The 56,869-nt window shown below is 58.3% G+C and carries 52 protein-coding genes; 30 read left to right on the top strand and 22 right to left on the bottom strand.

The genetic code is table 11. The features are described 5' to 3' along the window. Positions 1-134 precede the first annotated feature (134 nt). Together E5Q11_RS16990 and E5Q11_RS16985 are read left to right on the top strand one after the other, a co-directional pair. Entirely contained in the window at positions 135-497 is a 363-nt protein-coding gene (locus tag E5Q11_RS16990) for a CidA/LrgA family protein (RefSeq protein ID WP_135804641.1), read from the top strand. Positions 498-538: 41 nt separating this feature from the next. Further along, a complete protein-coding gene (locus E5Q11_RS16985) occupies positions 539-1,204 on the top strand; it encodes an LrgB family protein (RefSeq protein WP_135804650.1) in 666 nt (221 codons plus the stop codon). Here E5Q11_RS16985 and E5Q11_RS16980 read toward each other — a convergent pair. Further along, positions 1,178-1,735 (bottom strand): YaeQ family protein, encoded by a 558-nt coding sequence (locus E5Q11_RS16980; RefSeq protein WP_135804640.1) that lies wholly within the window; start codon positions 1,733-1,735, stop codon positions 1,178-1,180. The two genes, E5Q11_RS16985 and E5Q11_RS16980, sit on opposite strands and share 27 nt — an antisense overlap. Before the next feature lie 174 nt (positions 1,736-1,909). On the opposite strand from E5Q11_RS16980, the gene E5Q11_RS16975 reads away from it, so the two are divergent. The 3 genes from E5Q11_RS16975 (at position 1,910) to E5Q11_RS16965 (ending at position 4,068) form a co-directional block, all read left to right on the top strand. Beyond that, a complete protein-coding gene (locus tag E5Q11_RS16975; RefSeq protein WP_135804639.1) occupies positions 1,910-2,116 on the top strand; it encodes a bacterioferritin-associated ferredoxin in 207 nt (68 codons plus the stop codon). A gap of 104 nt (positions 2,117-2,220) precedes the next feature. Next, positions 2,221-2,697: a bacterioferritin gene (bfr, locus tag E5Q11_RS16970; RefSeq protein ID WP_135804638.1), complete on the top strand. Its 477-nt coding sequence runs from the start codon at positions 2,221-2,223 to the stop codon at positions 2,695-2,697. Positions 2,698-2,709: 12 nt separating this feature from the next. After that, complete coding sequence (locus E5Q11_RS16965) at positions 2,710-4,068, top strand: phosphohexomutase domain-containing protein (protein ID WP_135804649.1); 1,359 nt, start codon at positions 2,710-2,712, stop codon at positions 4,066-4,068. Between the two features lie 148 nt (positions 4,069-4,216). Here E5Q11_RS16965 and E5Q11_RS16960 read toward each other — a convergent pair whose 3' ends face one another. Both E5Q11_RS16960 and E5Q11_RS16955 read right to left on the bottom strand, forming a co-directional pair. Next, a complete protein-coding gene (locus E5Q11_RS16960) occupies positions 4,217-5,314 on the bottom strand; it encodes a phospholipase A (RefSeq protein WP_225315075.1) in 1,098 nt (365 codons plus the stop codon). Positions 5,315-5,390: 76 nt separating this feature from the next. Then, the gene (locus E5Q11_RS16955) at positions 5,391-5,723 is read right to left on the bottom strand and encodes a hypothetical protein (protein WP_135804636.1); all 333 of its coding nucleotides are present in this window, start codon (positions 5,721-5,723) and stop codon (positions 5,391-5,393) included. Positions 5,724-5,883: 160 nt separating this feature from the next. Between E5Q11_RS16955 and E5Q11_RS16950 the strand changes: the two genes are divergently transcribed. Beyond that, positions 5,884-6,300: a c-type cytochrome gene (locus tag E5Q11_RS16950; RefSeq protein ID WP_135804648.1), complete on the top strand. Its 417-nt coding sequence runs from the start codon at positions 5,884-5,886 to the stop codon at positions 6,298-6,300. Between the two features lie 216 nt (positions 6,301-6,516). Here the strand turns inward: E5Q11_RS16950 and rep are convergent, their stop codons facing one another. After that, the gene (gene rep / locus E5Q11_RS16945; RefSeq protein ID WP_135804635.1) at positions 6,517-8,535 is read right to left on the bottom strand and encodes a DNA helicase Rep; all 2,019 of its coding nucleotides are present in this window, start codon (positions 8,533-8,535) and stop codon (positions 6,517-6,519) included. 178 nt (positions 8,536-8,713) lie between these two features. Between rep and E5Q11_RS16940 the strand changes: the two genes are divergently transcribed. From E5Q11_RS16940 to rmf, 4 genes are all read left to right on the top strand, one after another. Further along, positions 8,714-10,444, top strand: a complete 1,731-nt coding sequence (locus tag E5Q11_RS16940) for an EAL domain-containing protein (RefSeq protein WP_135804634.1) — start codon at positions 8,714-8,716, stop codon at positions 10,442-10,444. Positions 10,445-10,519: 75 nt separating this feature from the next. Further along, positions 10,520-12,859: a Tex family protein gene (locus E5Q11_RS16935; RefSeq protein ID WP_135804647.1), complete on the top strand. Its 2,340-nt coding sequence runs from the start codon at positions 10,520-10,522 to the stop codon at positions 12,857-12,859. 66 nt (positions 12,860-12,925) lie between these two features. Further along, positions 12,926-14,479, top strand: coding sequence for a glutamate--cysteine ligase (gshA, locus tag E5Q11_RS16930; RefSeq protein WP_135804633.1), 1,554 nt, complete (start codon positions 12,926-12,928; stop codon positions 14,477-14,479). A 134-nt stretch (positions 14,480-14,613) separates the two neighbouring features. After that, positions 14,614-14,829 carry a ribosome modulation factor gene (gene rmf / locus E5Q11_RS16925; protein WP_135804632.1) on the top strand — a complete coding sequence of 72 codons (216 nt, stop codon included), beginning with the start codon at positions 14,614-14,616 and terminating at the stop codon, positions 14,827-14,829. Between the two features lie 28 nt (positions 14,830-14,857). On the opposite strand, the gene E5Q11_RS16920 is transcribed toward rmf, so the two are convergent. Then, positions 14,858-15,319 (bottom strand): flagellar basal body-associated FliL family protein, encoded by a 462-nt coding sequence (locus tag E5Q11_RS16920; RefSeq protein WP_225315074.1) that lies wholly within the window; start codon positions 15,317-15,319, stop codon positions 14,858-14,860. A gap of 118 nt (positions 15,320-15,437) precedes the next feature. Between E5Q11_RS16920 and E5Q11_RS16915 the strand changes: the two genes are divergently transcribed. Both E5Q11_RS16915 and rsd read left to right on the top strand, forming a co-directional pair. Further along, entirely contained in the window at positions 15,438-15,944 is a 507-nt protein-coding gene (locus E5Q11_RS16915) for a disulfide bond formation protein B (RefSeq protein ID WP_135804631.1), read from the top strand. A 91-nt stretch (positions 15,945-16,035) separates the two neighbouring features. After that, the gene (gene rsd, locus E5Q11_RS16910; RefSeq protein WP_135804630.1) at positions 16,036-16,518 is read left to right on the top strand and encodes a sigma D regulator; all 483 of its coding nucleotides are present in this window, start codon (positions 16,036-16,038) and stop codon (positions 16,516-16,518) included. Between the two features lie 55 nt (positions 16,519-16,573). Here rsd and E5Q11_RS16905 read toward each other — a convergent pair whose 3' ends face one another. The 3 genes from E5Q11_RS16905 to E5Q11_RS16895 form a co-directional block, all read right to left on the bottom strand. Beyond that, the gene (locus E5Q11_RS16905) at positions 16,574-17,281 is read right to left on the bottom strand and encodes an FKBP-type peptidyl-prolyl cis-trans isomerase (RefSeq protein ID WP_135804629.1); all 708 of its coding nucleotides are present in this window, start codon (positions 17,279-17,281) and stop codon (positions 16,574-16,576) included. Positions 17,282-17,398: 117 nt separating this feature from the next. After that, on the bottom strand, positions 17,399-17,785 hold the full coding sequence (locus tag E5Q11_RS16900) for a DUF4124 domain-containing protein (RefSeq protein WP_135804628.1): 387 nt from the start codon (positions 17,783-17,785) through the stop codon (positions 17,399-17,401). Continuing rightward, the gene (locus tag E5Q11_RS16895; RefSeq protein WP_135804627.1) at positions 17,779-18,327 is read right to left on the bottom strand and encodes a DUF2390 domain-containing protein; all 549 of its coding nucleotides are present in this window, start codon (positions 18,325-18,327) and stop codon (positions 17,779-17,781) included. The genes E5Q11_RS16900 and E5Q11_RS16895 overlap by 7 nt, the downstream gene beginning before the upstream one ends. Before the next feature lie 28 nt (positions 18,328-18,355). Between E5Q11_RS16895 and E5Q11_RS16890 the strand changes: the two genes are divergently transcribed. After that, positions 18,356-20,311 carry an ATP-binding cassette domain-containing protein gene (locus E5Q11_RS16890; protein ID WP_135804626.1) on the top strand — a complete coding sequence of 652 codons (1,956 nt, stop codon included), beginning with the start codon at positions 18,356-18,358 and terminating at the stop codon, positions 20,309-20,311. Positions 20,312-20,328: 17 nt separating this feature from the next. Here the strand turns inward: E5Q11_RS16890 and ppx are convergent, their stop codons facing one another. Next, positions 20,329-21,807 (bottom strand): exopolyphosphatase, encoded by a 1,479-nt coding sequence (gene ppx, locus E5Q11_RS16885; RefSeq protein WP_263641516.1) that lies wholly within the window; start codon positions 21,805-21,807, stop codon positions 20,329-20,331. A 431-nt stretch (positions 21,808-22,238) separates the two neighbouring features. Here ppx and trxA point away from each other — a divergent pair, with 431 nt between their 5' ends. Further along, positions 22,239-22,565 carry a thioredoxin TrxA gene (trxA, locus tag E5Q11_RS16880; protein ID WP_135804625.1) on the top strand — a complete coding sequence of 109 codons (327 nt, stop codon included), beginning with the start codon at positions 22,239-22,241 and terminating at the stop codon, positions 22,563-22,565. 64 nt (positions 22,566-22,629) lie between these two features. Here the strand turns inward: trxA and E5Q11_RS16875 are convergent, their stop codons facing one another. From E5Q11_RS16875 to moaB, 4 genes are read right to left on the bottom strand one after another with little or no spacing between them, the layout of a single operon-like run. After that, the gene (locus E5Q11_RS16875; protein ID WP_135804624.1) at positions 22,630-23,073 is read right to left on the bottom strand and encodes a molybdenum cofactor biosynthesis protein MoaE; all 444 of its coding nucleotides are present in this window, start codon (positions 23,071-23,073) and stop codon (positions 22,630-22,632) included. A gap of 1 nt (position 23,074) precedes the next feature. Then, positions 23,075-23,344: a molybdopterin converting factor subunit 1 gene (gene moaD, locus E5Q11_RS16870; RefSeq protein WP_135804623.1), complete on the bottom strand. Its 270-nt coding sequence runs from the start codon at positions 23,342-23,344 to the stop codon at positions 23,075-23,077. 2 nt (positions 23,345-23,346) lie between these two features. Continuing rightward, entirely contained in the window at positions 23,347-24,561 is a 1,215-nt protein-coding gene (locus E5Q11_RS16865) for a molybdopterin molybdotransferase MoeA (RefSeq protein ID WP_135804622.1), read from the bottom strand. Next, positions 24,554-25,120 carry a molybdenum cofactor biosynthesis protein B gene (gene moaB / locus E5Q11_RS16860; RefSeq protein WP_135804621.1) on the bottom strand — a complete coding sequence of 189 codons (567 nt, stop codon included), beginning with the start codon at positions 25,118-25,120 and terminating at the stop codon, positions 24,554-24,556. The genes E5Q11_RS16865 and moaB overlap by 8 nt, the downstream gene beginning before the upstream one ends. A gap of 361 nt (positions 25,121-25,481) precedes the next feature. On the opposite strand from moaB, the gene rho reads away from it, so the two are divergent. The 3 genes from rho to E5Q11_RS16845 all read left to right on the top strand — a co-directional run bounded on the left by rho (position 25,482) and on the right by E5Q11_RS16845 (position 29,737). After that, positions 25,482-26,744, top strand: a complete 1,263-nt coding sequence (rho, locus tag E5Q11_RS16855; protein WP_135804620.1) for a transcription termination factor Rho — start codon at positions 25,482-25,484, stop codon at positions 26,742-26,744. 499 nt (positions 26,745-27,243) lie between these two features. Further along, a complete protein-coding gene (gene ubiD / locus E5Q11_RS16850) occupies positions 27,244-28,731 on the top strand; it encodes a 4-hydroxy-3-polyprenylbenzoate decarboxylase (protein ID WP_135804619.1) in 1,488 nt (495 codons plus the stop codon). A gap of 1 nt (position 28,732) precedes the next feature. Continuing rightward, positions 28,733-29,737: a 2Fe-2S iron-sulfur cluster-binding protein gene (locus tag E5Q11_RS16845; RefSeq protein WP_135804618.1), complete on the top strand. Its 1,005-nt coding sequence runs from the start codon at positions 28,733-28,735 to the stop codon at positions 29,735-29,737. On the opposite strand, the gene E5Q11_RS16840 is transcribed toward E5Q11_RS16845, so the two are convergent. From E5Q11_RS16840 to E5Q11_RS16815, 6 genes are all read right to left on the bottom strand, one after another. Next, on the bottom strand, positions 29,734-30,972 hold the full coding sequence (locus E5Q11_RS16840) for a heme biosynthesis HemY N-terminal domain-containing protein (protein ID WP_135804617.1): 1,239 nt from the start codon (positions 30,970-30,972) through the stop codon (positions 29,734-29,736). The genes E5Q11_RS16845 and E5Q11_RS16840 overlap by 4 nt on opposite strands. After that, positions 30,969-32,087, bottom strand: a complete 1,119-nt coding sequence (locus E5Q11_RS16835) for a uroporphyrinogen-III C-methyltransferase (RefSeq protein ID WP_135804616.1) — start codon at positions 32,085-32,087, stop codon at positions 30,969-30,971. The genes E5Q11_RS16840 and E5Q11_RS16835 overlap by 4 nt, the downstream gene beginning before the upstream one ends. A gap of 2 nt (positions 32,088-32,089) precedes the next feature. Continuing rightward, entirely contained in the window at positions 32,090-32,896 is an 807-nt protein-coding gene (locus E5Q11_RS16830) for a uroporphyrinogen-III synthase (RefSeq protein WP_135804615.1), read from the bottom strand. Further along, positions 32,877-33,818 carry a hydroxymethylbilane synthase gene (gene hemC / locus E5Q11_RS16825; RefSeq protein ID WP_135804614.1) on the bottom strand — a complete coding sequence of 314 codons (942 nt, stop codon included), beginning with the start codon at positions 33,816-33,818 and terminating at the stop codon, positions 32,877-32,879. Before hemC ends, E5Q11_RS16830 begins: the two co-directional genes overlap by 20 nt. A gap of 80 nt (positions 33,819-33,898) precedes the next feature. Then, complete coding sequence (locus E5Q11_RS16820; protein WP_135804613.1) at positions 33,899-34,657, bottom strand: LytR/AlgR family response regulator transcription factor; 759 nt, start codon at positions 34,655-34,657, stop codon at positions 33,899-33,901. Between the two features lie 8 nt (positions 34,658-34,665). Further along, positions 34,666-35,736: a sensor histidine kinase gene (locus tag E5Q11_RS16815; RefSeq protein WP_191964491.1), complete on the bottom strand. Its 1,071-nt coding sequence runs from the start codon at positions 35,734-35,736 to the stop codon at positions 34,666-34,668. A gap of 79 nt (positions 35,737-35,815) precedes the next feature. Here E5Q11_RS16815 and argH point away from each other — a divergent pair, with 79 nt between their 5' ends. Further along, positions 35,816-37,222 carry an argininosuccinate lyase gene (gene argH, locus E5Q11_RS16810; protein WP_135804611.1) on the top strand — a complete coding sequence of 469 codons (1,407 nt, stop codon included), beginning with the start codon at positions 35,816-35,818 and terminating at the stop codon, positions 37,220-37,222. Here argH and E5Q11_RS16805 read toward each other — a convergent pair. After that, complete coding sequence (locus E5Q11_RS16805) at positions 37,219-39,663, bottom strand: EAL domain-containing protein (RefSeq protein ID WP_135804610.1); 2,445 nt, start codon at positions 39,661-39,663, stop codon at positions 37,219-37,221. The genes argH and E5Q11_RS16805 overlap by 4 nt on opposite strands. A 155-nt stretch (positions 39,664-39,818) precedes the next feature. On the opposite strand from E5Q11_RS16805, the gene E5Q11_RS16800 reads away from it, so the two are divergent. The 7 genes from E5Q11_RS16800 to E5Q11_RS18040 all read left to right on the top strand — a co-directional run bounded on the left by E5Q11_RS16800 (position 39,819) and on the right by E5Q11_RS18040 (position 48,682). Next, positions 39,819-42,680, top strand: a complete 2,862-nt coding sequence (locus E5Q11_RS16800) for a class I adenylate cyclase (protein ID WP_135804609.1) — start codon at positions 39,819-39,821, stop codon at positions 42,678-42,680. Between the two features lie 75 nt (positions 42,681-42,755). Next, positions 42,756-42,923, top strand: coding sequence for an LPS translocon maturation chaperone LptM (gene lptM / locus E5Q11_RS16795; protein ID WP_135804608.1), 168 nt, complete (start codon positions 42,756-42,758; stop codon positions 42,921-42,923). Between the two features lie 52 nt (positions 42,924-42,975). Continuing rightward, the gene (gene lysA, locus E5Q11_RS16790) at positions 42,976-44,226 is read left to right on the top strand and encodes a diaminopimelate decarboxylase (RefSeq protein WP_135804607.1); all 1,251 of its coding nucleotides are present in this window, start codon (positions 42,976-42,978) and stop codon (positions 44,224-44,226) included. Between the two features lie 14 nt (positions 44,227-44,240). Then, a complete protein-coding gene (gene dapF, locus E5Q11_RS16785; RefSeq protein ID WP_135804606.1) occupies positions 44,241-45,209 on the top strand; it encodes a diaminopimelate epimerase in 969 nt (322 codons plus the stop codon). Between the two features lie 27 nt (positions 45,210-45,236). Continuing rightward, positions 45,237-46,007: a DUF484 family protein gene (locus E5Q11_RS16780; RefSeq protein ID WP_135804605.1), complete on the top strand. Its 771-nt coding sequence runs from the start codon at positions 45,237-45,239 to the stop codon at positions 46,005-46,007. A gap of 2 nt (positions 46,008-46,009) precedes the next feature. Next, positions 46,010-46,963 (top strand): tyrosine recombinase XerC, encoded by a 954-nt coding sequence (gene xerC, locus E5Q11_RS16775; protein WP_135804604.1) that lies wholly within the window; start codon positions 46,010-46,012, stop codon positions 46,961-46,963. 12 nt (positions 46,964-46,975) lie between these two features. Then, positions 46,976-48,682, top strand: coding sequence for a GGDEF domain-containing protein (locus E5Q11_RS18040; RefSeq protein ID WP_225315073.1), 1,707 nt, complete (start codon positions 46,976-46,978; stop codon positions 48,680-48,682). Here E5Q11_RS18040 and E5Q11_RS16765 read toward each other — a convergent pair. Then, entirely contained in the window at positions 48,676-48,909 is a 234-nt protein-coding gene (locus E5Q11_RS16765) for a DUF2789 domain-containing protein (protein WP_135804603.1), read from the bottom strand. The two genes, E5Q11_RS18040 and E5Q11_RS16765, sit on opposite strands and share 7 nt — an antisense overlap. Before the next feature lie 131 nt (positions 48,910-49,040). Here E5Q11_RS16765 and E5Q11_RS16760 point away from each other — a divergent pair, with 131 nt between their 5' ends. Continuing rightward, positions 49,041-51,767, top strand: coding sequence for an ATP-binding protein (locus tag E5Q11_RS16760; RefSeq protein WP_404802782.1), 2,727 nt, complete (start codon positions 49,041-49,043; stop codon positions 51,765-51,767). Positions 51,768-51,773: 6 nt separating this feature from the next. Here E5Q11_RS16760 and E5Q11_RS16755 read toward each other — a convergent pair whose 3' ends face one another. Continuing rightward, on the bottom strand, positions 51,774-52,136 hold the full coding sequence (locus E5Q11_RS16755) for a hypothetical protein (protein ID WP_225315072.1): 363 nt from the start codon (positions 52,134-52,136) through the stop codon (positions 51,774-51,776). Between the two features lie 413 nt (positions 52,137-52,549). Here E5Q11_RS16755 and E5Q11_RS16750 point away from each other — a divergent pair, with 413 nt between their 5' ends. From E5Q11_RS16750 to E5Q11_RS16735, 4 genes are read left to right on the top strand one after another with little or no spacing between them, the layout of a single operon-like run. After that, entirely contained in the window at positions 52,550-54,664 is a 2,115-nt protein-coding gene (locus tag E5Q11_RS16750; RefSeq protein WP_135804600.1) for a peptidase domain-containing ABC transporter, read from the top strand. Between the two features lie 44 nt (positions 54,665-54,708). Continuing rightward, positions 54,709-55,437: a hypothetical protein gene (locus tag E5Q11_RS16745; RefSeq protein ID WP_135804599.1), complete on the top strand. Its 729-nt coding sequence runs from the start codon at positions 54,709-54,711 to the stop codon at positions 55,435-55,437. A 42-nt stretch (positions 55,438-55,479) separates the two neighbouring features. Next, complete coding sequence (locus E5Q11_RS16740; protein ID WP_135804598.1) at positions 55,480-56,208, top strand: hypothetical protein; 729 nt, start codon at positions 55,480-55,482, stop codon at positions 56,206-56,208. Positions 56,209-56,229: 21 nt separating this feature from the next. Beyond that, a complete protein-coding gene (locus E5Q11_RS16735) occupies positions 56,230-56,781 on the top strand; it encodes a hypothetical protein (protein ID WP_135804597.1) in 552 nt (183 codons plus the stop codon). The last annotated feature ends 88 nt before the right edge of the window (positions 56,782-56,869 follow it).

Here is a 56,869-nt window from a genome sequence, read left to right as displayed (position 1 = left end):
TCGCTATGGTACGTGCGAGCAGGGGGCCTGTCCAGCCCCGGTGCGGCTTTTCAGGGGTCGTCGATTCTTTGGTCTATGTGGTGTTGTGCCAGCCTTCGCACTAAAGTGTTGCCCTTGGTTCTTCGAGGGTGTGTATGGAGATTCTCCGTGGTTTTCTGATTCTGATCGGCTTTTTCCTGGCCGGTGAGCTTACTCGTCTGGGGCTGGGGTTGCCTTTCAGTGGCGGCGTGCTCGGGATGCTGGGGCTGGTGCTCTTTCTGATGGCACGGGGCCGGGCTTCCGAGGGTCTGGCTGCTGCCAGTCAATCCATTATTTCCGTGCTGGTGCTGCTGATCATGCCCGGTGTGGTGGGCATCTTTTTCAATGTTCAGGCGTTCAACGGTTACTGGATCGCGATTCTATCGGCGCTGATTCTGGGCACCCTGCTCAGTGTCGTCAGCACGCTTTTGCTGATGCAATGGGCGGCTGGCGGTGACAGTGGGAAGGTTGGGCAGTGACCGGGTTTGTCGAGGGTTTTTCTGTGCTTGCCGACAGCCCCATGCTTGCTGTGGGGCTCACGCTGGCGGCTTTTGTGGTGGGGCAGGCGGTGTTCGTCCGGCTTGGCAAGCCGGTATGGCTGCCGGCGGTGCTGGTGTCAGCGGTGTTTCTGTCACTGGCTATCGTGGCCCTGCCGCTGGATTATCCGGTGTATCGTCAGGGCGCGGCCTGGCTGACTGCGCTGCTGGGCCCGGCTACCGTCGCCCTTGGTATTCCGCTGTTCCAGCAGATTCACCATATCCGGCAGATGCTCTGGCCTATCCTGATTACGCTGCCGGTGGGGGCGATGCTGGCGGTGGTTTATACCCTGGTGATTGCCTGGGCTCTGGGGGCGACGCCGGAAGTGCTGGCCTCACTTGCGCCTAAATCCGTCACTGCGCCTATTGCCATAGGCATTACGGAAGAACTGGGTGGCTCTATTTCGCTGATGATGGGCGCGCTTCTATTGACCGGTGTGATCGCGACCATCAGCGTGGATATGCTGGCGGCACGGCTCAAGGTTGGGGATGAGCGGATTCTGGGCTTTGCGCTGGGCCTGAATGGTCATGCCATTGGCACGGTCAGGGCATTTGAAATCAGCCCGACGGCGGGTGCGTTTGCTTCCCTGGGCATGAGCCTGACGGGTCTGTTTACCGCGTTGCTACTGCCGCTTCTGTTTCCCTTCTAGCAGTGTTTCCGGCGTGATGGTGATGCGGTCAGATTCATTACCAATGCCCACTTCGCCATCCTGAACGGTAAATTGCAGGCTCATATTCCGGTCTGCCAGTTTGGCCATGGCAGCGGCGGCATCCTGCGGCAGATCAACAATGGTCAGATTTTCAAAGCGATCAATTTTGCTTTGTACCTTTTCCCACCAGAGGGGCACTGCGCGGCCACCGTAGGTGTACAGAATCACCTGTTTTGCCTTGCCGCAGGCTTTTCGAAGCCGGCTTTCATCCGGCAGGCCCAGTTCAATCCACAGTTCTATCTCATCGCTCAGGCTTTTCTGCCACAGATCCGGCTCGTCATCGGTGCTGATGCCTTTGGTGAAAGCGAGGGTGTCGCTGGCATTCAGGGCAAAGGCAAGCAGTCGGATCATCAGCCGCTCATCGTTTTCCGACGGGTGGCGGGCCAGCGTCAATTGGTGGTCGGCGTAGTAATGCCTGTCCATGTCGGCGATGTTCAGGGTTGCTTTAAAGATGGTTGCTTTGAGCGCCACGGTGGCTCCTGAGTGGTAGAAATATCGATCGCATTTAGAGGCCTGCATTGTAAATCAAAGCTGGTGTGCTTGCCGGAAACATTAAATTGCAGAAAATATGAGCAGAAACCTTGAAAAGCTAACTGCAAATAGCAATAATTCTCAGTAGCTTTCAATCCGACAAGAGATTTTGTTATGTACGTTTGCCTTTGCCATGGCGTCACTGATCGGGAAATCCGCGAAGCCGCTGACAGCGGGGTTCGCTCCATGCGCCAGTTGGGCAAAGAGCTTGGTGTCGGCACCCAGTGCGGCCGCTGTGCCTGCACCGCCCGGGAGATTCTGCGCGAGAGCCGCACGCCGGACTACATGGCATTGGCGGACATGCTGGCCCAGCCGGCCTGACCCGCTGCAGCGCCTTTCATCTGCACTGGCTTACCATTTAAGATTTTTTCTCCTGTCCTAAACCGCTATTCTCTTGTTGAATCAATCCGGCATGGAGCGTTCCAATGAAAGGCGACAAGAAAGTTATCCAGTTCCTCAATAAGGTCCTCGGCAATGAGCTGACCGCAATTAACCAGTATTTCCTGCATTCGCGGATGTACAAGGATTGGGGTATTACCAAGCTCGCGGCCAAGGAATACGAAGAATCCATCGACGAAATGAAGCACGCCGACATGCTGATCGAGCGGATTCTTTTCCTGGAAGGCCTGCCGAACCTGCAGGATCTGAACAAACTACTGATCGGTGAGAACGTTGAGGAAATGATTTCCTGCGACCTGAAGCTGGAAATGATTGCCCATCAGGATCTCAAGGATGCCGTTATCTATTGTGAACAGGTAAACGATTACACCAGTCGGGAGCTGTTCCGTCATATTCTGGACAGCGAAGAAGAACACATTGACTGGCTGGAAACCCAGTTGGAAATGATCAGCCAGATGGGGATACAGAACTATATTCAGCTTCAGTCCTCGGCGGCGGAGTAAATCAGAGTGACAATGGATCTGTCCTGTTTCAAAGCCTATGACCTGCGCGGGCGAGTGCCCGATCAACTGAACCCGAAACTGGCCGAGCTCATTGGCCGAGCCTATGTGGAAATCACCGGCGCCAAGCGAGTCATCGTGGGATATGACATTCGCCTGTCGAGCCCGGACATTGCCGATGCGCTGAGCTCCGGCCTCATGGCTGCTGGTGCGGATGTGTTCGATATCGGGCTCTGCGGCACCGAGAACGTCTACTTTGCCACCAGCCATTACAAGATGGACGGTGGCATCATGGTCACCGCCAGCCATAACCCGAAAGACCACAACGGCATGAAAATGGTTGGCCCCGATTCCCGGCCCATCAGCTCCGACAATGGTCTGAACGAAATCCGCGACCGGGTGCTGGAACCCTTCACCGACGCTCCGAAGCAGGGTGTGATCGAACCCCTGGAAACCACCACGGCCTACATTGATCACCTTTTGGGCTATGTCGATGCTTCATCCCTGTACCCCAGAACTTTTGTGGTGAACGCCGGCAACGGTGGCGCAGGCCTGGTGATCGACGAGCTGGAACAGCACCTGCCGTTTGATTTCGTGAAAATTCACCATGAAGCCGACGGTAACTTCCCTAACGGCGTGCCCAACCCGATCCTGGAAGAAAATCGCCAGGCTACCGCCGACGCCGTCATCGAACACGGCGCTGCCATGGGCATCGCCTGGGACGGGGACTTTGACCGCTGCTTCTTCTTCGATGAAAACGGCCGGTTTATCGAGGGCTACTACATCGTCGGTTTGCTGGCAGACCAGTTCCTGCGCAAAACCGGTGGCGGCAAAGTCATCCACGACCCACGCCTGACCTGGAATACCCTGGACCTGGTCAAAAAGGCCGGCGGCGAAGCCATCGAAAGCAAAACCGGCCACGCGTTCATAAAACAGAGAATGCGTGACGAAGACGCGGTCTATGGCGGCGAAATGAGCGCCCACCACTACTTCCGCGACTTTGCCTACTGCGACAGCGGCATGATCCCCTGGCTGCTCATCGCCGAACGCCTCTGCCAGTCCGGCCAGACGTTATCTTCCCTGATAGACGCGAGAATAGAAGCCTACCCGGCCAGCGGCGAAATCAACCGCACCATCACCGATCCACCCAAGGTGATCGCAGCGATTGAGGCGAAATATGGCGCAGAGGCCAAACAGGTCTCCCATGTTGACGGCGTAAGCATCGAATTCGACGAATGGCGGTTTAACCTGAGGATGTCCAACACCGAACCGGTGGTTCGCCTGAACGTGGAATCGAGGGCGGATATTCCGTTGATGAAAGCCAAGACGGAAGAGCTGCTGGCAGAAATGGAGCAGTTGAACTCAGGAGGCTAGCTCCCAGTTGCGGGGCCGCTCTGGCGGCTACCCGGTTCTGAAAATGTGCGGAGCCATGGATGGCGGAGCCCAAGCGTACAGGGACGTATTCAAAGCGTTTTTCAGAACCGGGTAGCCGTCAGAGTGGTCTTGTTCTTAAGTTAAAGAATCAAAGCCAATCGTTCAGCATAATCCCGATACCAATCCGCTGAACCCGCTCATTGTAGTCAATCAGACTCTCACCGTACCCATTGAAATACTGTATGTAACCCTTGACCGTATCGCCCATCGGAAAACTGTACCCCAGCTCAAACGACGTCCTGTTATTATCCGACCGCAGATTGTTCTGAAGGGTCAGCGACAGCGTCCGATCCTCGCTCCATTTATAGATCGCCATATAGTCAGCGTGCCCCAGATAACGCTCAATATCCTCGTTGTCATCCTCACTGCTGTCCTCCGGCAGACGGTACCAGGGCTGAGCCATGAACAGCCAGCGGCCATAACTGTAGGCGACATTGGCGGTAATCCGGTTCCAGCTCCGTGAGCGGGGTTCCGACTGGCCATTGGACTCATGATTTATCCCGATGGAAAGTCCATTCAGGGTGCCCGGGCCAATATCGTAATCGGCCGCATACCGCAGAAAAATCTCCGGCTCGTAGTTGGTCTCCCGAAAGGGGGCCGAGTCATCCGTGTTGTACACCTGCCAGAAAGATTTCTGGGTGTACCCGAACCAGAGGGTTGTGCGGTCCTCAAGCCAGCCGGTAAGCAAGGGTACCTTGAAGCTGATCTGATACTTCGCTTCCTGGTTGTCGATCTCGTAATCGTAATTCGTCGCGCCCAGCCTGGGACTGCTGGGCTCGCGGTTGGCGCCTCTTTGATAGCTGAAGGGCAGAATGTACATGGGGCGATGGCCCACAAAACTGCCGGAGAATGAGAATATGGCTTTCTCCGCCTCCATGTAGCGGCCAAGCAGGGCAGACATAACACCTGAATCATCGTCGCCCGCCTGTGATTCAATGTCTTCCAGGGCCTGGTCGCCCTCTTCCGCATTGGCCAGCTCTTCGTACTGCAGTGCCTCTATCGACCGGTCTATGGTCTCAAGCTTCTTTTCAGACGCCTGCTCCCTGGCCTCATCAGGTTGGTTCAGGGCATCGTAACAGGCCAGGCGCTGAACACCGTCTTCGATCAGCGCGCATTCTTCAAGGGAGACTTCCTCGAAATCCGGGCCGGATGGCGGGTTTTCCTGTCCGATGGCGGGCGATGACACGATAATTCCCAGGAAAAGGAATCGGCGAAATCCCCGCCGGTCGGATAAGCTCAAATTTGACGGCATTGCCCCATCCCTATGCATTGGAAAGACTGACCCAGGTGTTGGCAATGCCAAAGGCCCAGACGCCCAGAAGCGTGATCACCAGTAATGAAAACACGATTTTGTGACGAACTTGCCGTTCTGCGGCTGCTGCTACAATCCAGCGCAGGTACATCAGGCCAATAAAGCTTACGAAGACCGCAAGGCTTGCCGCCGCCGGAACCAGCAGCCAGGCCGGGTTGAGCGGTTCACCGCTTTCCGCCAGGCTGGAAAACCAGGCCATGGACGCCAGCAGGATCGCAAGTGCAGAAAACTCGACAATCAGCAGGGGCGTTCTCCAGCGCTGAATTGGGCTTTGGTCGGTCATAACATTCAATCCTATAAATCGGTTTGCAGCGTTTGCCACCGCCGGCACATGGTACCTGTATTTTCGCTTCATTTTGCCATTTGGTTTTTTTGCCCGTCCGCAATCGCTATAATGCGGGCAACGATTTTAATAACACCCAATATTAAGGTGATTTGTGATGATGAAGAGAGCCCTGGCTGTTGTACTGCTTGGCTTTGGCCTGGCGGCAAGTGCCGTAATGGCAAGCGTTGAAGACGAAATCCGTGCGCGTATAGCGCCGGTGGGCACCGTGTGTGTGCAGGGCGAAGAGGAGTGCGGTTCTTCCTCTGCGCCTGCCCAGGCTGCAAGTTCCGGCCCCCGTTCCGCGGGTGAGGTATACAGCGCTGCTTGTGCAGCCTGTCACGATACGGGCGCAGCCGGTGCTCCGAAAAAGGGTGACGCCGGTGCCTGGAGCTCGCGAATTGATAAGGGTATGGAAACGCTGGTGACCCACGCGATCAACGGTTTCAATGCAATGCCGGCGAAAGGTGGCTGTTCCAGCTGCTCGGACGAAGAAATCCAGCTCGCTGTTGAGTTGATGGTCGAAGAGAGCCAGTAATCAGGCCTGAGCCATTTGATCAATCAGAAAACCCCCGCCACATCCGTGGCGGGGGTTTTTTGTGTCCGCCCTGGACGTCTTGACCCGGGTCTCCCGGTCCCGGGAATCGCCGTTGTTTTCGTCGGCGTTACCCAGCAGTTTTTCACAGACGAGGCCCAGGCGACAGCGACGGGTCAGGAGTCAGAAAAGTTGCAGCAATTTTGAAAAATGTGGAATTCAGTTGCCGAGGTCGCCAAGCAGGGCGCTCAGCGTGGCTTTGCCTTTTTTCTGGTTGGCTTCAAGATCGAGGTCACCGGTGCCTTCCCAGCGCAGGTCGTCCTCCGGGAGTTCGTCCAGAAAGCGGCTGGGGATGGTCTCCAGTTTTTCACCGTACTGTTTGCGCTGGGCGGCGTAGGTCAGGGTCAGGGTTTCCCGGGCACGGGTGATGCCTACGTACATCAACCGGCGCTCTTCCTCTATGTTGCCTTCCTCTATACTGGAGCGGTGCGGAAGAATCTCCTCCTCCAGGCCCATAATGAACACGTGGGGGAACTCCAGGCCTTTGGAGGCATGAAGGGTCATCAGCTGGACCTTGTCGCTGTCGTCCTCTTCCTCCCGCTGTTCCATCATGTCCCGAAGGATCAGTTTGCTGATGGCGTCTTCAATGCCGATTTCATCGGCGGTACCTTTGCCGTCGTCCAGCATGCGCTGAATCGATTCCACCAGATACCAGATGTTCTCCATCCGTTTTTCCGCCTGCTTGGGCGAGCCGGAGTGCAGGTGCAGCCATTCCTCGTATTCAATATCGGTGAACAGCTGCTTGATGACCGGTATCGGGTTTTCGCTGTGCAGTCGCGTACAGGTGCTATCGACCCAGTGGGCGAACCGCCGCAGTCGGTCCAGGCCCTTCTCGGTGACGTGGGTTTCGGCGCCCATGTCACCCAGGGCCTTGAACAGGCTGATGTTGCGTGAGCGGGAATAGTGACTGAGCTGCTCCAGCGTACGCGGGCCGATTTCCCGCCGCGGCACGTTTACCACCCGAAGAAAGGCGGCATCGTCGTCCGGATTGACCAGCAGTCGCAGGTAACCCATCGCGTCTTTGATTTCATTCTTCGAGAAAAACGACTGACCGCCAGAGATGCGATAGGGCACCTGGTAGGCCTGAAGTTTCATTTCCAGCAGGCGAGACTGGTGGTTGCCCCGGTAGAGCACCGCGAAGTCCAGGAACTTCAGGCCGCGCTTGAGTTTTGCGTCGATGATTTCGGTGGCAATACGCTCGGCCTCGGCGTCCTCATTGCGGCAGCGCACAATTCTCAGCTCGTCGCCGGTGGTGTGGTCACTCCACAGGGCTTTTTCGAAGACGTGGGGGTTGTTGGCAATGACCGTGTTGGCGCAGCGCAGAATTCGCACTGTGGAACGGTAGTTCTGTTCCAGTTTAACGATTTTCAGGCTGGGGAAGTCTTCTTTCAGCTGCGCCAGGTTTTCTGGCCGGGCCCCACGCCAGGCGTAGATGGATTGGTCATCGTCACCTACCACGGTAAAGGCGGCACGTTCGGCCACTAACAGTTTTACCAGCTCGTACTGGCACAGGTTGGTGTCCTGGTACTCGTCCACCAGCATATAGCGGATTTTCCGGCGCCATTTGGCCAGCACGTCCGGGTTGTTGCGAAACAGTTGCACCGGCAGCAGGATCAGGTCGTCGAAATCCACCGCGTTGTAGGCTTTCAGGTAGTCGGCATAATGGCGGTAAATAATGGCGATGCGCTGTTCCCGTTCGTCTGCAGCCCGGCTCCAGGCATCCGCCGGGCTGCGCATGGCGTTCTTCCATGACGAAATCGTCATCTGTACATCGGAAAGCTCATCGCCGGCGTCGGCACTGGCTTCCCGCATCATCAGGTCCTGTAGCAGCGCTTTGGCGTCATCCGCATCGAAAATCGAGAAACCAGGGTAGTAGCCCAGATGGGTGTGTTCTTCGCGGATGATGTTCAGGCCCAGATTGTGAAAGGTGGACACAATCAGCCCGCGGGTAAGTTTGCGGTCGACGAGACGGCTGACACGCTCTTTCATTTCCCGCGCGGCTTTATTGGTAAAGGTAACCGCCGCAATGTGCCGACCGGGAATGCCCAGGTGCTCGATGAGGTAGGCGATCTTGCGGGTGATCACGCTGGTTTTGCCACTGCCCGCCCCTGCCAGCACCAGCATGGGGCCGTCTGCGTAGCGTACCGCTTCACTTTGTCGGGGGTTGAGCTTGTTCACAATAGGGGCGCGCCAGCTGGGATATTTCAGAGCCGTATCAGGCGCTCCATTCTACACCAGTGCAGCGCACTCTACCTTTCTCTATTTGATACATGATCAAACCACTGTATCTTCCTGATCTATAGGCTATGCTTGTCAGAACGGACATGACAGAACCTGAAGATCAGGATGCTTCTTGATGACTCTGGCCCCCTCAGAGGCAAATACCAGCCAGGTTAAACTACTTGTGCTGACCCCCGAATATGCTGACTTGCTTTGGCTGGGCGCGCTTTTGTCTGGCGATGCCGAAATGAAAGCCGACCTGACCTGGTGCCCCGACCTTGTTGATTGTGATGACCTTATCCGCAATACCAGCTTTGATGTGATTGTCTGGGACTGTGTTTTTCACGGCGGGTCGGAATCCGCATTCCTTCAGTATCTCACCGCATCCGGCGGCGAGAAGCCGATTCTTGCCCTAAGTGCCGAACCCTGCGGAGAACGGGCAGCCGAGCTGTGTCGCATGGGCGCATCGGACTATCTATGCCGACAGACCCTGGACGCCTGGTCGCTTTGCCGGGCCGTGCGCTGCCTCTGGTATCGCCAGCAGCTGTCCGAGTCGGCGCACGGCCATCTTGGCCGGGATGTTGCCAGCGGCTTCATCAACCGCGATCTGTTTTTTGACCGGCTCCAGAATGCCCTTATCCGGGCCAAGAGCGCTTCCCAACGGCTGGCGCTGCTGCACATCAATCTGGATGATTTTCGCAGTTTTAACGAATCCTTTGGTTACCGCCAGAGTGATCAGCTGATGCTGAAGCTGGCGGAGCGCATGCGGTCGGAGCTGCGCAGGGCGGATTCATTGATGCGGATCGGCGGCGATGAGTTCGCGATCATTATCGAAAAAGTGGACGACGGCCCCGATCTGGCCCATGTCATCCGCAAGGTTGTGGCGGCCCTGGGTGAACCGGTGAACATCGACAGCCAGTCGGTCGTGGTCAGCGCCAGCCTGGGGGTGGCCACCTACCCGGAAGCCGGTGACAGCCCGGAAAATCTGCTGCGCCGGGCCAACCGCGCCATGTTTGAAGCCAAACGGGACCCGGGCACCAGTTACCGCTATTACGACCGTGAACTGCACATCACCGCTGGCCACCAGTTGCGCCTGGAAGCTGATCTGCGCAATGCGCTTCGGGGCAACGAGCTGGAGGTCTATTACCAGCCGCGTATCGATCTGGCCACGGAGGAGGTGCGGGGCGTTGAGTGCCTGCTGCGCTGGAACCATCCTCAGCGGGGGCTGGTGGGGCCAGATGAATTCATTCCGGTGGCGGAGCGCAGCGGTCTGATCGTACCCATTGGTTACTGGGTGATCGAGCAGGCCTGCAAACGGCTGAAGGAAGCAGATGGGCTGGGGTACCCGGGGCTGGTATTTGCGGTCAACCTGTCGTTCCGGCAGTTCCACGACCGCAAGATGACCGAGACCATTTTCCGCATCATCTTCAATGCCAATATCGACACCAGCCTGCTGGAGCTTGAACTGACCGAAAGCGCAATGATGCACGATCCTGAGTACGCCCAGCGTTGCCTGCGAGAGTTGAACCAGCTAGGGATCAGCTTTGCTCTGGATGATTTCGGTACCGGGTTCTCGTCGCTCAGCAATCTTCAGCACCTGCCTATTTCGCTGGTGAAAATTGATAAATCCTTCGTTCAGGAACTGGGCCATTCTGCCGATGCCGAGCATATTATCCGCGCTATCATCAGCCTGGCCCACAGCCTACAGATTAGCGTGGTGGCGGAAGGGGTAGAAACCGAAGGCCAGCTGGAATTCCTGCGCCAGCAGCACTGCGATGAAATTCAGGGCTATTATTACGCCCGACCCATGCCCTGGGAGCGCCTTGTTGAATTCCTGAACAACCAGGGCAAGGCCGCTTGCCTGTAGCTATAAGCCGCTGTACCTTTGCGCTTTGATCAGATGCAACGGACGGGTTGAATGACAAGCGGCATGAAAGACGGAATGAAGAGCATTGCCAGGCGCATTGCCGAGGAACTGGGGGTTCGCGAAGAACAGGTTAACGCCACGGTAGGGATGCTGGACGAGGGCGCAACGGTTCCCTTTATCGCACGCTATCGCAAAGAGGTGACCGGCTCGCTGGACGATAACCAGCTGCGAAATCTGGAAGACCGCCTGCGCTATCTGCGTGATCTGGAAGACCGCCGTTCAACCATCCTTAACAGTATTGAAGAGCAGGGCAAGCTGACCGACGAGCTGCGCAAGAGCATCAATGCAGCCGACACCAAGAACCGCCTGGAAGACCTTTACCTTCCCTACAAGCCCAAGCGCCGCACCAAGGCCCAGATTGCCCGTGAAGCCGGCCTGGAGCCTCTGGCAGACACGCTCTACGGTGACCCCACGCAGGACCCGGAACAGACCGCCCAGGCCTATCTGAATGCAGAGGCTGGCATCACCGATACCAAGTCAGCTCTGGAAGGTGCCCGCGCGATTCTGATGGAGCGCTTCGCCGAGGATGCGGAACTGCTTGGGGACCTGCGAAGCTTTATCTGGCAGCAGGGCCAGCTCAAGGTCACGGTGATTGAAGGTAAGGAAACCGAAGGCGCCAAGTTCCGGGATTATTTTGACCACGTTGAACCCCTCAAAAAAGTGCCGTCCCACCGGGCGCTGGCCATTCTGCGGGGCCGTAACGAAGGCATTCTGACCTACACTCTGGTTGTCGGGGATTCCGAGGATGACCGTCGGCAACCGCACCCTGCCGAGAGCAGAATTGCGGCCCGCTGGAACATCCGCGACCAGGGCCGTGCCGCCGACCGCTGGCTGTCCGAAGTGGTGCGCTGGACCTGGCGAGTAAAACTGTCCACCCAGATTGAAACCGATCTGATGGCCCAGGTGCGCGAAGCCGCCGAGTCCGAAGCCATCAACGTATTTGCCGCCAACCTGAAAGATCTCCTGCTGCTGGCCCCGGCCGGTCCAAGGCCCACGATCGGCCTGGATCCGGGTCTGCGCACCGGCGTAAAAGTCGCGATCATCGACGGCACCGGCCAGGTGGTCGGCCACGGCGGCATCTTTCCCCATGCCCCCCGTAACCAGTGGGACCAGTCCATCGAACAACTGGCCAGATGGTGCCGCGAATACAAGATTGAACTGATCGCGATTGGTAATGGTACCGCCTCCCGCGAAACCGAAAAGCTGGTGGCCGATCTGTGCAAGCGCTACCCGGACCTGAAGCTGGCCCGCATCGTGGTCAGTGAGTCTGGCGCGTCTATTTATTCCGCCTCCGAATTCGCTTCCAGGGAATTGCCCGATCTGGATGTGACCATTCGCGGGGCCGTTTCCATCGCACGTCGCCTGCAGGATCCGCTGGCGGAGATGGTGAAGATCGAACCCAAATCCATTGGCGTGGGACAGTACCAGCACGATGTATCCCAGGTGCAGCTTTCCCGCAGTCTGGATGCGGTGGTGGAAGACTGTGTAAATGGCGTTGGCGTTGACCTGAATACCGCCTCGATACCATTGCTTTCCCGGGTTGCCGGCCTGAGTCAGACCATTGCCACCAACATCGTGGAGTTCCGCAGCCAGAACGGCATGTTCCGCAACCGCAAGCAGCTGCTGAAAGTGGCCCGGCTGGGTGAGCGCACTTTCGAACAGGCGGCCGGCTTCCTGCGTATTGCCAGCAGCGATAACCCGCTGGACCGCTCCTCCGTGCACCCGGAAGCCTATGGCGTGGTGGAGGCCATTGCCACGAAGAACAACCGCAAGATCGAGGGCATCATCGGCGATGCCGCCTTTCTGCGCTCCCTGAATCCACAGGACTACGTGACCGAACAGTTCGGCCTGCCCACCATCAAGGACATTCTGATGGAGCTCGAAAAGCCGGGGCGGGACCCGCGGCCGGAATTCCGGTTTGCCAGCTTCGAAGAAGGCGTTGAAACCCTCAACGATCTCAAGCCCGGGATGGTACTGGAAGGGTCGGTGACCAACGTCACGAACTTCGGGGCTTTTGTGGATATTGGTGTGCACCAGGACGGACTGGTTCATATCTCGGCACTGTCTAATACTTTCGTAAAAGATCCCCGGGAAGTGGTAAAGGCCGGTGATATTGTGAAGGTCAAAGTCATGGATGTGGACATTCCCCGTAAGCGGATTGCCCTGACCATGCGCATGGATGACCAGCCCGGTGAGAAGTCCGAAAAACGCCCGCCAGCGAATAATCAGCGGCGCGAGACAGCAGGCCAGTCATCGGGGCGCAACCAGAAAGCTAGTCCAAAAGCTGACCAGCAGGGCGCAATGGCGGGTGCTCTGGCACAGGCGCTGGCGTCGGCCCGAAAAGATGGCCGCTAAAAGCTGCTTATAAATACTATACTGATTGTGCCGGGTGCACCGGCTCTATCCTTGCAGGAGTGATTCATGGGGGCATCCCGCCATCATCTGTTTCGTCAGTTCTCGTCCAGTGAGTGGACCGGTTTCCGAAAAGGCGTTGAAAAAGAGGGCCTGAGGGTCGACCGCAACGGCTTCATCGCACAGACACCCCACCCCAGGGCACTGGGCTCGGCGCTGACTCACCCGCGGATCACCACCGATTACTCGGAATCCCTGCTGGAGCTGATTACCCCGGTTTTTGACAACACCACCGACATGCTGGCGTCACTGCGGGATATTCACCGGTTTGTTCAGATGAACCTGGGTGACGAACTGTTCTGGCCCGCCAGCATGCCCTGTGAGCTGGACGGCGACGCCAGTATTCCCATCGCCGAATATGGCACATCGAATATCGGCCAGCTCAAGCATGTTTACCGCCAGGGCCTGGCGGTTCGATACGGCCGCATGATGCAGAGCATTGCGGGCGCCCATTACAACCTTTCCCTACCGGATGAGTTCTGGGCACTCTGGCATCAGCGTCTGGAAAGCCAGCAGAGCCTGAAGGATTTCAAATCAGATCAATATTTCTGGCTGATCCGCAATTTCCGCCGCCGCAGCTGGCTGCTGATGCTGCTATTCGGGGCATCACCCGCGCTGGATGCCAGCTTCGTTAAAGGTATTGATCATGAGCTCAGCCGGTTCAGTGCCGATACCTGGTACGGCCCCAACGCGACGTCACTGCGGATGGGTGATCTGGGTTATCACAACAACGCCCAGTCCTCTGTGAATATCTGCTTCAACGAACTTGAGACCTACACCCAGACGCTGGACCGGGCCATCCACACAACCTGGCCTGAATACGAAGCCATTGGAACCCGCCGGGGTGACCAGTTCATCCAGATCAACACCAGCGTGCTTCAGATAGAGAACGAGTATTACAGTGCCGTACGCCCAAAACGCACCACCGAACGGGAAGAAAAACCTATCGAGGCGCTGGAATCCCGGGGCGTGGAATACATTGAGGTGCGCTGCCTGGATCTGGACCCGTTTTCGCCCACCGGCGTGAGCCAGGCCCAGGTGGACTTTCTGGATCTGTTCCTGCTCGACTGCCTGCTGACCGACAGCCCCAGGATCGATGATTCCGAATGCGACCGGCTGGACGACAACTATCAGGACGTGATCGCCCGCGGCCGGGATCCGGAACTGACGCTCTGCCGCTCCGGCGAGAGAGTCAGCGTTGGCTCTGCTGCCAGGGTTCTGCTGGACGACCTGGAGCCACTCGCGGAACAGCTGGACGGCCTGACGGGTGGGGAGACCTATCGCCAGGCCCTGAAGGCTCAACGCGAGAAACTGGCCGATACCTCACTGATTCCCTCGGCCAGAGTACTGGCTGATATGACCGCCCGGGGTGCGGGGCACCGGGAATGGGGGCTGGAAATGGCTCGTCAGCATCAGCAGACCCTTCGCGATGAGAGTCTTAATGACGGAATTTTTGCGGACTTCGAAAAAATGAGTGCGGACTCACTGGCGGAGCAGGCAAGCATGGAAGCGGGCGAAAATCAGCCTTTTGCCGAGTTTCTGGAACATTACCTCAACTCATGAACCGGGGCGATAATCGCTGATGCCGACAAAGGTTCTACCCTGATCTGGACTTGCTGCACAGATTCGACATAAAGCATTTGTCTCCCCTGACTGGCGCTGTTAGCTTCAATCCAAAGCGATTCAGGGAGAAAAGCATGGCCAGAGATATCAAGCTTGGATGGGACGTTGAGTCCCTGAATAAAGCCTATCGGCAGGGATACATGGCCGCGAATATGGGCATGGCCCGCGAGAGCTGTCCCTACCGGGGTGAAGTCGTTATCGCGGCCTGGGAGGCAGGTTGGGCTGACGCTGAGCCGCTGGTTCAGAAAGTCGGGCCTGGCCTCGACGAGTTTCTGTCGCGGATTGCCTGAATCGCCTCTGGTTTCTATTCAGCGCGGCCTAGCGTTGCACCACAAACTCTGTAAACAGCACATCGGCCACGGTTTCGCCGGTCTGCTGTTCTTCAAGCACCGCATTGATTCGTTTCATGGCTTCCTGCCTCAGCGCGTTCTGACCGGCATTACCTGCAAGATGGTCGACGTCAGTCTGCTCACCGAACAGCATGACCAGCTCATGCCGAAGCCTCGGCATATGAACTTCCAGCACCGGACGGGTGGTTGCGCTTGAGGCGCGGAGGGTCACGGCTGCCTTGAGGTAAACCAGTGACTGGCCGGGTTCGCCGACATGGGTGACAAAGGGCGGATTCATGGCAATGTAATCCGTGACGGCCGGTTCGGCTTCTTCTTCTTCCTGCGCTTGTGCTGTCTCATCCTCGGCGTCTTCGTCCTGGGCAAAGCCCGTCTGGGCCATAGGCAGAGTCATGGCGATAACCAGCAAAAAACGTTTCAGATCAGGAATCATAGGCTTGAAGTTCATCCGGGTTTACGGTTAAGTACCTAAGCCGTTGTAAACGGCATTGTCCGGAGAATAGCAGGCTCCTCGCCCGCTTGCAGCCTGAATCCCAACCTAAGGGGGTCTCTTGAGTTCCAGACTGGTTTTCTTTCTGGTGTTCCTGTTATGTGCCGGTCTTCTGGGAGTGGCATTCTACATGGAGCACGTCATGGGGCTCGAACCCTGCCCACTGTGCTGGCTCCAGCGTTTTGGTTTCATGGCGGCAGGTATCGTCAGCCTGCTGGCGGCGCTTCACGGGCCTGGTGCCGTGGGTACGCGCATCTACGGTTTCCTGATGGTGGTCGGTGCCGGCGCTGGCCTGGCTGTGGCCGGGCGCCAGCTATGGTTGCAGAGCCTTCCCGCCGACCAGGTGCCTGCCTGCGGCCCATCGGTGGACTATATGCTGGATGTACTGCCCTGGATGGAAGTGCTGACAACGGCTCTGCGCGGCACCGGAGACTGCGCTGAAGTGACCTGGCGCTTTCTGGGCCTGAGCATTCCGGGGTGGACCGCCGTGTTTTTCACGCTGGTGATTGTCATCGGCCTGATACTGATGTTGCGCACTCCCAGATCAAAGGACTGGATAAGCAGCTGAAACGGTTGCGGCAGGTCACGGCCTTGGGGTAACTTGAGGGTTTAACGGCCGATAAAAAAACAGAAGCAGACCGGTGATCGGAGAAGACCTTATGTTGGAAAATTGCCAGAATGCCAGGGAGCGTTGGGGTGGCGTCAGTGAGCTGATTGATCGATGGCTCAAGGAACGGCAGGAACTGCTGGTCCACTACTGTGACCTTTCCGGCACCACGGACTTTTCCCAGACCGACGTGCTCTATCAGAAATTTGTGCGTCTTTGTGAAGTGCTGGTGGATTACGTATCCGCTGGCCACTTCGAGATCTACGAGCAGCTTATTCAGGAGGCGCGGGAGTTTGATGACGGCGGGATTGAACTGGCAGCGAAGGTTTATCCGCGGATCGAGAAGACCACCGAGACAGCCCTGAATTTCAATGACCAGCTGAACGGCCAGTCGGTGACCGAAGATCAGGCCCGGGCGTTATTCCAGCAGTTGTCTGAGCTTGGCGAGACTCTTGAAACCCGGTTCGAAATGGAAGATTTCCTGATCGAGCATCTTCACAATGCCCACGCTGAAAAGGTCATGTCCTCAGCCTGATCAGAACATGATCATCCCGGCAATGGCAGCCACTGCCGGGATGTGATTCTGCAGCCTACTCTGGATTGATTTCCAGCAGCTCCACATCAAACACCAGGGTTTCATTGGGTCCGATGCGCTGGTTGCCGCCGGGCCCGTAGGCCAGTTCCGCCGGAATATACAGTTTGGCGCGGCTGCCTTCCTTCATCAGTTGCAGCCCTTCAGTCCAGCCCGGGATAACCTGGTTCAGGCCGAAAGTCACTGGCTCGCCGCGCTCGCGGGAGCTGTCAAACACTTCCCCTGAGATCAGCTCGCCGGTGTAGTGCACTCTGACCTGGTCTTCGGCGCTGGGAGTTTCACCTTCGCCTTCTTCGATAATCTCGTACTGAAGACCTGAATCCGTGGTCTCAACGCCATCACGCTCGGCGTTTTCAGCCAGGAATGTTTCCCCTGCCTCGAGGTTCTTCTGGGCCAGTTCCTGCTGCTTGGCACCGGCCTGTTCCTGCATTTCGGCCTGATAGGCCATCAGGGCTTGCTGGATTTCTTCCCGTGACATGCGGGTCTGTTCTTCGTCACCGGCATGGCCGTGCTGGATGCCCTGCAGGAACTGATCCATCTGCAGATCAGGCAGGTCGTTACCCATGCGTTCACCCATTACCAGGCCCATGCCATAGCTGACTTTCTGGTCGTTGGTGTCCAGTTTCGGCTCCGGCGGGGTCTCCTGGGATGAGGAGCAGCCTGCCAGTGCGCCCGCGACGGTTAATGCGATCAGGGTTTTCTTCATTACCGGTTCCTTTGTTGTGTTTGCAATTGAATGTTTCGAAACCCCGAACCGTAACCGGTTACCGGCGAGGATGCCACTGAACATGTGTTAAGGATCGGGACGGGTAGGCCGGGTGTCTCAGCTGCCGTTGTTCACCGGGCCTGAGTTCATGGAAAACGGTGCGGAGTAGGGCGATTGCCAGTCCGATACCGGGTCGCTGTTACCGCTTGGGCCATTGGGCTGGTCTGCGCGCTCGATGGCCAGAGCATTCCAGTGACCCGTTTCCGGGGGCGAGTCGGCGTAGTGCCAGCCGCCATCGCTGTCCTGCCACTTGAACACGATTTCCGGACCCTCGGTCGGGATGGGTGAGGGTACCAGGCCTTCGAAGGCGGGGATCTCTTCTGCGTCTGCGCTATCCTGCGCTGCAGGCGTGGTTTCGGTAGGGTCGCCGAGACCGAAAAAAATCAGCATGACCAGAACGCCGAGCGCGGGAAAAGCTAGCCGGATCAGCCACTTCATTACCATGTGCGCTGCTCCTCTTCGGCGAAAATCTGTAGTTCCGTGGTCAGAGTGTCCAGCAAGCTGCCGGTCTCGTTGTCCATGGCCTTCTCCGGTGCGGCCGCCTGAAGATTCTCCAGCGCCAGTGTCTTTACTGCGTGTTCTGATAACGAATCAGACGAACGATTGTCCCGGTTAAGAGCCCTGTACGCCAGTGCCAGCTCCACCTTTTCTGCTTCCAGTTCGCCTTGTGCGATACAATTCCTTGCCCGGTCTGTTACCGGATTGTTCTTGCTGATTGCCTTGCGTGCCTGTCTCAGGGGCTCGGTGACCCTCGAGCGCCAGGCTGTGACGGCAACGCTGTCTGTGCCGGAAAAGTGACAGCCCTGTAATGCCAGCCACAGGCCACAGAGAATATCGGTAACGCTCCAGCCTCTGGTCTGTAGAGCCAGGGCCGCAGTCTGAGCTCCGGAACGCGACCAATAGCGGCCGGCAAAGTGCCAGAGCGGGCTGTCCAGGCAGAGGTCGGGCGGAATCTTAAGCTCGCTGGACTCGCTGTCCGATTTCATTAAACCGATTCCCTGATACCATTACGACATGCTAACGATAACCGATCTCAGTTTACAACGGGGTGGCGTCTGGTTGCTAGAATCCGTCAACCTCACCATCCAGCCCGGTCAGCGTGTGGCCATTGTTGGCGCCAACGGCGCCGGCAAGTCCAGCCTGTTCCAGTTACTGCTGGGGCAGCTTGCCCCGGAGCAGGGCAGTGCCGCCCTGCCCGGTGGAACCCGCATCGCCCACATGGCCCAGGAAGTCATGGCGTCCGGTCGCAGTGCCCGGGATTTTGTCCTGGATGGCGATCTGGATCTGCGCAGGCTTGAGACGGAACTGGCGGCAGCCGAATCCCGGGGTGACGATAACGCGATTGCCCGCCTGCATGGTGAGCTGGACGTCCACGAAGCCTGGTCTGCCCCGCGCCGTGCGGAATCTCTGATTCGAGGCCTGGGCTTTACCGATGCAGACGCAGACCGCCCGGTGTCGGCCTTCTCTGGTGGCTGGCGAATTCGACTGAACCTGGCGCAGGCGCTGATGCGGCCGTCCGATCTGCTGCTGCTCGACGAGCCTACCAACCACCTCGATCTGGACGCCTGCCTTTGGCTGGAGAACTGGCTGCGCCGCTACGAGGGCACCCTGCTGTTCATCTCCCACGACCGGGATTTCATGGACCGGGTAGCCACCCATCTGGTGCATTTTGACCAGCGCAGGCTGGATCTCTATACGGGTAATTACTCAGCCTTTGAGGGCCAGCGCAGCGAGCGGCTGGCTCAACAGCAGGCCGGGTTCGAGCGTCAGCAGGCCAGGATTGCCGAAATCCAGCGGTTTATTGACCGGTTCAAGGCCAAGGCCACCAAGGCCAAGCAGGCCCAGAGCAGGGTCAAGGCGCTTGAGCGTATGGAGAAAATCGCGCCCGCCCATGTGGACTCCCCGTTCAACTTTGAATTTCCGGTGGCGGATAAGGTATCCAGCCCGCTGCTGTCGATAAGGCGTGGTGCTGCCGGTTATGGCGATGCGGTCATCCTCAGGGACATTGACCTGACCCTGCTTCCCGGCAGTCGGATTGGCCTGTTGGGACCCAATGGCGCGGGCAAGTCGACGCTTATGGATGCCCTGAGGCAATCCGATCATCTGCTGGAAGGCCAGCGCACCTGTGGTGAGCACCTTGCGGTTGGTTACTTTGCCCAGCATCAGTTGGAATCCCTTGACCTGGACGCCAGCCCTTTCCTGCATTTGCAGCGGTTGTCGCCGAAAGCGTCGGAACAGAGCATCCGGAATTTCCTGGGAGGTTTTGACTTTCGCGGTGATGAGGCACTGAGCGTCATTCGTTCGTTTTCCGGCGGCGAGAAAGCCCGTGTCGCTCTCGCGGTAATCGCCTGGCAGAAACCCAACCTGCTGCTGCTGGATGAGCCCACCAACCATCTGGATCTGGAAATGCGCCAGGCGCTGACCATGGCCCTGCAGAACTTTGAGGGCGCCATCGTGGTGGTGTCTCACGATCGCCATCTGTTGCGAAACACGGTGGACGACTTCTGGCTGGTCAGCGAAGGCCGGGTGACCGAATACAAGGGCGACCTTGAGGATTACGAACGCTGGCTGGCAGATCGCCGCAAGGACGACACTGAAGCGCCCCGGCGTGAAGAGGCGGTTGGATCAAAAGCTGGGAACCGTCAGTCAGAAATTTCCATTGGTGAGAGCGCAGACGACCGCAAGGCGCGAAAGCGCGCAGAGGCCGCCCTGCGCCAGAAACTGAGCCCTTATCGGAAGCAGCAAACTGCGCTGGAGAAAGAAATGGACCAGTTGCAGGCACGACTTCTGGGCCTGGAGCAGGAGCTGTCAGACCCGGAGCTCTATTCCGAGCAGGGCCGCGACCGCCTGAAAACCATGCTGGCGGATCAGGGCAGTGCCAAGAGCAGGTTGGCAGAGGTTGAGGCCCGGTGGCTGGAGGTCAGTGAAGAGGTCGAAAACCTGGAGTCCGAGCTGGCGGCGGAGGATTAAGCGCCAGGGATTGGAATTCAGGCATTTACGGTCAGTTCGAAATTCTGCTTGGCCAGATAATCCTGCTCGTTCTGAAGATCGGCCATGGTCAGCGGCCGGTCATCCAGCCATCCGGCGGGGAAGGTCAGTGTCAGGCCGTTGCTGGCGGGCGTGAGGGTAATGTCCGGGGGCTGTTCGTGATTTCTGGGGTGCTGCAACAACACCGCCAGCCGCACCAGAATACAGAGATAACGCAGCCTTGGCAGGTCATCCGGTTCCAGTTCCTCGAAAATCGACGAGGAGAATTTGCGCCGGTGACCGCGCACCAGGGTGGCCAGTTCCCGCTGGAACTGCTGGCTGAAACCGGGCAGGTCAGAATACCGAAGCAGATAGGCGCCGTGCTTGTGATACTGGCTGTGGGAGATAGTCAGGCCGATCTCGTGAAGGCGGCAGCCCCAGCGCAGTACCTCCTCGTCAACAGGGGTATCGATATTCCAGGCTTCGGCCACCTGTTGCCAGGCCGCAATGGCGGTTGCCTCGACGGCGCCGCCGTGATGCTGGTCCACGTGGTAGCGTTCCTGCAGCGCCTGGATAGTCCGCTCGCGGACGTCTTCATGCTGGATGCGGCCGGCTATGTCGTAAAGCAGGCCTTCGCGCAGGGCACCGTCGGCAAACGTCATGTCCGAGATTCTCAGTGAATTGAAAGCGCCCATAAGGATGGCAAAGCCCGCCGGGAATATGCTCTGGCGGTCCTGGCGAACGCCCAGATCCCCCAGTTTCTCGGTCTTTCCCATGGCTACCAGGCGTTTGCGCAGCTCGGTCATGGCGTCCATGGTGATGGTGCCGTCCGTCAGTTTCAGGCTGGCCAGAACGCCCGCTATTGCCTTGATGGTGCCGGATGAGCCAACGGCGCTCTGCCAGCCACGTTTCACGTAATGCTGGCGGATGTTCAGCAGTTCCTGCTCGGCATGGGTGATGGCGCGATCCATCTGCTTTCGGGTGATCTTGCCGTCCGGAAAGTACTGGTTGCGGAAAGATACGCACCCCATATGCAGGCTTTCCATATCCTGGGGTTCAAACCGTTCGCCAATAATGAATTCGGTACTACCGCCGCCAATATCGACGACCAGACGGCGGCCAGTATCATCGGAAAGCGTGTGGGAAACCCCGAGATAGATCAGGCGTGCTTCTTCACGCCCGGCGATAATTTCTACCGGATAGCCCAGCACTTTTTCCGCCCTGGCCATGAAATGCCGGGCATTGCGGGCCACCCGCAGCGCATTGGTACCCACTACCTGAACAGCTTCCGGGGGCATGCCGGACAGCCGCTGGGCAAACCGACCAAGGCAGGCCAGGCCGCGCTGCATGGCTTCTTCGGTCAGGCGGTTATTGCTATCCAGACCGGCCCCGAGCTGTACTTTTTCGCCCATTTTTTCAAGCGTGCGGATTTCGCCATGAACCAGGCGGGCAACAACCATATGGAAACTGTTGGAGCCCATGTCGATAGCGGCCAGCAGCTCAGGCGCGGGCGCCGGTTTGGAGCGGAGCGGCTGGGTACGAGATCTGCCGGTGGCGGAAGAGAAGGCCGTCACGTGTCTTGAAATCCTTCTGCCAGGCCCAATTTACAGAGTAAAGAGAAGTAGCGGGCCGGAGTGCCATCCTGCCTTCAGGCAGGGCCTTTGCGGTGATTCTGCGCCGCTTTATTAAGCGGTAACTATAAGGCATATGATCTGTAACGCAATCACCGGAACCGCCGGATGTCAGGGAAATCCGAGGGTAGAACCAGCGCCGATAAGCTTCACATTTAGCGGAGCAATCGCGTAAAGTAGCGGATTCTAACGCCGATTTAATGACGGCGCCCGAGCATCGGCGCCGGTCCTGAAATTGAGTCAACACCGCTGGAATCCGGGCGTTTCGAGCCGGCCAGCGCAACAACCGGGAAGATAAAATGAGCGGAAATATTGTAAACGTAACCGACGCATCCTTTGAACAGGACGTGCTTCAGTCCGACGTGCCTGTACTTGTGGATTATTGGGCAGAGTGGTGCGGCCCCTGCAAGATGATCGCACCGGTTCTGGAAGAAATGGCGGACGAATACGCGGGCAAGCTGAAAGTCTGCAAACTGAACATTGATGAAAACGAACAGACGCCACCCAAATTCAACATCCGTGGCATTCCAACCCTTATGCTGTTCAAGAACGGCAACGTGGATGCGACCAAAGTAGGCGCGCTGTCCAAGTCACAACTGGCGGCCTTCCTCGACAGCAACCTCTGATTGCTGGCGCTGTTGGCACTACCCCCGGGAACGGCCTCGAGCCCGGGACAGATCCGGGGTGGTGCTACCAGGATTCTGACCGCTCCAGGTCAGACGTTTTCTGCTCCACCCAGTGTTCTCCCTCCTGATTGATTTCCTTTTTCCAGAACGGCGCTGATGTTTTCAGGGCATCCATAATGAATTCACAGGCTGCAAACGCATCGCCCCTGTGACGGCTTGCGATACCGACAAACACAATCTGATCGCCCAGCGGTAGCGGTCCTATCCGGTGAATGACTCGGGCGGTGAGTATATTCCAGCGTTCCGAAGCCTGATCGATCAGTTGCTGGATCACGGCCTCCGTCATGCCCGGGTAATGCTCCAGGAACAATCCGGTGACCCCGGAATGGTCGCCACTGATCCGGACCAAGCCCGTGAAAGTCGCGATGGCGCCGGTGTCTGGCCCACTTTGGCGCAAAGCCTGATATTCAGCGTTAGGGTCAAAATCATCAGCCTGAATCGAAATCACATCAGCCCCCTGTGACCGGCGGAAAAAACGCCAGCTCATCACCAGCATTCACGGCCGTGGCTTCTTTGGCCATGGCCTGGTTGACCGCAATCATCACCGGCTGGCCGTTCTTGAGTTGCGACCAGGGGCCACCCCGGCTGGCCAGCTGCTCCAGAACCCTGCCGGTGGTCAGACCTGGTTCAGCTTTCAGGGTCATTTCCTCGACGCCTAGCTCCTCACGCAAACGAGCAAAAAATCGCACGGTGAAAGTGTCTGAAAGTGCTTCCGTCATTGTTACCTCAACAGTTCTTCAAACGATAAATAGGTGACCAGATCGCCCGGTTCAAGGGTGGTATTCTCGGGCACAACCGCAAGGCCGTCTGCCCAGCAGGCTGAACTGAGTAGGCCAGAACCCTGATTGGGGTGGGCCTCCAGAACGGGCCTTTCTTCCACTTTGGCACGGCGTACCCGCAGAAATTCCCGGCGTATCGACGTTTTTTCAACCGGAAAATTGACCGCCACGCGGTCACCGGTGATATTCGGGTCGTTTCGCCCCTGCAGGTGTCTGATCAGCGGCATACCTACCATCAGGAAAGTGGCCAGAACAGATCCCGGGTTGCCGGGGAGCCCCAGCACGGGAGTGCCGCTGATTTTACCAAATGCCAGCGGCTTGCCTGGTTTAATGGCCAGTCGCCAGAGCGACAGCGAACCCATTTCTTCCATAACAGCCCGAACGTGGTCTTCTTCACCGACTGAAACGCCACCGGTGGTGATCATCAGATCAGCGCCACTGGCTGCGCGTTGAAGCGCGTCGCGGGTGGATTCCCGAACATCCTTGAGGGTGTCGCTGGTAACCAGTTCGCAGCCGGCTTCGGCAAGCAGGCCGGCCAGCATGAATCGGTTGCTGTTGTAGATCTGGCCCGGCCCCAGAGCCTGGCCCGGACTGACCAGCTCATCACCGGTGCTGAAGAACGCGACTTTCAGTCGTGGCCGAACGCTGAGGTGCGCATGACCGATAGAAGCCAGCAGTCCCATTTCCTGGGGGCGGATTCGAGTGCCTGCCGGCAGGGCCAGGGCGCCCTGGGCCAGGTCCTGGCCCCTGCGTCGGATGTTCTGTCCAAGGGTCACGGCGCTGGTCACTGAGAGGCTGCCGTTTTCCAGCTGGGTGTTTTCCTGCATCACGACGGAGTCGGCACCTTCGGGGATTTCCGAGCCGGTAAAGATCCGGGCTGCAGTGCCCGGGGTCAGGGCAGAGGGTGCCGCGCCCGCCGGTATCCGGTTGGAAATCGCGATAGGTGTGCCGTCAGCGAGGTCAGCCAGGCGCAGCGCGTAGCCATCCACGGCGCTGTTATCGGCAGGCGGAACATCCGCCGGCACCCGGTAATCCTCGGCCAGCACCCGGCCGAGGGAGTCTGCCAGGTCTATGGTTTCCGAAGCATCGGGTACCGGAACCTGTCCCAGTATCTGTTCGAGTGCATCTTCCAGGCGGGTCAGCGGTTTATCAGCCATGGGCGCCTATCCTCTGGTGCAGCCGCTCCAACGGCTTGTCGGGCTTACCCAACACCAGTGCCGAGAAGTTACAGGGCTGGTGGCGGCTGTCCAGCTGATCGCGCAGGATGCCGTTCCATCCTGTACGGCAGGCGCCGGTCGAGCCGGGCAGGCAGAAAATCACCGTGTGGTTCGCAAGTCCGCCAAACGCCCGGGACTGAACCGTTGAAGACCGGATCTCCAGGGCGGACTGACGGCGGAACTCTTCGCCGAAACCTTCGATAGCCTTGTCCAGAAGCGGCATGATCGCTTCCGGTGTGCTGTCGCGTTCATGGAAACCTGTGCCACCGGTGATCAGCACGACGTGAACCTGGGGGTCGGCGGTCCAGCCGGCGACCAGCGCGCGGATCAGGTAAACGTCGTCGGGCAGTATCCGGCGGGCAACCAGCTTGTGCCCGGCTTCAATAACGCTGTTCTCAAGGAACAGTCCGGAGGTATCTTCTGCCTCGCCGCGACTGTCCGATACGGTCAGCAGCGCAATGTTCAGGGGCTTGAGATCAACGGTGGCGTCACTACTCATGGTTGTACTCCAGAAACAGCATCAGGGTCAGGACAATTATAGGGGTAGTATCGTGTTCGCTGTCGGCAAATGGAAGGGGAGTAACCCTTCGGAGGGACACAGTCGGATAGCATTAAACCGCAAATTGGTCCAAAAGTGCGCAACTTCACTTGACATTGATGCTGAAGGTGGCTGATGATCCTCCTTGCCCGGCGAACGGTTGTTCTTCCTGTCTCTGGCTTCAGTACTTTCCGGATTCTATCTCCACCGGTTGCTCCATCTGGCCAGCACCTAGTTCAAACGTGTACCCGAACAATATGCTCGCGGGCATTCCTGTCATTCCAATGATCGCTTACTTCCATTCCTGAAAATCTAATAACCTATGAATCTTACTGAACTCAAGCAGAATTCCATGCCCGAATTGCTCGAAATTGCGCAAGAGATGGGCCTCGATAACCTGGCTCGTTCGCGCAAGCAGGATGTGATCTTCACCATTCTGAAGAAGCATGCCAAGAGCGGTGAAGACATCTACGGTGACGGCGTACTGGAAATTCTGCAGGACGGCTTCGGCTTTCTGCGTTCCGCCGACGCGTCATACCTGGCCGGGCCGGACGACATATACGTCTCCCCCAGCCAGATCCGCCGGTTCAACCTTCGCACCGGTGACACAGTTGCTGGCAAGATCCGGCCGCCAAAAGACGGCGAGCGCTATTTTGCGCTGCTGAAGGTTAACGAGATCAACTTCGACAAACCGGATAACGCCCGCAACAAGATCCTGTTTGAGAACCTGACACCTCTGTTCCCGGACGAGCGCCTGATGCTCGAAGCCGGTAACGGCAGTACCGAAGATCTTTCTTCAAGGGTGTTGGACCTGGTCGCGCCCATCGGCAAGGGCCAGCGTGGTCTGATCGTTTCCCCACCCAAGGCCGGTAAGACGCTGCTGATGCAGAGCATCGCCCAGTCCATTACCCGCAACAATCCGGAGTGCCATGTGATGGTGCTGCTGATTGACGAGCGCCCGGAAGAAGTCACCGAGATGCAGCGGACCGTTCGCGGTGAGGTCATTGCCTCGACCTTCGACGAGCCGCCGGCCCGTCACGTTCAGGTCGCGGAAATGGTCATCGAGAAGGCCAAGCGTCTGGTCGAGCACAAGAAAGACGTGGTAATCCTGCTGGATTCCATCACCCGTCTGGCCCGTGCCTACAACACCGTTATCCCCTCATCCGGCAAGGTGCTGACCGGTGGTGTGGACGCCCACGCCCTGGAAAAGCCAAAGCGTTTCTTTGGTGCTGCCCGTAACGTGGAAGAGGGCGGAAGCCTGACTATCCTGGCGACAGCGCTGGTGAACACCGGGTCCAAGATGGACGAGGTGATCTACGAAGAATTCAAGGGCACCGGCAACATGGAGATCCACCTGGATCGCAAGATTGCCGAGAAGCGTGTCTATCCGGCCCTGAACATCCGCAGCTCCGGCACGCGTCGAGAAGATCTGCTGATGAGCGAGGCGGATATCCAGCGCATCTGGATTCTGCGCAAGCTGTTGCACTCCATGGAAGACGACACGGCGTCCATTGAGTTTCTGCTGGACAAGCTCCGGGAAACCAAGACCAACGACGAATTCTTCCAGTCTATGAAGCGTCGTTAGGTCTCAGCACTGGGTGTGAGCCTCCATTGCGCATCGGGTTCAGGGAGTAGGGCAAAGCCGGGGAGAGCATCCCCGGACACGCCGTAAACCCATCCATGGGGGCTCGGCATTGCCATCCCTGGCAATGCACGGTCCGGGGATGCTCTCCCCGGCTTCGCCAATCTGAATTCTTTCGCGCATCTTAATATTTCAAAGCCTGTTGTCTGATTTCGGATTCGTCCGGGTGAATCTGTTAGGTTAAGCAATATATTCTGCTGATCCGATTCTCCGGGCGCATCGTTATTGTCGGTTCAAGCGTTCTTTGCGCTTTTTCTGTTTGCAGCAGACTCGTGGCTGGTGAACGGGGTGGTGGCTGCCTTTTCCCAGACCGTGCATTGCCATGGATGGCAATGCCGAGCCCCCATGGATGGGTTCACGGCGTGTCTGGGAAAAGGCAGCCACCATCCTGTTCCTGCACCGAAGTTATCCTGCAACCAGGTTAAACAAACCGGAGCCAGAGATGAAATACAACGACCTGAGAGACTTCATAGACCAGCTTGAAAAGCTGGGCGAACTGAAGCGGATTTCAGTGGAAGTTGATCCCCATCTGGAAATGACCGAAATCTGCGACCGCACTCTGCGGGCAGGTGGGCCTGCGTTGTTGTTTGAGAATCCCAAAGGTTACGACATGCCCGTGCTGGCCAACCTGTTTGGCACCCCCAAGCGGGTCGCCATGGGCATGGGGCATGATAACGTGACTGCGCTGCGGGACATTGGCAAGCTGTTGGCGTTTCTGAAAGAGCCGGATCCGCCCAAGGGCTTCAAGGACGCCATCGAGAAATTCCCGATCTTCCGCAAGGTCATGAAAATGAGCCCCAAGGTGCTGCGTTCAGCCCCTTGCCAGGAAGTGGTTTACAACAAAGACCAGGTGGATCTGTACAAGATTCCCGTCCAGCACTGCTGGCCGGGGGACGCCGGGCCATTGGTGACCTGGCCACTGGTGATCACCCGTGGGCCTCATAAAGAGCGGCAGAATTTAGGTATCTATCGGCAGCAGTTGATCGGTCGCAACCGGCTGATCATGCGCTGGCTCAGCCACCGTGGTGGCGCGCTGGATTTTCAGGAGTTCCAGCGACAGAACCCTGGCCAGCCCTATCCCGTCGCTGTGGCCCTGGGCGCCGACCCTGCGACGATTCTGGGTGCGGTGACGCCGGTGCCGGACACCCTGTCTGAATATGCTTTTGCGGGCCTGCTTCGCGGCAGTCGCACCGAACTGGTCCAGTGCGAGTTGAGTGATCTGCAGGTGCCTGCCAGTGCCGAAATCGTGCTGGAAGGGTTTATCTATCCGGACGACATGGCGCCGGAAGGGCCCTTTGGGGATCACACGGGTTACTACAACGAAGTGGACCATTTCCCGGTGTTCACCGTGGAACGGGTCACCCATCGTCGCAACCCCATCTACCACAGCACCTATACTGGCCGTCCACCGGATGAGCCGGCGATTCTGGGCGTGGCGCTGAACGAAGTCTTTATCCCGATCCTGCAGAAGCAGTTTCCGGAGATTGTCGATTTCTACCTGCCGCCAGAGGGCTGTTCCTACCGCATGGCAGTGGTCACCATGAAGAAGCAGTATCCGGGCCATGCCAAGCGTGTGATGATGGGCGTATGGTCCTTCCTGCGGCAGTTCATGTACACCAAGTTTGTGATCGTGACCGACGACGATGTGGATGCCCGTAACTGGGAAGATGTGATCTGGGCCATGACCACACGGATGGACCCAAGCCGGGATACCACGCTGGTGGAAAACACGCCTATCGATTACCTGGATTTTGCCTCGCCGGTGTCTGGCCTGGGTTCGAAAATGGGCATGGACGCCACCAGCAAGTGGCCCGGCGAAACCGACCGGGAGTGGGGCACCGCCATTGCCATGTCTGAAGACGTAAAGCACCGGGTGGATGAAATGTGGCACCGATTGGGCCTTGATCTTTCGCCCGGGCGCCCCGAGTGATATGTCGGGTGATGCGTTACGTATCACCATCGCCCCGGCAGGGCTTTCCTGTATCGTAGCAGGGCAGGAAACGCTGCTGAGCGCTGCAACCCGTGCTGGAATTGCGGTTCCGGCCGCCTGCCGCAACGGGGTTTGCGAGCTTTGCGAAGCGCGCCTGCTCAGCGGTCGGGCATTGAATACCCGCAATCAACAAAACATTCCCGTCACCGGGCGCCTGATGATGTGCCGCACCATCGCGCTCAGTGACCTTGAACTGGAGACAGAGGCCGTTATGGCATCCGGACAGAATCAGCCCCGTAAGTTCCAGGCGAAAGTGGTGGACGTTCGCTCCATCAGCCACGATGTCTATCGGGTAGAGCTGCAACTGCCCCGTCGCCGGGAGCTGTCATTCCATGCCGGGCAATACCTTTCGGTCAACCTTCCGGACACCGACCCCTGTTATTTTTCCATTGCCAGCGGCCCCTCGGAGGAGCTGATCGAGCTGCACATTCAGGCCACCCCGGAATGGGTATCGGCACAGAAAGTGATTGATGCGCTTACCTCCGGCGGCGAGGTAACTGTGGAAATGCCTCACGGCCGGGCCTGCCTGGCGTCAGTGCCGGAAAAGCCGCTGCTGTTGGTGGCTGCCGGTACCGGTTTCGCCCAGATGAAAAGCCTGGTGGATTATCTTCAGGAAACCACCTACGACAAGCCTGTTCGCCTGTACTGGGGCGTGCGTCGTCATGAGGATATGTACCTGAAATCCCTGGCCCAGCAGTGGCAGGACGAATGGGCTCCGTTCACCTTCAAGCAGGTGGTGGGCGACGACGAAGACAACGACTGGTCCGGCCACCACGATCAGTTGGTGCGCACGGTGCTGATGTCGGGAACCGACTGGAAGAACGTGGAAGTACACGCCAGCGGGTCGCCCACCATGGTCTACACCCTGATGGACGCGCTGATCGAAGCTGGATTGCCCCAGGAAGCTTTCTTTTCGGATGTACTGGAATACGCGCCCAGGGACTAGGCCTTGGGCATCGGCAGATCCGGCAAGCCACTGTCCTTGACCAGGCCCTGCATCAACAGCTTCACACTGTTCTCACCCTCGCCCATATGGGCATTCAGGCGGCTCAGCTCGGCCATGGTCTCGCGGCTGCGGCGCAGCTTGAGGCTGGTTTCAAAGTATTCCCGGGCCTTGCCCCAGAGTTCATTCCGCAGGCTCAACCGACCCAGAGCCAGCAGCAATTCAGCGTTGTTGGGCCGGTCTTTCAGCCATTGTTCAGCCAATAGCAATTGCTCGTCCGGCTTTGGCCCCTTGACCCGGCCATAGAGATTGACCAGCTCATCGCTCCAGTGGTTACGCAACACCTTGCGAAGCAGTGTTTCGGACTGCTCCTCGTCACCCAGTTCGGCCAGCAGGCGCGCATATTCGCGGATGGTGTGCTCATCACGGCGCAGGAATCCCGGCAGTTCGTCCCACAGGCGGGTCAGGGGTTCCAGGCTGGGTGTCGGGGAATCCGCCTGGCGGCGGCAGTCTTCTGCGGCGCGCTGCAGCAGGTTCTGCCAGACCAGCCGTTCCAGGTTGCCCTGCTCGTCGGAATCGATCAGGTTGCGCTTGCGGATTTCTGGCAGCAGGCGGGAAAGCTCTCGCCAATCCTCAAGCTTTACATAGGCATTTTTCAGCAGCTTGAGCACGAACGGATGGTGGGGCGCCTGCTTGCGGAGCCGCAGCAGCGTTGCCAGAGCCTGCTCCTGGCGGTTACCCGCCAGTTGCAGTTGCGCCTGGGTAATCCCCACGGCCATATCAGAGCCCGGCGTGCTCTCGTAGGCTCGGCGCAGCAAATCGTCCACGGCTTCATGGTCGCCGGTTTCAAAGGACGCCTGGGCCGCCGCCAGATAGTTGATCAGGGGCGTGTCCGCATGGCCAGCAGAGGATTCCAGCAGCTTGCGGGCCCGGGGCCAGTTGCCCTCGGCCAACGCCAGCAGGCCCTGGGTTGTGCGGCGCCGGGCACGTTTTTCGTTGCCCCTTGCGAGCCAGCCGGCCACCATGCCAGAACCCTGCTGCAACCGGCGGAACAGGCCCAAGGTAATCATCAGCACCGCAATAAACAGAATCAGTATAGCCAGACCGATCCAGAAGTTGGTCTCGATCAGGGTACTGCCCAGACTGATGCGGATGTAGCCAAGATCGTATTGCAGCCCCAGCGCCAGGCCAGTGCCAATCAGCAGGGCAACAAGAATGATCAGCAACAGGCGGATCATGCGTCATCTCCCCGGTTGTCGTCGGGTTCCTCGCCGTCACTGTTCAGGCGGCCTGCAAGCCTGGCCTTGAGCAACTGCAGCGAACGGCTGATGTCAGGCAACTCGGGATCGATATTCTGTTCTGCCATTTCCTTGAGTGTTTCCGAGAGCGCAATGATCTTCGGGTTGGTGCTGTCATACCAGGTGTCGATAGCCTGGCTGGCCTTGGTCAGCGAACGGGAATACAGCTCCTGGTGCCCCTGCAGCACGGCGAGCTCTGCTTCTTCCAGCATCAGTTGCAGGTTGAGACGGGCGTAGGCGCTCTGCTCGGGTGACAGCAGTGGCTTTACCGGTTCATCCAGGCGGCGAACCACCACGACCTGGGAAAGCGTGGACCTGGTGTTATTCCAGGCCTCTTCCCACCAGTTGCTGAGCCCGGTGGCTTCCGTGTCGGCATTATCATCCCGGGACTGCGCCAGGGTGCTTTCCATCCGGTCGCTGGCCAGAGCGTTGTCGGTCAGTTGCTGAATGTTTTCAATGGCCGCTTCCAGGGTCAGGTAAAGGCCGGTGCGGTCCACGTCAGTCAGACTCTTCAGGGTCAGTATCTCCCTGGCCAGTTGCTGGCGAACCGGATAAACGCCGATGTCGTCGGATTCGTTCAGAACCTCATCGGCGGACTCAAGGGCGGCCAGGGCACCGCGGATGTCCTTTTCAATCAGCAGGCGCTGGTTGGCAATACGAAGCAGGTATTCAGCTTCGGCCAGCAGCCAGTCGGTCCGGGTGCGGTTGCCGGCTTCCAGCAGTTCCCGGGCATTGTGGTCAATCTGCCTTTGCTGGGTGGCAATCAGTTCCCGTTGGTCTGCCAGCTTGTCTTCCAGTGCCTGCAGTCGCTGGCTGCGCTGGTTGCCGGTGTCGCTGTAGAGTCTGTCCAGCTGCGCAGTTTCCTGTTTCAGGTTGTTCAGGGCCTGTTGCATGGCCAGGGTGTTGTGCCACTGCTGCCAGCTCCATAAACCCAGGGCGACGGCGGCCAGAAAGGCAAGTGCCGCCAGTATCCAGAGTGGCCACAGGCGCTGGCGGGTAGCAGGCTTGTGATTGATGGTGGCAGGCAGTTGGGCATTTGATTCAGTCACGGGCATCCTTACTTGGTATTTCCGGAGCTTACGTCAGGGCGGGCCAGCTGCTGGGCAACGGCCGCCACGATGGCGCTGTCGGCAAGGCTTTCTGGAACGCAGGTCCGCTTTATGCCGGCCTTGTGGGCCTGGTCGGCAATACGCTCAACCGGCACCACCATTAAACAATGTTCAAGATTATGGCCGGTATTGTTACTGAGTGAAATGAGATTGTTCAATGTTTCTCCTGACAGTGTGACCACAACCTCAGGGTCAAAGCCGCTGATGGCGCCTTCAAGGGTTGCTTGATCATGATCCGGGGCGAAACGGCGGTAAAGCGGCAGCAGGGTAACGTTTGCACCCCTGTCGGTCAGGGTTTCTGGCAACAGGTCCCGGCCCTGCTCACCTCTTACAATCAGCACTTTTTCGTGGTTCAGCTGGGCCAGCTCTGGCAGCGCCAGCAATGCTTCGCTGGTGTGCCCGTCAATCGGCTGGCGGGTGTTCAGTCCATAGGCCGACAGCACGGCGGCGGTTCCTGCACCTACCCCATACCAGAGAATGCCGCTGGGCGTCTGGGGCCACCAGGTGTCCAGCCAGTCAACGAGCAGGCCTGCGGCATAAGGGCTGACGGCAATCACATGACTGAACTGGTCGATATCCAGAATCCGGGTGCGGATGGACGGGTCATCGGTGATGGGTTCCCGTTCCAGCATGGGCAGTACGCGAACCTCCGCCCCGGCGTTTCTGAACGCTTCAGCCAGTCGTTCGGCTTCGGGGCGTGGACGACAGATCAATACCCGTCGGCGTTCCAATGATTCAAGTGGGGGTGTGGCCATAGATCTCGGCAAGCACTTTGTCTGCGCCCATGGCAAGCAGGTCTTCGGCGAGTTTCCGGCCCAGTTGCTCCCCTTCCTTGCGGTGGGCACGACCTTCTACCCGGAACACCTGGCTGCCGTCGACCGCACCGACCAGACCCCTCAGCCAGAGCATGTCGTTCTCTTCCAGTAGCGCGTAGGCGGCGATAGGTACCTGGCATCCGCCTTCCAGGCGACGATTCAGCGCCCGTTCGGCCTTGACCCGATCAGAAGAGTCGACGTGGTCCAGTTGTGCCAGCATGGCGATCAGTTCCTCGTCATTCAGGCGGCACTCGATGCCCAGTGCGCCCTGGCCAACTGCGGGCAGGGAAATGGTGTCCGGCATGCTGTAGCGGATACGGTCATGGAAGCCGAGGCGTTTAAGCCCGGAACTTGCCAGTACGATGGCCTGATAGTCGCCGTTATCCAGCTTCGCCAGGCGGGTGTTAACGTTGCCACGCAGGGTGCGGATTTCCAGATCCGGCCGGTAGGCCCGAAGCTGGGCCTCCCGGCGCAGACTGGCGGTGCCGACAATGGCGCCGTGGGGCAGGGCGTCGACGTTATCGAAATCGTTGCTGACGAAAGCGTCGGTGGGGTCTTCGCGCTCACAGATGGCCACCAGGCCCAGACCCTCGGGAAACTCCATCGGCACATCCTTCATTGAGTGCACCGCCAGGTCGGCGCGGCCGTCCATCATGGCTTCTTCAAGTTCTTTGACGAACAGTCCCTTGCCGCCGATCTTGGACAGGGGAACATCCAGAATCTTGTCGCCCTGGGTCTTGATCTTGATCAGCTCAACAGTAACGCCGTCATTGAGGCGTTCCAGCTCGGCTTTGATGAATTCTGCCTGCCACAGGGCCAGTGCACTGCTGCGGGTTGCTATGCGAAGGGTTCTGTTTGCCATGTTGCCGATTGCCGCGTTTTGAAAAATGTCTGCCAAGGGTACTCTTTGTCACGCCGTTTGTGGAGTCGGCGCCAAATACTTCAGGGCCCGCCTGCCTGTTCTTCCAGCCATTGCCGGACCTGACTTGTATGTCGGCGGCTGACTGGAAGCTGGCGGTTGCCCCCGCTCAGTTCAACCGCATGCTGGCCGTCCCGCTGACGAATCAGCCCGCGGATGTAGCGGGTGCCCACAAGGCTCTGTCGATGGATTCGCAGGAAATGTCGTGGGTAGGTATTTTCAAGCTCTTTCAGGGTGTAGTCGGTGACCGTTTCACCGCCAGTATGGTGCAGGGTGACGTATTTGTGGTCGGCCTCGCAGTGCACGATGGCGCTCAGGTCAATCAGCTCGGTGCCGCGATGGGTGCGCACGGCAAGCTGCTCGCCATTCTGGTCCCCGAGCTGGTTCAGGCTCTGTAACTGAACCCGGTTGACGCGCCCCGCCCGGTTCAGGGCATCGGCGAGCGCTTCGCGTCTGACCGGCTTGAGCAGATAGGCGATGGCATGGACATCGAACGCCTGCATGGCGTAGTGATCGTAGGCGGTGCAGAAAATCAGCGCAGGTGGCGCAGCCAGCCGGGCCATGCGCTCTGCCACTTCCATGCCGTCCATGCCCGGCATGCGGATGTCCAGCAACAACAGGTCCGGGCTCAGTTCTGCTATCTGGGTCAGTACCTGGTTACCGTCGGCTGCTTCGCCGCAAACGTGGTAACCGGGCAGGGCCTCCACCAGGCGCCTGATGCGTTCCCTTGCCAGGGGTTCGTCGTCCGCAATCATTACACTGCGGCTGTCTGTTTCCGGCATAAGCCGATTTACCTTCTGCCAGCGGGGTTTCTTCGGTCGCCTGTTTTCTGCCAGGGCAGGCGCATGGTGACAGTATAGATATCATTCTGCTGGCTGTGTTTCAGTACCGCCGGTTCGCCGAACAGGGCCTGAAGGCGTGACTGGATATTGGCCAGGGCCATACGGTTGCCTTCGTGGGTGCGCTGGTCCTGGGCCGGGCGGGGATTTTGCACCAACAGGTACACGAAACTGTTTTTGCGATAGACCTCGATTCGCACGGTGCCGCCATCCGGGCGCGGCTGAATGCCGTGGTAGATGGCATTTTCAACCAGTGGCTGAAGCGTGAGCGGCGGAATCGCCTGTTGCTCTAGCCCCTCTTCAATCTGCCATTCCAGAGCCAGCCTTTGCCCGAGGCGCAATTGTTCGATCGCGAGGTAGCGGCGGCACAGGTCCACCTCGGTGGACAGGGGGATAAGCCGATCATCGTCACGGAGGCTGGCGCGGAACAGTTCGGACAGATCCAGAACCGCATCCTCTGCGCGTTCAGGATTGACGCTGATCAGGCTGGCAATGGTGTTCATGCTGTTGAACAGGAAGTGGGGGTGAATCCGCGCCTGCAGAGCGGTCAGCCGGGCCTGCATTTCGGCCTCCTGCTGCTGCTGCCACTGAAACTGAAGATAGAAATAGCGCAATACCATCAGCGTGATCAGAAGGGATAACAGCAGATTCTTGGCCACCGCCTGCCACGGCCTTTCCCCCTGGGTCGGGTTGATCACGCTGTCGGCGAACAGACTGAAGGCGAGCACATCCAGCAGAACGATGATAACCACGGCGCCGGTTGCCATCGCTATTGTCTGGCGGGCAAGCCAGCCTCGCAGCAGACAGATAGCGGCGGCGCTGGTCAGCAGCGTCCATTGAACAAATAGCGATAGCAGGCCGAAATAATTCCATTCGATCCAGCGCTCGTCGGCCTGGACCACCGCCAGAACCAGCGCCAGCAGTTCGCCGGTGACCACCAGCATGAACACGGCACGCACCCGGCACAGGTCCGGTATGTAAAAATCGTTCCCGCGCAATGCTATAATCCCCGCTCGTTTCATTGATGACCTCTTATCACCATTTATTACCCCCGACCACCCCGGCAGAATGATGCCGGGCTGTCAGCAGGAAAGATAGACCATGACCGATCAGAGCATTACCGATCAGAACACCAGCGCCGAAAAGCCCTGGGGAGGCCGATTCACGGAACCCACCGATGCCTTTGTCGAGCGTTTTACCGCGTCCGTGGGTTTTGATCAGCGCCTCTACCATCATGACATCACCGGCTCCATTGCCCATGCCACCATGCTGGCGGAGGTGGGCGTGCTGACAGCGCAAGAGCGGGACACCATCATTGAAGGCCTCAAGGGTGTGAAAGCAGACATCGAGGCTGGGCGGTTTGAATGGTCTGTCAGCCTGGAAGACGTTCACATGAATATCGAGGCCAAGCTGACCGAGCGCATTGGTATCACCGGCAAGAAGCTTCACACTGGCCGCAGCCGTAACGATCAGGTCGCAACGGATATTCGCCTTTACCTGCGCGATGAAATCGACGTGATTGCCGCCGAACTGAACCGCCTGCAAAGCGGCCTGCTGGATCTGGCAGAGCGCGAAGCCGCCACCATCATGCCCGGCTTTACCCACCTTCAGACCGCCCAGCCAGTAACCTTCGGGCATCATCTGCTGGCCTGGTACGAAATGCTGGTGCGCGATGCGGATCGCCTGCAGGACTGCCGCAAGCGGGTGAACGTCATGCCCCTGGGCGCGGCCGCACTGGCCGGTACCACCTATCCCATTGATCGCAGCATCACTGCAAAGCTGCTGGGCTTTGACCGCCCCAGCGAAAACTCCCTGGACTCGGTGAGCGACCGGGACTTTGCCATCGAGTTCTGCGGCTTTGCCGCCCTGCTGATGACTCATCTGTCCCGCTTCAGCGAGGAACTGGTGCTCTGGACCTCGGCGCAGTTTGATTTTATCGACCTGCCGGACCGTTTCTGCACCGGTTCGTCGATCATGCCGCAGAAGAAGAATCCGGATGTGCCCGAGCTGGTGCGTGGCAAGACCGGCCGGGTGAATGGCCACCTGATCAGCCTGTTGACCCTGATGAAAAGCCAGCCGCTGGCCTACAACAAGGACAATCAGGAAGACAAGGAACCGCTGTTTGATACCGTGGATACGGTCAAGGGCTGTCTGAAGGCCTATGCCGACATGATTCCGGCGATCGAGGCGAAAGCGGACAACATGCGGGTGGCGGCCAAGCGCGGCTTCTCCACTGCCACTGATCTGGCCGACTACCTGGTCAAGAAAGGCGTCGCCTTCCGTGATGCCCACGAAATAGTCGGCAAGGCCGTGGGCTTTGGTGTGGCCGAGGGCCGCGACCTCTCCGAAATGACCACGGAAGAGCTGGCCAGGTTCTCGGATGTCATTGGTGAGGACGTGTTTGACGTGCTGACCCTGGATGGCTCAGTGCAGGCGCGGGACCACCTGGGCGGCACCGCGCCAAATCAGGTCCGTGCCGCCGTGGCCCGCGCCCGCAAGGGGCGCTAGCCGCCTATGTTGCCCGTGCTCAGCTGAACTTCAGCCGGCTTCAGCTCGTCCAGCGGGCGGGGCCGGCTCAGTCGGAAGCCCTGGCCGTAGTGAACGCCAAGGGTTCTGACTTTCCTCAGCGCATCGTCGCTCTCGATAAAGGTGGCCACGGTGGTCTTGCCGGCGGCCTCGGCAATCCTGTGCAGGGCCTCCACCATCACCTGCTGCACCGGGTCGTCGTTCAGGTGCTCCATGATTTTTTGGTCAAGCTTGATGATGTCCACCGGCAGGCGGGCCGCAAGACCATAGCTCTCAACGGACGCCCCAGCGCCCTCAAGAGCGACTCGGCAGCCGACTCCGTGAAGAGTGTCGCACAGCACGGCTACTTCGTCCGGGTACTGGGTGGCGTGGGCCTCACGAATCTCGAAGCAGAAGACATCCGGTGCGTAGGCGGATTCCCTCAGAGTGGCGGCGACGAAATCTGCGAACCGGTCGTCCAGCACGCTGGCCAGTGACAGATTGAACCCGCAGTATTTTAGCCGTGGTTCCAGGAGCCGCTGGCGACCGAGCCAGGCCAGGGTCTGGCGTATCACATGGCGGTCGAGGCGTTTGGACAGGTCAAAGCGTTCGGCAATCGGCAGGAACTGGTCTGGTTGCAGTGCCGGTTCGCCTTCCGTTTCACCCGGTAGTCGCGCCAGAATTTCAATGTGGTCGCCCCAGGTCACGCTGGCAACCGGTTTCATGGTCTGGTACTCCAGAATCAGTGCGTTCTGGTCGAGCGCATAGTGAATGCGTTCAAGCAGGCGGTTGGTGGTGCTTTCATCCATATCCTGCTTTAACGCCGGGGCGGCATGAATCCGGTTTCTTCCGGAGGTTTTGGCGGTGTGGCACAGGTCGGCGGCCTGGGTCAGCAGCTGTTCCGGGTCTGATGGGGTGTTGCCGCCCATGAACAGCAGGCCGCCACTGGCAGTGGTCTGCAGCTGGCGGTCCTGCCAGCTGAATATGAAATTGCGGATCAGCTCCAGAATTTCATCGGCAATCTTGCGGGCCCGGGCTTCCGGGCAGTTTTCGATCAACAGGGCGAAGGTATTGCCTGACAGCCGGGCGAGGGCGTCCCGCTGGCGTACTTTCACGCCCAGATTGCTGGCCAGTTCGCGCAGGTAACGATCCGCCACGCCGTGCCCGGCGATATCATTGAAGCTCTCAAAGCTGTCCAGGTCGAGATACAGCAGGCTGTCCGCCCCATCGCGGCGGGCTTTCTGCTGAAGGGATCGTCTGAGCCTTGAAAGAAAAGTCTTGCGGTTGATCAGCCCGGTTGTGGGGTCATGCTGCAGGCGGTGGTCACCGCTGCTTGCATTGTGGACCCGGTGGCTGATGTCCCGGGCAACCTGAACCGCGCCAGTGACCTCGCCGTTGGCGCCGATCAGTCGTTGGTAGTGGATTTCATACAGCGGCAGACGCTCTTCTTTTTCCGTCAGCGGCAGTTCGACAACATAGCTGTCGCGCTCGAAAGCTCTCTGCCACAGGCGCTCGCTCAGCCTGCGTTCGTTGGGGAAATCCGCGAGCAGTACGCTGAGGTTGTCACCGGGTTTCGGCGTCTTTTGGAAGATCTTTTCAAAGGCTTTCTCAAACGGCTGGTTGAAGCGCAGGAAGTTCAGGTTTTTATCCACGGCAACAATCAGGTCTTCGGTCGCGCTCATGGTAGCCGACAACAATTTTTCCGCCTGCTGGCGGTCCAGCACCCTGTGGTATTCGTGGGTCTGATCGACCATGGTGCCGACTAGCCGCTGGATGCGGTCGCCGGACTTCAGGGCGCGGCCTGTCAGCTTCACCTGGCGGACATTCTGGCGTGCCGTGGTCAGGGTGACCGGAATCGAGAATGACTGGGCGGTGCGGATACAGCGCCGGGTCAGGGCGCGAATCCGGCTCTGGCTTTCCTGGCAATAAAACATGGCCTGATCCGGGGTGATCTGGCTTCCAGGGCGCAGTTCCAGCAGTTGATACATGCCGTCAGACCAGGTCACATCGTTGCTGGCGATATCCAGCTCCCAGGTGCCAAACCCGGCGGAGTTCTCGGCCAGGCGCATTAGCCGGAGGTCAATTGGTGCGTTGCCGCGCTGTGAGATCCGCGCTTCGTTCAATGAATCGGCATCGTTGGTCTGGGTGCTCAGACCCAGTGCCGCGGTGAAGAAGAAGCCCTCCTTGTGCCGGAAAGTGATGAGCACGGACTCGCCGTTTTCCAGTTTCTGGCGATGGGTCGGCGCAAAAGGGTCATCCTGCCGCGCTGCCAGAATCCGGTGTACCGTCTCGCCTTCCAGTTCACTGCTATCGTAGCCCAGTACGCTGTCGCAGTGACTGTCGACGGCAAGGATTTCGCCATCATCGTTTACCCGAATCAGGGTGCACCGCTCGCTGCCCGGTCGATGGTCGGAGGGGGTGCGACGGATAAAAAACTCTTTCACGGTAGAAATGCCTCAGCCAGGTCTGCCACGGGACAGGTGGGGTATGTCACCTGCGTGCCGCTTTTATTTTTTTGTCGGTTTTGCCACGATTCGGTCATCATACTCATAATAACAAACGAAAGAACCGCCCCAAGAACCTCTCCGCCGGAGCCAAAGTGACCGCCCAGACTGCCCCGATAGCCCTGGATTTTGATGAAGGGATCGATCGCAAGACGCTTCGCAGGTTGCGGGACCGGTTCATGGGTGTGAATCGCCAGCGCTGGGAGCGGGCCCGTTCCGCGCTCACCTATCGGCAGCAGATGGTACTGGAAATCCTGCCGCTGGTTTTTCATATCAATCACCCGTCTCTCCCCGGATATACCGATGCCAGCTGCCCCTACGGACTGAGTCATTACCGGCCAACGGATGAGGTGCTCAATACCGCCCGCCGACTGGCCAGAACCTTTGCGTTGAAGGACGAAGGCCGTCGCCGGCCGGACCTGGAGGCGCTGTTCCTGATGGGTAGCCCGGGTACTCTGGGCCACTCGGTGGCCAGCGATCTTGATATCTGGCTCTGCCACCGGCCCGATCTGAATGACAGTGGCGTCGCCTGCCTGGAGCGCAAAGCTACCCGGCTGGGCGAGTGGGCCCGAAGCCTGGGAGTAGAGCTTCATGTATTTGTCTTCAGCGCTGACGAGTTCCGTGAGGGGCGCCAGCGTGCGGAAGTAACCGGTGAGAACTGTGGCAGCGCCCAACACTTTCTGCTGCTTGATGAATTCTACCGCACGGGTATTCATCTCGGTGGCCGTTATCCTTTGTGGTGGCTGATCCCGGCGGAGGAAGAAAGCCGCTATCAGCAGCGGGTCCAGCAACTGGTCGATTGCCGGTTTATCCGTGCCGACGAGTACATTGATTTTGGTGCTGTCACCTCAATTCCCCGGGCGGAATTCCTCGGGGCAGGGGTGTGGCAGCTATACAAGGGCATTGATGCGCCCTGGAAAACCATTCTCAAACTGCTGCTGGTCGAATGTTATGCACTGGGCGAAGACCGGCCTTTGCTGTCAAAAGTCTTCAAGCAGGCGGTGTTTTCCGGCGTCACCGATGCCAATCGTCTTGATCCCTATCTGCTGCTGTATGAGCGGCTGGAACAGTGGTTGACCGAGAACCAGGCGAGTGAACGGCTGAGCCTGGTGCGCCAGAGCCTGTACCTGAAATCAGGGCTGCCCCTGACCCGTATGGACGCTGGCAGTGGTGACTGGCGGGTCACTTTACTGACCTCACTTGTCGCCCAGTGGCAATGGCCCCTGGACGATATGCGCAGCCTGGATGATCGGGCGGCCTGGCGGGCCGAGAACGTGATATCGCTGCGCCGCCAGGTTGTGTCCGAACTGACCCACAGTTACCGCCTGCTGTCTCAGTTGGCCCGGGAAGAGGGCATCAAGGCGTCGATCAGCCATCACGACATGAACCTGTTGGGGCGGAAGCTCTATGCTGCGTTTCAGCGAAAGGCCGGGAAGATCGAACTGATCAATCCTGGGTTGGCGCCATCACTGGCGGAAGAGAATCTGTCATTTCACCATCAATCGGAGCAGGGCGACGGTTCCGCACTGGACGGCTGGCTGCTGTTCCGCGACCTTGAAGACCCGTCCGACGCATTCTGGCAGCCGGTCATCAGGCGCTCCGGTAACCTGACCGAATTGATGGTGTGGTGCTACTGTAACGGCCTGCTGACCCGGAGTACGCGGCTCAACGTGCGCGGTGGCAGCAGCAATGCCTCTGTGGCCGAGCTTCGCGACATGCTGGATGCCCTGGCGCTCTGTCTGCCGATGCCGGTTGCACCGGTTTCCAGGGAGGCCCTGTCCCAGGGGGTCCGGCCCCTGAGCCACCTGCTGTTTGTGAACGTCGGCATCGATCCCCAGGCTCACCTGACCGAGCGCGGGCTGCACAAGCTCAGTGCCCGGCACGACTCCCTGGGGTTCAGTGGCGGCCGGGAAAACCTGGTGATTACCATTGATCAGGTTACCTACAACAGTTGGCATGAAGTCAGTCTTCAGCACTACGCCGCCGGTGATACGCTGATCCAGTGCCTTAAAAACATCCTGGCCTCGGCGGCGGCCGCGCCGGGTCAGTTGCCGGATATTCAGGTGCACTGCCACAGTTCGGGCCATGGTGCGGCCATTGCCCGGCGGGTTCAGGAGCTGTTCAGCGATGTGATGCGTGCCTTCTTCGCCGGCGACAACGGCCCTCATCCGCTTCGCTACGTGATTGAAATGGACCGGCGGTATTTTCTGCTCAGCTTCAACGGTACCGAGCCCGGGTTCATTGCCGCGGACAGCAAGGCGGCGCTGCTGGACTGCCTGGCCCGACCGCTGGAAGGGTATCTGCCAGTGTTGTTCGATCAATACGCCATGACCGACGATCCCCAGCTTAAAGCGGTTTGTCATGCCACCGAACCCGGCAGTGTCCAGGTGTTCTACCGCATCAACGGCAAAACCGCACAGGTCTGGGCGGTGGATGAGCTGGGCGGGGTCTTCTCGTGGCAGCAACCCTTCAGCTCGAGGCGCTACCTGCTGGTGCCGCTGCTGCGATTCCTCGAGAACCTGCTGGAGCGAAAACAGCTCAGGCAACTGGAAGCCTTTGCCGGGCCTACCGCGACCCGATGCTATGAGCTGGTTCTGATCGACGGCCAGTGGCGCGCCGAAGCCCGGCCTGATGCCACTCGACAGGGCGTATCCCTGGCCGGGCTGGAAGTTCAGGCGGTGGGTGTGCAGGAAGGTGATGTGCGGGTGCGGTTCGATATTTTCTGCGCCGACCAGGAGTTCACGGTGCAGGAATACGGCGACCAGCTGATCCCCGCTGTCGCCCACTATATCCGGTCGATGAGGGCGGGCCAGGATGCTTACCCCGTGTACCTGACCGATGTGCATCTTCCCCATGACCTGGACCCGCAGGTCTACCAGCAGGATATCCAGACCATCCAGTACCTGTATTATCGGACTGTGCTCGAGGAATCCCTTAATCGCTACCTGGCGGATTGAACCGTCAGGGCGTCTCGCCGGGCGGCGCCTCACTCAGGTATAATCGTGACAAAGAGTTGAACCGGGGCTGCGGGCATGAAAGCTGCACTGATTACCACGTTTTTTCTGCTGCTGGCGGCGGCAGGTCTGGCAGGCTGCGGACAGAAAGGGCCGCTATACCAGGATGAGGGTGAGAATACCGCCTCAGACTTGCAGGGGTCAGCCGACAGCAAGGTCAGTCGCGATAGCACTGATGATCGCTGATCAGTATCCGCTTCCGCATACAGAATAGCCCGTTAACAGAGTAGAGAATTCCATGGATCATTTTAATTACCGCGATGGCCAGCTATATGCCGAAGACGTGCCCGTTGCGGACATCGCCGAGCGGTTTGGCACCCCGGCCTATGTGTATTCCCGTGCCACGCTGGAGCGCCATTACCGGGCCTATGATGATGCCCTGGCGGGCCGACCGCACCTTGTCTGTTATGCGGTCAAGGCCAATAGCAACCTCGCGGTGCTGAATGTGCTGGCGCGTCTGGGTGCCGGCTTCGATATTGTGTCTGCCGGTGAGCTGGAGCGGGTAATCCGCGCAGGCGGCGACCCGTCCAGAGTGGTGTTTTCCGGTGTTGGCAAGCAGCGTTGGGAAATGCGGCGGGCTCTGGAAGCCGGCGTGCGCTGTTTCAATGTGGAATCGGATACCGAGCTGGACCGCCTCAATGAGGTTGCGGGCGACCTGGGCGTGAAAGCACCGGTTTCATTGCGGGTAAACCCCGACGTGGATGCAGGCACCCATCCCTACATCTCAACCGGCCTGAAGGAAAACAAGTTTGGCATCGATATCGCCGAGGCTCCGGCGGTTTATGAGCGGGCCGCCGCTATGCCCCATCTGGACGTTCAGGGCGTGGATTGTCATATAGGGTCCCAACTGACCACCATCGCCCCTTTTCTCGACGCCCTGGACCGGGTGCTTGCATTGATTGACTCACTGGCCGAAAAGCAGATTGTGATCCGTCACCTGGACATGGGTGGTGGCCTGGGCGTCACCTACGATCATGAACAGCCACCACAGCCAGCGGATTACGTGACGGCACTGGCCGAACGGATGGGTGACCGCAGGCTGGAACTGATCATGGAGCCAGGTCGCTCCATCGCAGCCAACGCGGGCATTCTGCTGACCCGGGTTGAATTCCTGAAATGCACAGAGCACCGGAATTTCGCCATTATCGATGCCGCCATGAACGACCTGATTCGCCCGGCCCTGTATAGCGCCTGGCAATCCATTATCCCGGTGCGTCCGCGCAAGGATGCCGATGAGAAGACCTGGGATCTGGTCGGGCCGGTATGCGAAACCGGTGACTTCCTCGGCAAGGACCGGGCCCTGCGACTTCAGGCCGGTGATTTACTGGCGGTTCGCTCAGCTGGCGCCTATGGTTTTGTCATGAGTTCCAACTACAACACCCGCAACCGGCCCCCGGAGCTTATGGTCGATGGCAGCCAGGTCCATGTGGTGCGCCGCCGTGAAACTCTCGAGGAGCAGCTTGAACCCGAAAGCTGCCTGCCAGAATGAGCGGGGAACCGGATATGAACCAGGCACGCCGTGGCTCAGTGCTGAACTTCACCAAGATGCACGGGCTGGGTAATGACTTTGTGGTGGTGGACGCCATCAGCCAGCCATTCCGGCTGAGCACCGAAACCATACGTGAGCTTGGCAACCGCAATTTCGGAATCGGTTTTGACCAGTTGCTAGTGGTGGAACCGCCGGGCCTGCCCGACGTGGACTTTCGCTATCGTATCTTCAACAGCGATGGTTCCGAGGTCGAACAGTGTGGCAATGGCGCCCGCTGTTTCGCGCGGTTCGTGCGTGATCAGCGCCTGACCAACAAAAAGATTATCCGGGTCCAGACCGCCAAGGGTGTTATTGAGTTGAGAGTCGGCAAGGGTGGCCTGATCACTGTCGATATGGGCGTGCCCGAGATGAATCCCCCGGCGATTCCGTTCGCGGCAGACCGCCGCAAAGAGGTTTACACCGTTGAGGTGGCGGGCCAGACCGTAGAGCTGACGGCCCTGTCCATGGGCAATCCCCACGGCGTTCTGCTGGTGGACGATGTCGATACAGCGCCGGTGACGGAACTTGGCCCCAGGCTGGAAAACCACCCCCGCTTTCCGGCCCGTGCGAATATCGGTTTCCTGCAGATTCTTGACCGTAGCCACATCCGGTTGCGGGTGTTCGAACGTGGTGCCGGCGAAACCCTGGCCTGCGGCAGCGGTGCCTGCGCGGCTGTTGTTGCCGGGCGCCTTCGCGGGTTGCTGGATGCCCGGGTTGACGTAGAGCTCAGGGGTGGCCACCTGGTGGTTGAATGGCAGGGTGAAGGGTCGCCTGTTATGATGGAAGGCACTGCCACCAGCGTATTTGAAGGACAGGTGCGGTTGGCCGGTGAGGCCCAGCCCAGGCGCCGTAAGAGCCCGGGCAAGAATGCCAGACAGGGCGATGGCAAGCCTGCACAGAACCGACAGCAACGCAGCCGGCAAACGGCTGCCTCAAGGCGCTGACCAGCGCCTGACCGTCAGGAGAACAGCATGACAGACCAAACGGCCCGCCAGAAGGCCGGTAACCTCAACCGGGAAACGGTTGCGGACTATCTTCGCGAAAACCCCGATTTTTTCGTCGATCAGGACGAGCTGCTGCGCGGCCTGACTCTGCCCCATGACAGCGGCAGGGCGATTTCGCTGGTGGAACGGCAGGTTCATCTGTTTCGGGAGCAGCGCGATACCCTGCGTCAGGAACTGGTAGAGCTGGTGTCCATCGCCCGTCACAACGATCGATTGTTTGAGAAGAGCAAACGGCTACTGATGCAGGTGATCGAGGCGCGCAACCTGAACGACATGGCTGCTGCGGTTGATGACAGCATTCGCGGAGATTTTGGCCTGGACGCCGCTTCCATGATCCTCTTTACAGATCAGGATCTGCCGGGTAATGGTCGCGGCGCATTGCATGTGGTCTCGCCGGAAGTAGCTCGTGAACGCCTGGGCGGTCTGCTGGATGGAGATCGTGCCGTATGTGGCCAGTTCCGGGAAAGTGAGCGCAGCTTCCTGTTTCCGGACCGGGAAGAACCTATCGCCTCGGTCGCCCTGGTGCCGCTGCGCGCCCACGAACCTGCTGGCGCTGCCGATGATCTGGTCGGGGTGTTTGCAGTGGGAAGCTGCGAAGCCGGTTATTTCGACCAGAGCATGGGCTCACTGTTCCTGACCTACATCAGCGACACCTTCAGCCGCCTGTTGCCGCCGATTCTTCAGCGTCACACTGCTGCCGCCACCAGCCTTGCCGACCCGGTTGCGGAGTCGCGCTGAGCATGGGGCAGCCCGGCGATGAACCAGGTCTGGCTGCCGCATTGGCGGAGCCCCTTCAGGGTTTTATTCGCTATCTTTCCTCGGAAAAGCGCCACTCGCTCCACACCTGCGCCAATTATGAAGACGATCTGAGACGATTCGGCGCCTGGGCCATGGGCTCCGAAGGCTTTGCCGCCTGGCGTCAGCTGACCACCCATGACATGCGCCGCTATGTGGCGGTTCTGAGCCGTGCCGGTCTGAGTGGGCGAAGCATTGCCCGGCACCTGTCTGCGATCCGGCGTTTTTATGACTACCTGCTTCGCGAGCACTTGGCCCGGGACAACCCGGTTCTGGATGTGCGGGCGCCCAAAGCCGCCCGGCGATTGCCTAAAGTGGCCGACGTGGACCAGCTGAGCCACCTGCTCGACGCCACAGCGGACGACCCGCTGGAGGCGCGGGATCTGAGTATGTTTGAACTGCTGTATTCTTCAGGGCTGCGACTGTCTGAGCTGGCGGGGCTGAACCTGACCTCCGTTGACCGACGTGGCGGCGAAGTGCGGGTTCTGGGTAAAGGTGGCAAAGAACGGATCCTGCCCGTTGGCCGGCGTGCGCTGGAGGCTCTTGGCCGCTGGCTGGAGGTTCGTCCGGCGCTCGCGGCTGAGCATGAGCAGGCGCTTTATGTGAGCCGCCGCGGCCAACGGCTGAGCAACCGAAGCATTCAGTCGCGGCTGAATCGCTGGGGAATCAAGAATGGCGCAGACCAGAAGCTGCATCCCCACCTGCTGCGGCATTCCTTCGCCAGCCACATGCTGGAATCCAGCGGCGATCTGCGCGCGGTTCAGGAACTGCTCGGCCATGCGGACATCAGCACCACCCAGATCTATACTCACCTGGACTTTCAGCACCTTGCGAACGTCTACGATCAAAGCCACCCCCGGGCCCGTCGGGAGCAGAAGTCAGACGAAAGGGTAAAATAAAGGGAGAGTCAGATGTCATCGGATGAGTCCTGGAAAGACAGATATCTGAGGGAACTGGAAGCCTCAGAAGCCAGTGAGACTCGCTGGGATATCGAAAAAAACACTCTGCAGCGGATGCTGGTGCGTACCAGCCTGGCTGCTGAAGGCCAAGGCCCGGAGCTGGACGGCCTGTTGGCGCGACTTCGGGAGGAAATCCGCAAAGGCAATAGCGACAGCGGGACCTGGCATGAACTTCAGGACCGGATTGATCGCAAGGTGTCGGCGCTGGATGAGCGTAAAGCGGATGCCGACAAACGGCTCGCCGCGACCTTTGAGAAACTGCTGTCCGAGCTACGCGGCCAGCGCGCGTTCCTGCCGGTCAGGGATAAGCTGAAAGACCTGGATAAGCGCCTGCGCAAGCCGGCGACCCTCCAGCATGGATTAAATGAGTGGTTTATCGATTTCGCCGGCACGCTGCAGGCGGGACTGGCAGCCGCCGGAGCCCAGTCGCCGGGCGACTCTCGGCGCGGGTTTCTGGGAAAACTGTTTGGCAAATCCCCTGGTGTTGATGCTTCCGCTGTTGAGAGCCAGACCATTACCCGGACTGAATTTGACGCAGATCAGGTCTCGGAGGCCGAGCATCTGGAGCTGGCGGCGCCGGTCAGTGAGGAAAACGATCAGCGGTTGCGAATCGCGCGGCGGGTGGGTGAACTTCTGGGCCAGATGCTGGACCAGGTCGTGCTGGAACCCGCATCGGAAGCCCGTGCACGACGATTGCAGGAAAGCCTGCTGGCCAGTGATGACTGGGGCGAGCTACGTGAGGGGCTGAGCGGCGTTGCGGAGCTGGTCATAGCCGCTGTCACCCGCAGCCAGCGCGAATTCGAGGCATTTCTGCGCAGACTGGACGAGCGCCTGGACACGCTGAAGAAGTATTTTGCAGAGCAGGAAAATGCCCAGGCCGGGCGTTTGGGGGCTTCGGCGGAACTGGATCTGGAAATCAGCCAGGAACTGGATGCATTCGGGCAGAAAGTGGAGTCCAGTCAGGACTTCCGGGGGCTCAAAGCATCGGTTTCGGGCCATCTTTCGTCGATTCGCGAGGCCGTGGGCAGGTTCCGGGCCAAGGAGTCCGAGCGGGAAAAGTACCTGTCTGAGCAGTTAGGCGCCATGCAGGAGAAAATGGCTGCCATGGAAGCCCAGGCGGAACACGTCAAGGATGAACTGCGACAGCAGCGCCAGCGGGCGATGACCGATGTGCTGACCCAGCTGCCGAACCGGGAAGCCTGGCAGGAGCGCCTGGAGACCGAGTACCAGCGCTGGCGGCGCTATGGCAACCCTCTGAGTCTGGCCGTGCTGGACATTGACCTGTTCAAGCGGGTGAACGATTCCTACGGGCACAAGGCGGGAGACAGAGTGTTGCAACTGGTCGCCAAGGCGCTGAGAGACCGGTTGCGCCAGACCGATTTTATCGCCCGGTTTGGCGGCGAGGAATTCGTGGTGCTGTTTCCGGAAACGTCGGCAGAGAATGCTAAAGTTGTGCTGGACGGCCTTCGTGCCCACATTCGCGAGCTACCCTTTCATTTCCGTGGCGACCCCGTATCGGTGACTTTTTCAGCCGGAGTCGCCGGATTCGAGCCGGACGATGATGCCGATGCCGCGTTTGACCGCGCGGACCGGTCGCTTTACCAGGCCAAGGACAGCGGGCGCGACATCGTCTGTATTGGCGGTAAAACGGATCAGTGACGCATCCGGGCGTCGAGCTCGTCGATGATCTCGGCCCAGTCCGAATCCTCTTCCAGGCCTTCTTCCAGAAAGTTGGACTGGCTGTCGGACCAGAAGGGCGCATCCTGCAGCGCTATCTCAGACGGCAGGGGCGAATGGCGGCTGATGAAATCCTCGATGGCGGCGTCTTCTGATGGCAGGCCGAGTTGTTCAAAAAGCGTCGTCAGTGTGTGCTTGGTGGTGTCCATAGGGGGTAAGCTGCTCCTGAATGTAATCCATGAATGTGGTCAGACCCTAGTCTAACTCATAAGGATATCCAGTGAAGGCGGTGTTGTATTTTCTGTTCTGTCTGGCTCTGCTTCATTGTCCGGGGCGGCTCTTGGCTGAACCGCCCCAGCCAGCACCGGCACCGGTACTGGGCAGTGACGACCTTGAGTGGCTGGGCGCCCAGAAATCCCTGCGGGTAGGCGTACGCAGTGATCAGATTCCACTGGTGTTTGACACCGGCGAGGGGCGCCTTGCCGGCGTGTTCATCGACTACCTGAATACGATTTCGGGAAAATTGGGGTTGCCCATTGAACAGGTTACCGGAACCGAGGCCCAGCTGGATCAGTGGCTGGCAGACGGGGTAATCGACGCCCGGCTGAATACCCGCCCTGCCCGCAGCACCGAGGACTCTGACCGGCGGATTTCCTCACCAATTATGTCGCTCACTTACGGCCTGTTCGTGGCGTCTGGAGATGCCGGAATCCGTGAGCTGGCAGATCTGGAAAACACCCGTATCGCACTGGTGGCCCGTGACGCCAACCAGTATTCATTGCTGGACCCGGTACAGAACTTCACGCCGGTACCGGTAGATACCCTGGGCGAGGCGGTCAGTATGGTGTTATCCGGCCAGGCCGATGCCTTCCTGGGACCGGTGTCGGTGGTGTCTGATTACCTGCGTTCGGCCATGGTTACCGGAGTCAGGCTTGCGAGGCTGATGGATCAGCAGTCTGTGGGCGTTGTGTTTGAGGTAATGCCGGGTCGGGATCGGGTCTACCGGGCGCTGAATCGCGCGGTTCTGGCGATCAGCCACAGCGAACACCGGGATATACGACAGCCCTGGTTGCAGTCCAGCGTGCCTGAAACTGGTGACAACGTCATTCGGCTAACGGACAGCGAAGTCGAGTTTCTCAGGGTGAATTCCGACCTGCAGGTGGGTTTCCGCCCGGACTGGCCGCCGTTCGAGTTTGCCCAGGACGGCGAGACCCGGGGATTGGTGTCGGATCTGGTGACCCGTCTTGAACAACAGCTGTCCGTCAGGTTTGTCCGCAGGCTGCTGGAGCCCGGTGAAGTGCCCGAGGATCAGCTCAATCAGGGCGAGGTGGATATACTGCCGGCCGTCACCCGCACGCCACAGCTGGAAGATGATTTTCTGTTCAGCCGATCCTATCTGACGGTTCCCATTGCCCTGGCGATTCGTGATGAGGGCCGTTTTATCGGTGAGCTTCGGGAACTGCGTGATGAGCGGGTGGGGGTTGTCAATCGCCAGGCCGGTCACGACTACCTGCTGATAAACCATCCGGACCTTGATCTCTACCCGGTGGATTCGGTGGAAGAAGGGCTTCTGGCACTGTCCAACGGTGACCTCGATGCCATGGTGACCCACATCCCGGCGGTCAGTTACACCGTTGCGCGACTGGGCCTGTCCAACCTTCGCATCACCAGCATAACTCCTTACCAGTATGAATTGCGGTTCGCAGTTCGCAAGGACCAGCCGGAATTGCTGGGTATTCTGAACAAGGCTTTGGGTAGTCTCGATTCCAACGAAACCGAATCAATCTACAACCGCTGGATTCACCTGGATATCGAACAGGAAACTGATTACACCGTGGTGCGGCGCATCGTGCTGATTGCGGTGGTGGTGGTGCTGATTTTCCTTTACTGGAACCGGAAGCTGTCGCGGGAGGTTGATGAGCGGATCCGTTCCGAAAACGCGCTGCGCCGGAGCGAAGACGCCCTGAGATCCGCCAAGCAGGATGCGGAGCGACTTGCCCGCCAGGCCGAGGCGGCAAGCCGCGCCAAGAGTGAGTTTCTGGCAAACATGTCCCACGAGATACGAACGCCGATGAACGCGGTGATCGGCTACAGTGATCTGCTCAGCAACACCGTCAAGGATCCTCAGCAGCGTAACTACCTCAATGCCATTCGCGCTGGCAGCCGCAGCCTGCTGATGCTGATCAACGACATTCTGGATCTGTCGAGAATCGAAGCCGGCAAGATGCGGCTGGATTATTCGGCGGTCTCCATGCGCCGGCTGTTAAGCGATGTGCGCCATATCTTCGACCTGCGCGCGACCGAGCAGGGTATTTCCCTGGAAGTCAGCGTCGATTCGCGAATGCCGGCAGCCATGCGCCTGGATGAAACCCGCTTGCGCCAAGTACTTTTTAACCTTGTGGGCAACGCCATCAAGTTCACCCACGAAGGCGGGGTGACTGTGAGGGCGACAGCCAGGCCCCAGGAAAGCGACGATACCGGCGAGGGCGCCGAGCGAACCCTGAGGTCGGAACTTGTGGTGACCGTGCAGGACACTGGCATCGGTATTCCCGAAGACCAGCAACAGCAGGTGTTCGATGCTTTCGAACAGCAGGAGGGCCAGAGCAGCCGCCGATACGGTGGCACCGGCCTGGGCCTGGCCATCAGTCGCAAGCTGGTAAGAATGATGGGCGGTGAGCTTGCGGTCCAGAGCACGCCGGGTGAAGGTTCCACCTTTACTGTGCGCCTGCCGGATGTGGAAGTGACCAGTGAAGCGGCGGAGGACGACGGCCAGCCCCAGGAATCTGACCGGTTGCTGGCCCAGACCCTCAGCATGCATGAACGTGGCTGGTTGCGTGAGCAGCTGGATCGGGACTTTGGTGATGAATGGCAGGCGGTCAGGGAAAGTGGCGACCCGGAGCAGATGCGGGAGTTCGCCTGCAGGGTGATCGAGTGGGGGCAGCGATTGCGGTCACCGTCGGTCACCCGTTACGGGGAAAAACTGCTGGCGGACGTGGAAGCATTCAATCTCGACGCCGTCAATAACGCTCTGGAGGCTTTTCCCCGGCTGCTTGGCCGCGAAGACTGACGGTTTTTACAGGCAGTCGAACTGGGAGCGTCGGTCGAACGCAACCGACACCATGTCGTATCCCTGATTGGACAGGTCGCGAATCAGATCACGATCTTTGAGAAGTGCCATGCAGACCTTGTGAACACTGGCCTGCAGTTGCTCGTTGCCGGGGTTGCCGTTCAGGCGAAAATCCACGATGAGGTACTTGCGGTCGACCGCTGAGGCCACCGGAATGATGTCCCGCTCGACGCTTTCATAGCCGATGTAGGTGGCCTGATTATCCGGGAACAGGCCGCTCAGAAGAAGATCGAGATTACCTGCAGAGGCCGACCCGGCACTGAGCAGCAGGGGAGTAATCAAGGCAGCAATCAGGAGTCTGGTTTTCATGGTCATCGGGTCTGTTGTGAGTTTCCGGATTTCAGTCAGATAAACGGATCTGGTAACACTATGTAAGCAAAGGTTACAGATAATTTTCACAGATCGCCAGAAAATGTGTTCAAAAATTGGTCATATTTTTCATTTTTTGACAACTTGCCAGGCTCTTCAAACACCGTTCAGCTTAAATCCAATTAGGCAATACACCATCCGTGAAGAAAACCGGTAGAGACTCTTTGATGAATAGAACGCTAGTATTTCAGTCTTTCCGAACCTCGAACGTCCCGTTGTGGATAGATAGATGTATCGGGAGCGTTAGAGAGTGGGCGCTCCAGTCAGGTTATGAATACCGGTTCCTGGACGACGGGTTTTTCGAGGTCGTTCCGGCAAATTACCGCCAGATTGTTCGGAACCAGCGTCATCTCATGGCCGACTTGGCAAGATTGGTGTGGTGTCAAAAGTTTCTTGATGAAGGTTGGGAAAAGGTTGTCTGGATCGACGCCGACGTGATCGTAGTCGCACCTGATCGCTTCAATGTTCAGGGCCCGGAGCCGTACTATTTCTGCCGTGAATCGCTGCAGCAGGCCGCTGAAACTCTCGGATTCACTGTGGAGCCTCACTTCGGCAGTTTGTCTAAACTGAAATCAGAAAAACTTCCGTGTTTAGTGCACCGGCGGGAACAACAGGACGACCTTGCCGTCGACAATCCCAGCGAAGGGGAAGCCAAAGTAGAGCTCGCATTAGTCGTAAGAGCAGACGGTGAACGGGTTCTGTACTTTGAACCCGGAAGCGATACACCCCACACCACCGGTGTAGAAAAGGCCGACGAAATCTTCGAGCCGTTGGCATTGGGGGTTCATCCAGCGGACGCCCCGCCACCCGAGGATGAAGCGCACGCGGAACCCAAGCGCTTCGGTTTCAGTTGGTTTATTCCAGAGCTTTTGCGCCATAAGCGAGTGTGGCGAGATATCATTATCGCCTCACTTGCAATTCAACTGTTAGGCCTTGCGATGCCGTTGTTTACCCAGGTAATCATCGATAAGGTCATTGTGCACAATACGCTGAATACCTTGTTGGTAGTGGCGGTTGCCTTGGTCATGTTCGCGGTATTCACGGCCATAATGACCTGGATCAGGCAATACCTGGTGCTGCATACCGGCAATCGCATTGATGCCGTGCTCGGCGCGAATGTTTTCTCTCACCTGTTTCGCCTGCCTATGCGTTACTTTGAGCAGCGCCCGACAGGCACCCTGGTGGCCCGCATTGAGGGTATCGAAACCATCCGCAGTTTCATAACCGGGGCCGCCGTTACCCTGGTTCTGGACTTGCCCTTCATGTTCGTTTTTCTGGCGGTCATGTTTTTCTACAGCTGGCAACTTACGCTGATCGTACTCGGAATCCTCAGCGCGATAGCCATCATCAGCATTTCTATTGCTCCCGCCTTGCGTCGGCGCCTGAACGAGCAGTTCCAGCTTGGTGCCCGCAACCAGGCATTTCTTGTTGAATACATTACCGGCATGGAAACGGTGAAATCCTTACAGATGGAACCGCAGCTCCGTAACCGGTTTGGCGACTACTTGGCCAGCTATCTCGGTTCCAGTTTTCGCGCCCGCAACCTCTTCAATACCTACAATGTCTCGGCGAATACGCTCGAACAGATACAGTCGCTGGCCATTCTCTGCGTTGGCGCCTGGATCGTAATGACCACGAACAACATGACGGTGGGCATGCTGGTTGCCTTTCAGATGTTTGCAAGTCGTCTGTCCCAGCCGGTGCTGCGTTTGGTGGGCCTGTGGCAGGAATTCCAGCAGGCCAACATAGCCGTCAAGCGCCTCGGGGATGTGATGGATGCGCCAGCCGAGCCCTACAGTCTCACGCCTTCCAGGGCTCCGGGCGGCGAAGGTCGCATCGAGATTCAGGCGCTTGGTTTTCGCTATGCCGACGACAGGCCGCCTCTCTATCGCAACCTCAACCTTACGATCAAACCGGGCACGGCTGTTGCGCTGACCGGCCCGTCAGGCTGTGGCAAGAGCACACTGGCCAAACTGTTACAGGGCTTCTATCGCCCAACCGAGGGCCGAGTACTCATCGACGGTCGTGATGTATGCAACCTCACTGCCAACGAGCTGCGGGCTCATTTTGGTGTGGTTCCGCAGGAGACGCAGCTGTTCTCCGGGACCATTTACGACAATCTTATTGCTGCGAATCCGCATGCCACCTTTGAGCAGGTGGTACAGGCCTGCCGCCTCGCCGAGATTCATGAGACCGTCGAAGGGCTGCCGGAGGGTTACCAAACGGCTCTTGGCGAGCGCGGTGTGGGCCTTTCCGGTGGACAAAAGCAACGGTTAGCAATCGCAAGAGCGCTGTTGAAACGACCTCAGATATTGATTTTTGACGAGGCTACCAGCGCTCTCGACGCGGCTACTGCCGAACAGTTCGCCCAGACTGTGAACAAGCTAAGAGGGAAGGTCACGCTTGTGTTTATTACACACCAAATCCCCGAAGGGCTGATGCTGGATGCTCGACTGGCATTAGGCTAAAGCGATAGTTGTTAACTGTAGTTTTTCGCATGAAGGAACGAGACATGACTGCCAGCCAGACCCCAGAACCGACTCGGCAGCACGGCATTTTACTTGCGCTGTTGGCGGCGTTTTTGTGCGCTATTAGCATTTCAAGCTTTTCCAGTGCAGGTCAAAAGCCACCTGACATTCCCCCTGAGATTCAAGAGCGGCTTGATCGACTTACGGCTCCGCCACCGAAGCATCACCTCATTAAGGTTGGTGAGCATGTGTTCAGGGTGCCGGTTGAGTACATTGCACAGTTTAAAAAGAATCGTGACTTTTTCTCGATGTATATTTATTGGCCGGAAATGATTTCCACTAAACAGGCGGCAGAACGTGGCGTATCTGAGGACATGGACGATCTGATGAAAGTGATGGTGAGAGACGGCAGTGTTGCAGAGGTTGAACGGGCGGCCAGAGATTGGCAAAGGCAACTGGAGAGCAGCGGCGAGACTCTGATTGAGTACGCCAAAGCGCCAAGTCTCAGAACTACAACATCACAATCTGCTACTACTCGTTTTTATTTTGCTGAAAAAACGGACTCAATATTAAATCAAGAAATCTTGATGATTCTGTGTGGCCCTGCTCGTGCGCTGCATGAGGTCGGCACTTGCTCTACACGGTTTTCTCCTTTCCCTGGGGTGATCGTACTAATGCGGTTCGACCGCAAAACGCTTCCTCAGTGGAAAGATGTTGTCTCCCAGATTTCCGAACTACTGAAAGACTTCAAGGACGATGAAAATGACTTATAGTTTTTCCGGAACTCAGAATAATGAAATAAGAGATCTCCACAGATGACAGTGATAAAAAAAAACAAGCTCATCTTTCTGGCATTGATGCTCGTCGCCGCAACGATTTTTTTTGTTTTCGTTTGGGTAGGCAACGGTAAGGGCGATCAAGCGGCTAGCTCAAATTCTGGTGGCGCCGAGCGAGTGGTGCAGTGCCTTTATGCTGAAGGCGAGCCATTTTTTGGCAAGATCAATAATACCGTCTTTGATGAGGAGCGAGGCTGTCATGCCATAATCTATCGGATTCTGGAAAGCATCGATTACAGCCTCGTTCCCAGCTACGGGAAGACTAAGGAGTCGCTTGACATCACTCTCCCCGAGGGCGGTGCCGTTAGCAAAAAGCTCTATCAACTTCATGATGTGCGCGGTGATGTGCACATGCAGATAAGGCCGTCCGACTTCGACGCTCAGCTAAACAGCAAGACTAAACGTCGAAAAGAGACCGGCTATCTTGAACCATTTGCTGAGGATGAAAGATTCCTTATTTGGGAAATTGGCGAAGACTCAAGAATTTACCATTCGACGCGGGACAATTACCCATTTCTGATCAGTTGCTCAATGAAAAGTCTACAATCTGATGATTCGCATGAACATTCGGTCTGCGCTGTAGCGACCAGTACCTGCAACGGACTTACCCTGAAATACACAATATTTGGAAACCCCTTCAAGAATCTCGAAACAATCGATGCCATTCATCAAGGTTTGGTTCGACCACTGTTTGAGCACTGCGACTAGGCAAACAAGGAGAATATAGAGATGGCCCTCAACGAAACCAGATCAACTATTACTGCTGAACAAAATGCTACCTTGGAGCAGCTGATACAGAACAACGATCGGAAGGGATTTTACGTCGCCCTGTATGAAATGACGGGCAGTCAAGCAGCATTGGATATGGCAGAAATATCCTCTTCCAGTGGCATTCGCGGCGGTGCCGCTTGGGCAATCAACGAGTGGATGGTAAAAACCGTACCTGGATATCCTCAAGGAGATAATCCGGTTGGGGAATTCTCTGTCTTGATTGCTAACGAGACACTTGGCGCCATTCAACAGATAGACCCGGATACTTATGAGGTTCCAAGCGATCTGGATATCTACCTTCAAGCCCATCGAACTTGGGATCAGGTTGGCGGGGCTTCCAACCCTAACCTTGGCGATTACTTCCCGGGTAATATGGTCATTGCAGCGCACTATCATGATGTAGGAAACCACCAGGAAGCCCTCAATTGGGGACTTTTAGCTAAGGATGAGGCTCTGGGTATTATTCAGAGCACCCTATGTAACCATCCCCTAAAATCGGTGCATGCGTAATTAGAGTTCTCCGGCCTACAATGAGACAAACGGAGAGCGACATGAAAAAGTCACGGTACAGCGAGTCCCAGATCGTCAAGATCCTGAA

This window comes from Marinobacter confluentis (assembly GCF_004785685.1).
GTDB lineage: Bacteria > Pseudomonadota > Gammaproteobacteria > Pseudomonadales > Oleiphilaceae > Marinobacter > Marinobacter confluentis.
Note: the sequence above shows the minus strand (reverse complement) of the source record. Positions and strands in the feature narration are given on the sequence as shown.

What these genes read in the sequence shown, in the direction of transcription:
- E5Q11_RS16990 (WP_135804641.1), top strand. Translation starts at nt 135, where the DNA reads ATGGAGATTCTCCGTGGTTTTCTGATTCTGATCGGCTTTTTCCTGGCC.
- E5Q11_RS16985 (WP_135804650.1), top strand. Translation starts at nt 539, where the DNA reads ATGCTTGCTGTGGGGCTCACGCTGGCGGCTTTTGTGGTGGGGCAGGCG.
- E5Q11_RS16975 (WP_135804639.1), top strand. Translation starts at nt 1,910, where the DNA reads ATGTACGTTTGCCTTTGCCATGGCGTCACTGATCGGGAAATCCGCGAA.
- bfr (WP_135804638.1), top strand. Translation starts at nt 2,221, where the DNA reads ATGAAAGGCGACAAGAAAGTTATCCAGTTCCTCAATAAGGTCCTCGGC.
- E5Q11_RS16965 (WP_135804649.1), top strand. Translation starts at nt 2,710, where the DNA reads ATGGATCTGTCCTGTTTCAAAGCCTATGACCTGCGCGGGCGAGTGCCC.
- E5Q11_RS16955 (WP_135804636.1), bottom strand. Translation starts at nt 5,723, where the DNA reads ATGACCGACCAAAGCCCAATTCAGCGCTGGAGAACGCCCCTGCTGATT.
- E5Q11_RS16950 (WP_135804648.1), top strand. Translation starts at nt 5,884, where the DNA reads ATGAAGAGAGCCCTGGCTGTTGTACTGCTTGGCTTTGGCCTGGCGGCA.
- E5Q11_RS16940 (WP_135804634.1), top strand. Translation starts at nt 8,714, where the DNA reads ATGACTCTGGCCCCCTCAGAGGCAAATACCAGCCAGGTTAAACTACTT.
- E5Q11_RS16935 (WP_135804647.1), top strand. Translation starts at nt 10,520, where the DNA reads ATGAAGAGCATTGCCAGGCGCATTGCCGAGGAACTGGGGGTTCGCGAA.
- gshA (WP_135804633.1), top strand. Translation starts at nt 12,926, where the DNA reads ATGGGGGCATCCCGCCATCATCTGTTTCGTCAGTTCTCGTCCAGTGAG.
- rmf (WP_135804632.1), top strand. Translation starts at nt 14,614, where the DNA reads ATGGCCAGAGATATCAAGCTTGGATGGGACGTTGAGTCCCTGAATAAA.
- E5Q11_RS16920 (WP_225315074.1), bottom strand. Translation starts at nt 15,319, where the DNA reads ATGATTCCTGATCTGAAACGTTTTTTGCTGGTTATCGCCATGACTCTG.
- rsd (WP_135804630.1), top strand. Translation starts at nt 16,036, where the DNA reads ATGTTGGAAAATTGCCAGAATGCCAGGGAGCGTTGGGGTGGCGTCAGT.
- E5Q11_RS16905 (WP_135804629.1), bottom strand. Translation starts at nt 17,281, where the DNA reads ATGAAGAAAACCCTGATCGCATTAACCGTCGCGGGCGCACTGGCAGGC.
- E5Q11_RS16900 (WP_135804628.1), bottom strand. Translation starts at nt 17,785, where the DNA reads ATGGTAATGAAGTGGCTGATCCGGCTAGCTTTTCCCGCGCTCGGCGTT.
- E5Q11_RS16895 (WP_135804627.1), bottom strand. Translation starts at nt 18,327, where the DNA reads ATGAAATCGGACAGCGAGTCCAGCGAGCTTAAGATTCCGCCCGACCTC.
- E5Q11_RS16890 (WP_135804626.1), top strand. Translation starts at nt 18,356, where the DNA reads ATGCTAACGATAACCGATCTCAGTTTACAACGGGGTGGCGTCTGGTTG.
- trxA (WP_135804625.1), top strand. Translation starts at nt 22,239, where the DNA reads ATGAGCGGAAATATTGTAAACGTAACCGACGCATCCTTTGAACAGGAC.
- moaD (WP_135804623.1), bottom strand. Translation starts at nt 23,344, where the DNA reads ATGACGGAAGCACTTTCAGACACTTTCACCGTGCGATTTTTTGCTCGT.
- E5Q11_RS16865 (WP_135804622.1), bottom strand. Translation starts at nt 24,561, where the DNA reads ATGGCTGATAAACCGCTGACCCGCCTGGAAGATGCACTCGAACAGATA.
- moaB (WP_135804621.1), bottom strand. Translation starts at nt 25,120, where the DNA reads ATGAGTAGTGACGCCACCGTTGATCTCAAGCCCCTGAACATTGCGCTG.
- rho (WP_135804620.1), top strand. Translation starts at nt 25,482, where the DNA reads ATGAATCTTACTGAACTCAAGCAGAATTCCATGCCCGAATTGCTCGAA.
- ubiD (WP_135804619.1), top strand. Translation starts at nt 27,244, where the DNA reads ATGAAATACAACGACCTGAGAGACTTCATAGACCAGCTTGAAAAGCTG.
- E5Q11_RS16845 (WP_135804618.1), top strand. Translation starts at nt 28,733, where the DNA reads ATGTCGGGTGATGCGTTACGTATCACCATCGCCCCGGCAGGGCTTTCC.
- E5Q11_RS16840 (WP_135804617.1), bottom strand. Translation starts at nt 30,972, where the DNA reads ATGATCCGCCTGTTGCTGATCATTCTTGTTGCCCTGCTGATTGGCACT.
- E5Q11_RS16835 (WP_135804616.1), bottom strand. Translation starts at nt 32,087, where the DNA reads ATGCCCGTGACTGAATCAAATGCCCAACTGCCTGCCACCATCAATCAC.
- E5Q11_RS16830 (WP_135804615.1), bottom strand. Translation starts at nt 32,896, where the DNA reads ATGGCCACACCCCCACTTGAATCATTGGAACGCCGACGGGTATTGATC.
- hemC (WP_135804614.1), bottom strand. Translation starts at nt 33,818, where the DNA reads ATGGCAAACAGAACCCTTCGCATAGCAACCCGCAGCAGTGCACTGGCC.
- E5Q11_RS16820 (WP_135804613.1), bottom strand. Translation starts at nt 34,657, where the DNA reads ATGCCGGAAACAGACAGCCGCAGTGTAATGATTGCGGACGACGAACCC.
- E5Q11_RS16815 (WP_191964491.1), bottom strand. Translation starts at nt 35,736, where the DNA reads ATGAAACGAGCGGGGATTATAGCATTGCGCGGGAACGATTTTTACATA.
- argH (WP_135804611.1), top strand. Translation starts at nt 35,816, where the DNA reads ATGACCGATCAGAGCATTACCGATCAGAACACCAGCGCCGAAAAGCCC.
- lptM (WP_135804608.1), top strand. Translation starts at nt 42,756, where the DNA reads ATGAAAGCTGCACTGATTACCACGTTTTTTCTGCTGCTGGCGGCGGCA.
- lysA (WP_135804607.1), top strand. Translation starts at nt 42,976, where the DNA reads ATGGATCATTTTAATTACCGCGATGGCCAGCTATATGCCGAAGACGTG.
- dapF (WP_135804606.1), top strand. Translation starts at nt 44,241, where the DNA reads ATGAACCAGGCACGCCGTGGCTCAGTGCTGAACTTCACCAAGATGCAC.
- E5Q11_RS16780 (WP_135804605.1), top strand. Translation starts at nt 45,237, where the DNA reads ATGACAGACCAAACGGCCCGCCAGAAGGCCGGTAACCTCAACCGGGAA.
- xerC (WP_135804604.1), top strand. Translation starts at nt 46,010, where the DNA reads ATGGGGCAGCCCGGCGATGAACCAGGTCTGGCTGCCGCATTGGCGGAG.
- E5Q11_RS18040 (WP_225315073.1), top strand. Translation starts at nt 46,976, where the DNA reads ATGTCATCGGATGAGTCCTGGAAAGACAGATATCTGAGGGAACTGGAA.
- E5Q11_RS16765 (WP_135804603.1), bottom strand. Translation starts at nt 48,909, where the DNA reads ATGGACACCACCAAGCACACACTGACGACGCTTTTTGAACAACTCGGC.
- E5Q11_RS16755 (WP_225315072.1), bottom strand. Translation starts at nt 52,136, where the DNA reads ATGAAAACCAGACTCCTGATTGCTGCCTTGATTACTCCCCTGCTGCTC.
- E5Q11_RS16750 (WP_135804600.1), top strand. Translation starts at nt 52,550, where the DNA reads ATGGCCGACTTGGCAAGATTGGTGTGGTGTCAAAAGTTTCTTGATGAA.
- E5Q11_RS16745 (WP_135804599.1), top strand. Translation starts at nt 54,709, where the DNA reads ATGACTGCCAGCCAGACCCCAGAACCGACTCGGCAGCACGGCATTTTA.
- E5Q11_RS16740 (WP_135804598.1), top strand. Translation starts at nt 55,480, where the DNA reads ATGACAGTGATAAAAAAAAACAAGCTCATCTTTCTGGCATTGATGCTC.
- E5Q11_RS16735 (WP_135804597.1), top strand. Translation starts at nt 56,230, where the DNA reads ATGGCCCTCAACGAAACCAGATCAACTATTACTGCTGAACAAAATGCT.